The 57,671-nt window shown below is 33.0% G+C and carries 60 protein-coding genes (2 of these 60 cut by a window edge); 42 read left to right on the forward strand and 18 right to left on the reverse strand.

Annotated features, from left to right (window positions below; translation table 11 throughout):
* The 3 genes in view from RH81_RS00280 to RH81_RS00290 are tightly spaced (at most 36 nt apart) and all read left to right on the forward strand, a layout consistent with a single transcriptional unit that may run on beyond the window.
* Nucleotides 1-2,516: the 3' portion of a T9SS type B sorting domain-containing protein gene (locus RH81_RS00280; RefSeq protein WP_152604755.1), read on the forward strand. The gene continues 1,045 nt to the left of window position 1, outside the view; the window shows 2,516 of its 3,561 coding nt (coding positions 1,046-3,561); the start codon falls outside the window, past its left edge; its stop codon occupies nucleotides 2,514-2,516.
* A gap of 36 nt (nucleotides 2,517-2,552) precedes the next feature.
* Entirely contained in the window at nucleotides 2,553-4,559 is a 2,007-nt protein-coding gene (uvrB, locus tag RH81_RS00285; protein ID WP_033955982.1) for an excinuclease ABC subunit UvrB, read from the forward strand.
* Entirely contained in the window at nucleotides 4,560-4,994 is a 435-nt protein-coding gene (locus tag RH81_RS00290) for an SRPBCC family protein (RefSeq protein WP_033955990.1), read from the forward strand.
* On the opposite strand, the gene RH81_RS00295 is transcribed toward RH81_RS00290, so the two are convergent.
* Nucleotides 4,991-5,392, reverse strand: coding sequence for a hypothetical protein (locus RH81_RS00295; protein ID WP_033955992.1), 402 nt, complete (start codon nucleotides 5,390-5,392; stop codon nucleotides 4,991-4,993). The genes RH81_RS00290 and RH81_RS00295 overlap by 4 nt on opposite strands.
* A 311-nt stretch (nucleotides 5,393-5,703) precedes the next feature.
* Here RH81_RS00295 and RH81_RS00300 point away from each other — a divergent pair, with 311 nt between their 5' ends.
* Together RH81_RS00300 and RH81_RS00305 are read left to right on the forward strand one after the other, a co-directional pair.
* A complete protein-coding gene (locus RH81_RS00300; protein ID WP_033955994.1) occupies nucleotides 5,704-5,946 on the forward strand; it encodes a DUF1456 family protein in 243 nt (80 codons plus the stop codon).
* Nucleotides 5,947-6,028: 82 nt separating this feature from the next.
* Nucleotides 6,029-6,730 (forward strand): phosphoadenylyl-sulfate reductase, encoded by a 702-nt coding sequence (locus RH81_RS00305; RefSeq protein ID WP_033955995.1) that lies wholly within the window; start codon nucleotides 6,029-6,031, stop codon nucleotides 6,728-6,730.
* A gap of 53 nt (nucleotides 6,731-6,783) precedes the next feature.
* On the opposite strand, the gene sucC is transcribed toward RH81_RS00305, so the two are convergent.
* Entirely contained in the window at nucleotides 6,784-7,974 is a 1,191-nt protein-coding gene (sucC, locus tag RH81_RS00310) for an ADP-forming succinate--CoA ligase subunit beta (RefSeq protein ID WP_033955996.1), read from the reverse strand.
* A gap of 282 nt (nucleotides 7,975-8,256) precedes the next feature.
* On the opposite strand from sucC, the gene RH81_RS17190 reads away from it, so the two are divergent.
* The 17 genes from RH81_RS17190 to RH81_RS17285 all read left to right on the forward strand — a co-directional run bounded on the left by RH81_RS17190 (nucleotide 8,257) and on the right by RH81_RS17285 (nucleotide 25,609).
* Nucleotides 8,257-10,134 (forward strand): histidine kinase dimerization/phosphoacceptor domain -containing protein, encoded by a 1,878-nt coding sequence (locus RH81_RS17190; RefSeq protein ID WP_052172341.1) that lies wholly within the window; start codon nucleotides 8,257-8,259, stop codon nucleotides 10,132-10,134.
* A 130-nt stretch (nucleotides 10,135-10,264) separates the two neighbouring features.
* Nucleotides 10,265-12,154: a tetratricopeptide repeat-containing sensor histidine kinase gene (locus RH81_RS00320; protein WP_081988149.1), complete on the forward strand. Its 1,890-nt coding sequence runs from the start codon at nucleotides 10,265-10,267 to the stop codon at nucleotides 12,152-12,154.
* Nucleotides 12,155-12,904: a LytR/AlgR family response regulator transcription factor gene (locus RH81_RS00325; protein WP_033955997.1), complete on the forward strand. Its 750-nt coding sequence runs from the start codon at nucleotides 12,155-12,157 to the stop codon at nucleotides 12,902-12,904.
* A 168-nt stretch (nucleotides 12,905-13,072) separates the two neighbouring features.
* Nucleotides 13,073-13,810, forward strand: coding sequence for a hypothetical protein (locus RH81_RS00330; protein ID WP_052172342.1), 738 nt, complete (start codon nucleotides 13,073-13,075; stop codon nucleotides 13,808-13,810).
* A gap of 26 nt (nucleotides 13,811-13,836) precedes the next feature.
* Entirely contained in the window at nucleotides 13,837-14,346 is a 510-nt protein-coding gene (locus RH81_RS00335; RefSeq protein WP_033956003.1) for a nuclear transport factor 2 family protein, read from the forward strand.
* A gap of 219 nt (nucleotides 14,347-14,565) precedes the next feature.
* Complete coding sequence (locus tag RH81_RS00340) at nucleotides 14,566-14,826, forward strand: hypothetical protein (RefSeq protein WP_033956006.1); 261 nt, start codon at nucleotides 14,566-14,568, stop codon at nucleotides 14,824-14,826.
* Between the two features lie 14 nt (nucleotides 14,827-14,840).
* Nucleotides 14,841-15,719, forward strand: a complete 879-nt coding sequence (locus tag RH81_RS17230; RefSeq protein ID WP_081988150.1) for an ester cyclase — start codon at nucleotides 14,841-14,843, stop codon at nucleotides 15,717-15,719.
* A 30-nt stretch (nucleotides 15,720-15,749) separates the two neighbouring features.
* A complete protein-coding gene (locus RH81_RS00355; RefSeq protein WP_033956008.1) occupies nucleotides 15,750-16,964 on the forward strand; it encodes an acyltransferase family protein in 1,215 nt (404 codons plus the stop codon).
* A 10-nt stretch (nucleotides 16,965-16,974) separates the two neighbouring features.
* On the forward strand, nucleotides 16,975-18,333 hold the full coding sequence (locus RH81_RS00360; protein WP_033956011.1) for an MFS transporter: 1,359 nt from the start codon (nucleotides 16,975-16,977) through the stop codon (nucleotides 18,331-18,333).
* A 17-nt stretch (nucleotides 18,334-18,350) separates the two neighbouring features.
* Nucleotides 18,351-19,406, forward strand: coding sequence for a proline iminopeptidase-family hydrolase (locus RH81_RS00365; RefSeq protein WP_033956014.1), 1,056 nt, complete (start codon nucleotides 18,351-18,353; stop codon nucleotides 19,404-19,406).
* Nucleotides 19,407-19,428: 22 nt separating this feature from the next.
* Nucleotides 19,429-20,826, forward strand: a complete 1,398-nt coding sequence (locus RH81_RS00370; RefSeq protein WP_033956022.1) for a short-chain fatty acid transporter — start codon at nucleotides 19,429-19,431, stop codon at nucleotides 20,824-20,826.
* Nucleotides 20,827-20,860: 34 nt separating this feature from the next.
* Nucleotides 20,861-21,901: a hypothetical protein gene (locus RH81_RS00375; RefSeq protein ID WP_033956026.1), complete on the forward strand. Its 1,041-nt coding sequence runs from the start codon at nucleotides 20,861-20,863 to the stop codon at nucleotides 21,899-21,901.
* A 2-nt stretch (nucleotides 21,902-21,903) separates the two neighbouring features.
* Nucleotides 21,904-23,319, forward strand: coding sequence for an MBOAT family O-acyltransferase (locus RH81_RS00380; RefSeq protein ID WP_033956029.1), 1,416 nt, complete (start codon nucleotides 21,904-21,906; stop codon nucleotides 23,317-23,319).
* 25 nt (nucleotides 23,320-23,344) lie between these two features.
* Complete coding sequence (locus tag RH81_RS00385) at nucleotides 23,345-24,613, forward strand: DUF418 domain-containing protein (RefSeq protein WP_033956034.1); 1,269 nt, start codon at nucleotides 23,345-23,347, stop codon at nucleotides 24,611-24,613.
* A gap of 64 nt (nucleotides 24,614-24,677) precedes the next feature.
* On the forward strand, nucleotides 24,678-25,013 hold the full coding sequence (locus RH81_RS00390; RefSeq protein WP_033956038.1) for a hypothetical protein: 336 nt from the start codon (nucleotides 24,678-24,680) through the stop codon (nucleotides 25,011-25,013).
* A 15-nt stretch (nucleotides 25,014-25,028) separates the two neighbouring features.
* Nucleotides 25,029-25,409 carry a cupin domain-containing protein gene (locus tag RH81_RS00395; RefSeq protein WP_033956041.1) on the forward strand — a complete coding sequence of 127 codons (381 nt, stop codon included), beginning with the start codon at nucleotides 25,029-25,031 and terminating at the stop codon, nucleotides 25,407-25,409.
* Between the two features lie 71 nt (nucleotides 25,410-25,480).
* Nucleotides 25,481-25,609 carry a hypothetical protein gene (locus tag RH81_RS17285; protein WP_277619901.1) on the forward strand — a complete coding sequence of 43 codons (129 nt, stop codon included), beginning with the start codon at nucleotides 25,481-25,483 and terminating at the stop codon, nucleotides 25,607-25,609.
* 12 nt (nucleotides 25,610-25,621) lie between these two features.
* Here the strand turns inward: RH81_RS17285 and RH81_RS00400 are convergent, their stop codons facing one another.
* The 11 genes from RH81_RS00400 to RH81_RS00450 all read right to left on the reverse strand — a co-directional run bounded on the left by RH81_RS00400 (nucleotide 25,622) and on the right by RH81_RS00450 (nucleotide 36,110).
* A complete protein-coding gene (locus RH81_RS00400) occupies nucleotides 25,622-26,194 on the reverse strand; it encodes a hypothetical protein (protein ID WP_052172343.1) in 573 nt (190 codons plus the stop codon).
* A gap of 1 nt (nucleotide 26,195) precedes the next feature.
* Nucleotides 26,196-26,444 carry a hypothetical protein gene (locus RH81_RS00405; RefSeq protein WP_052172344.1) on the reverse strand — a complete coding sequence of 83 codons (249 nt, stop codon included), beginning with the start codon at nucleotides 26,442-26,444 and terminating at the stop codon, nucleotides 26,196-26,198.
* An 86-nt stretch (nucleotides 26,445-26,530) separates the two neighbouring features.
* Entirely contained in the window at nucleotides 26,531-27,934 is a 1,404-nt protein-coding gene (locus tag RH81_RS00410) for a M20/M25/M40 family metallo-hydrolase (RefSeq protein WP_033956045.1), read from the reverse strand.
* A gap of 71 nt (nucleotides 27,935-28,005) precedes the next feature.
* Nucleotides 28,006-28,884 (reverse strand): PPK2 family polyphosphate kinase, encoded by an 879-nt coding sequence (locus RH81_RS00415; protein ID WP_033956047.1) that lies wholly within the window; start codon nucleotides 28,882-28,884, stop codon nucleotides 28,006-28,008.
* 6 nt (nucleotides 28,885-28,890) lie between these two features.
* On the reverse strand, nucleotides 28,891-30,054 hold the full coding sequence (locus tag RH81_RS00420; RefSeq protein ID WP_033956049.1) for a sigma-54-dependent transcriptional regulator: 1,164 nt from the start codon (nucleotides 30,052-30,054) through the stop codon (nucleotides 28,891-28,893).
* Nucleotides 30,055-30,056: 2 nt separating this feature from the next.
* Entirely contained in the window at nucleotides 30,057-30,941 is an 885-nt protein-coding gene (locus RH81_RS00425) for a DUF6268 family outer membrane beta-barrel protein (RefSeq protein WP_241478939.1), read from the reverse strand.
* A gap of 43 nt (nucleotides 30,942-30,984) precedes the next feature.
* Nucleotides 30,985-31,866 carry a mechanosensitive ion channel family protein gene (locus RH81_RS00430; RefSeq protein ID WP_033956053.1) on the reverse strand — a complete coding sequence of 294 codons (882 nt, stop codon included), beginning with the start codon at nucleotides 31,864-31,866 and terminating at the stop codon, nucleotides 30,985-30,987.
* A 2-nt stretch (nucleotides 31,867-31,868) separates the two neighbouring features.
* Nucleotides 31,869-33,182: an ABC transporter permease gene (locus RH81_RS00435; protein ID WP_033956056.1), complete on the reverse strand. Its 1,314-nt coding sequence runs from the start codon at nucleotides 33,180-33,182 to the stop codon at nucleotides 31,869-31,871.
* Between the two features lies 1 nt (nucleotide 33,183).
* Nucleotides 33,184-34,110: an ABC transporter ATP-binding protein gene (locus RH81_RS00440; protein WP_033956059.1), complete on the reverse strand. Its 927-nt coding sequence runs from the start codon at nucleotides 34,108-34,110 to the stop codon at nucleotides 33,184-33,186.
* 275 nt (nucleotides 34,111-34,385) lie between these two features.
* Entirely contained in the window at nucleotides 34,386-35,522 is a 1,137-nt protein-coding gene (dnaJ, locus tag RH81_RS00445; RefSeq protein ID WP_033956062.1) for a molecular chaperone DnaJ, read from the reverse strand.
* A gap of 51 nt (nucleotides 35,523-35,573) precedes the next feature.
* Entirely contained in the window at nucleotides 35,574-36,110 is a 537-nt protein-coding gene (locus tag RH81_RS00450) for a nucleotide exchange factor GrpE (RefSeq protein WP_033956064.1), read from the reverse strand.
* Between the two features lie 156 nt (nucleotides 36,111-36,266).
* Here RH81_RS00450 and RH81_RS00455 point away from each other — a divergent pair, with 156 nt between their 5' ends.
* Nucleotides 36,267-36,941, forward strand: a complete 675-nt coding sequence (locus RH81_RS00455; RefSeq protein ID WP_033956070.1) for a YceI family protein — start codon at nucleotides 36,267-36,269, stop codon at nucleotides 36,939-36,941.
* A 57-nt stretch (nucleotides 36,942-36,998) separates the two neighbouring features.
* On the opposite strand, the gene RH81_RS00460 is transcribed toward RH81_RS00455, so the two are convergent.
* From RH81_RS00460 to RH81_RS00475, 4 genes are read right to left on the reverse strand one after another with little or no spacing between them, the layout of a single operon-like run.
* The gene (locus tag RH81_RS00460) at nucleotides 36,999-37,907 is read right to left on the reverse strand and encodes a TIGR01777 family oxidoreductase (protein ID WP_033956071.1); all 909 of its coding nucleotides are present in this window, start codon (nucleotides 37,905-37,907) and stop codon (nucleotides 36,999-37,001) included.
* A 53-nt stretch (nucleotides 37,908-37,960) separates the two neighbouring features.
* A complete protein-coding gene (gene mnmC2 / locus RH81_RS00465) occupies nucleotides 37,961-38,638 on the reverse strand; it encodes a tRNA (5-methylaminomethyl-2-thiouridine)(34)-methyltransferase MnmC2 (protein ID WP_033956079.1) in 678 nt (225 codons plus the stop codon).
* Nucleotides 38,639-38,643: 5 nt separating this feature from the next.
* Nucleotides 38,644-39,099, reverse strand: a complete 456-nt coding sequence (locus RH81_RS00470; RefSeq protein WP_033956083.1) for a hypothetical protein — start codon at nucleotides 39,097-39,099, stop codon at nucleotides 38,644-38,646.
* A complete protein-coding gene (locus tag RH81_RS00475; RefSeq protein WP_033956086.1) occupies nucleotides 39,099-39,635 on the reverse strand; it encodes a DUF4920 domain-containing protein in 537 nt (178 codons plus the stop codon). The genes RH81_RS00470 and RH81_RS00475 overlap by 1 nt, the downstream gene beginning before the upstream one ends.
* Nucleotides 39,636-39,753: 118 nt before the next feature.
* Here RH81_RS00475 and RH81_RS00480 point away from each other — a divergent pair, with 118 nt between their 5' ends.
* Nucleotides 39,754-40,824 carry a branched-chain amino acid aminotransferase gene (locus RH81_RS00480; protein ID WP_033956089.1) on the forward strand — a complete coding sequence of 357 codons (1,071 nt, stop codon included), beginning with the start codon at nucleotides 39,754-39,756 and terminating at the stop codon, nucleotides 40,822-40,824.
* A 34-nt stretch (nucleotides 40,825-40,858) separates the two neighbouring features.
* On the opposite strand, the gene RH81_RS00485 is transcribed toward RH81_RS00480, so the two are convergent.
* Nucleotides 40,859-41,245, reverse strand: a complete 387-nt coding sequence (locus tag RH81_RS00485) for a pyrophosphohydrolase domain-containing protein (protein ID WP_033956092.1) — start codon at nucleotides 41,243-41,245, stop codon at nucleotides 40,859-40,861.
* A gap of 133 nt (nucleotides 41,246-41,378) precedes the next feature.
* On the opposite strand from RH81_RS00485, the gene RH81_RS00490 reads away from it, so the two are divergent.
* From RH81_RS00490 to RH81_RS00575, 18 genes are all read left to right on the forward strand, one after another.
* Nucleotides 41,379-41,564, forward strand: coding sequence for a hypothetical protein (locus RH81_RS00490; RefSeq protein WP_033956095.1), 186 nt, complete (start codon nucleotides 41,379-41,381; stop codon nucleotides 41,562-41,564).
* A 205-nt stretch (nucleotides 41,565-41,769) separates the two neighbouring features.
* Complete coding sequence (locus RH81_RS00495; RefSeq protein ID WP_033956098.1) at nucleotides 41,770-43,083, forward strand: DUF5723 family protein; 1,314 nt, start codon at nucleotides 41,770-41,772, stop codon at nucleotides 43,081-43,083.
* Nucleotides 43,084-43,218: 135 nt separating this feature from the next.
* Nucleotides 43,219-43,857, forward strand: a complete 639-nt coding sequence (locus RH81_RS00500; protein WP_033956101.1) for a hypothetical protein — start codon at nucleotides 43,219-43,221, stop codon at nucleotides 43,855-43,857.
* 138 nt (nucleotides 43,858-43,995) lie between these two features.
* Nucleotides 43,996-44,622 carry a hypothetical protein gene (locus RH81_RS17185; protein WP_033956103.1) on the forward strand — a complete coding sequence of 209 codons (627 nt, stop codon included), beginning with the start codon at nucleotides 43,996-43,998 and terminating at the stop codon, nucleotides 44,620-44,622.
* Complete coding sequence (locus RH81_RS00510; RefSeq protein WP_152604756.1) at nucleotides 44,613-45,323, forward strand: porin family protein; 711 nt, start codon at nucleotides 44,613-44,615, stop codon at nucleotides 45,321-45,323. Before RH81_RS17185 ends, RH81_RS00510 begins: the two co-directional genes overlap by 10 nt.
* Nucleotides 45,324-45,337: 14 nt before the next feature.
* Nucleotides 45,338-46,372 carry a hypothetical protein gene (locus RH81_RS00515; protein ID WP_033956106.1) on the forward strand — a complete coding sequence of 345 codons (1,035 nt, stop codon included), beginning with the start codon at nucleotides 45,338-45,340 and terminating at the stop codon, nucleotides 46,370-46,372.
* Nucleotides 46,372-46,830, forward strand: a complete 459-nt coding sequence (locus tag RH81_RS00520) for a DUF2141 domain-containing protein (RefSeq protein WP_052172345.1) — start codon at nucleotides 46,372-46,374, stop codon at nucleotides 46,828-46,830. The genes RH81_RS00515 and RH81_RS00520 overlap by 1 nt, the downstream gene beginning before the upstream one ends.
* A 97-nt stretch (nucleotides 46,831-46,927) precedes the next feature.
* Nucleotides 46,928-47,467: a hypothetical protein gene (locus tag RH81_RS00525; protein WP_152604757.1), complete on the forward strand. Its 540-nt coding sequence runs from the start codon at nucleotides 46,928-46,930 to the stop codon at nucleotides 47,465-47,467.
* Nucleotides 47,468-47,503: 36 nt separating this feature from the next.
* Nucleotides 47,504-48,262, forward strand: coding sequence for a hypothetical protein (locus tag RH81_RS00530; RefSeq protein ID WP_033956110.1), 759 nt, complete (start codon nucleotides 47,504-47,506; stop codon nucleotides 48,260-48,262).
* Nucleotides 48,263-48,272: 10 nt separating this feature from the next.
* Nucleotides 48,273-49,094, forward strand: coding sequence for a hypothetical protein (locus tag RH81_RS00535; RefSeq protein WP_033956113.1), 822 nt, complete (start codon nucleotides 48,273-48,275; stop codon nucleotides 49,092-49,094).
* Between the two features lie 204 nt (nucleotides 49,095-49,298).
* Nucleotides 49,299-50,219 (forward strand): BamA/TamA family outer membrane protein, encoded by a 921-nt coding sequence (locus tag RH81_RS00540; RefSeq protein WP_277619903.1) that lies wholly within the window; start codon nucleotides 49,299-49,301, stop codon nucleotides 50,217-50,219.
* Between the two features lie 240 nt (nucleotides 50,220-50,459).
* A complete protein-coding gene (locus tag RH81_RS00545) occupies nucleotides 50,460-51,992 on the forward strand; it encodes an arylsulfatase (RefSeq protein WP_033956119.1) in 1,533 nt (510 codons plus the stop codon).
* Between the two features lie 110 nt (nucleotides 51,993-52,102).
* Nucleotides 52,103-52,747: an outer membrane protein gene (locus RH81_RS00550; RefSeq protein ID WP_033956122.1), complete on the forward strand. Its 645-nt coding sequence runs from the start codon at nucleotides 52,103-52,105 to the stop codon at nucleotides 52,745-52,747.
* 92 nt (nucleotides 52,748-52,839) lie between these two features.
* The gene (locus tag RH81_RS00555; protein ID WP_033956124.1) at nucleotides 52,840-54,363 is read left to right on the forward strand and encodes an arylsulfatase; all 1,524 of its coding nucleotides are present in this window, start codon (nucleotides 52,840-52,842) and stop codon (nucleotides 54,361-54,363) included.
* An 81-nt stretch (nucleotides 54,364-54,444) separates the two neighbouring features.
* Nucleotides 54,445-55,470: an HAD family hydrolase gene (locus RH81_RS00560; RefSeq protein ID WP_033956126.1), complete on the forward strand. Its 1,026-nt coding sequence runs from the start codon at nucleotides 54,445-54,447 to the stop codon at nucleotides 55,468-55,470.
* A gap of 32 nt (nucleotides 55,471-55,502) precedes the next feature.
* Entirely contained in the window at nucleotides 55,503-56,471 is a 969-nt protein-coding gene (locus RH81_RS00565) for an AAA family ATPase (protein ID WP_033956128.1), read from the forward strand.
* Nucleotides 56,472-56,483: 12 nt separating this feature from the next.
* Entirely contained in the window at nucleotides 56,484-57,422 is a 939-nt protein-coding gene (locus RH81_RS00570; protein ID WP_033956131.1) for a DUF58 domain-containing protein, read from the forward strand.
* Nucleotides 57,423-57,432: 10 nt separating this feature from the next.
* Nucleotides 57,433-57,671, forward strand: the 5' portion of a protein-coding gene (locus RH81_RS00575; RefSeq protein ID WP_033956134.1) for a DUF4381 domain-containing protein. It continues 235 nt past the right edge of the window; the window shows 239 of its 474 coding nt (coding positions 1-239); the start codon lies at nucleotides 57,433-57,435; its stop codon lies off the right edge, out of view.

Genomic DNA, 57,671 nt, shown 5'->3' on the forward strand with positions numbered 1-57,671 from the left:
ATTGCGACTTGTTAAGCGTTGCTGTTCAGCTACAAATTATCTCTCCAGAAATAGATACGATTTCAGATCAAAACGTTTGTACTGAATACACTTTACCAGTACTTACCAATGGAAACTATTTCTCCTTGACTGGCGGAAACGGAACAACTTTTAGTGCTGGAGATATCATCACAACAACACAGACAATATTTATCTACAATGAAGTTGGTACTGCTCCTGACATCTGTTTTAACGAAAGTAGTTTTACCGTTACAGTTGCTGGAACACCTTTAGTTGATACAATCTCAGATCAAAATGTTTGTACTGATTATACCTTGCCTGCACTAATCAACGGAAACTATTTTTCTTTGTCTGGTGGAAACGGAACAGCTTTTAATGTTGGAGATATCATCACAACCACACAGACTATATTTATCTACAATGAAGTTGGTACTGCTCCAGATACTTGTTCTAACGAAAGTAGTTTTACAATTACAGTTTCTGGAACACCATTGGTAGACACAATTTCAGATCAAAATGTTTGTTCTGACTTCACATTACCTGTATTAACTAACGGAAACTATTTCTCTTTGACCGGAGGTAACGGAACGACTTTTAGTGCTGGAGATATTATCACAACTACACAGACTATATTCATATATAATGAAATCGGAACCGCTCCTGATACTTGTTCTAACGAAAGCAGTTTTACAATTACTGTGACTGGGACACCCTTAGTCGATACAATTTCAGATCAGAATGTGTGCACAGAATACACCTTACTTGCATTAACTAATGGAAACTATTTCTCTTTGTCAGGTGGTAATGGAACGTCTTTTAGTGCTGGAGATATCATTACAACAACACAGACTATTTTTATTTATAATGAAATCGGTACTGCTCCTAACATCTGCTCTAACGAAAGTAGTTTTACAATTACAGTTTCTACAACGCCTTTAGTGGACACAATTTTAGATCAGACTGTTTGTTCTGACTTTACATTACCTGTATTAACCAACGGAAACTATTTCTCTTTGTCTGGTGGAACAGGAACAATTTTTAGTGCTGGAGATATCATCACAACTACGCAGACCATATTCATATACAATATAATAGGAACACCTCCAGATACTTGTTCTAACGAAAGTAGTTTTACAATTACTGTGTCTTCAACACCTTTAGTAGATGTGATATCAGATCAGAATGTTTGTTCTGATTTCGCATTACCTGCATTAACCAACGGAAACTATTTCTCTGCGTCTGGTGGAACTGGAACAACTTTTAGTGCTGGAGATATCATCACAGCAACGCAGACTATTTTTATATATAATGAAACTGGAATTGCACCAAATACCTGTTCTAATGAAAGTAGTTTTATAATAACAGTTTCTGGAACACCTTTAGTAGATACAATTCTTGATCAGAACGTTTGTTCTGACTTTACCTTACCTGTTTTAACTAATGGATCCTATTTCTCTTTGTCTGGTGGAACAGGAACTACTTTTAGTGCTGGAGATATTATCTCAACAACACAGACGATTTTTATCTATAATGAATTCGGAACGCCTCCAGATACCTGTTCTAACGAAACTAGTTTTACAGTTACAATTTCCGGAACACCTTTAGTTGATACAATTCTTGATCAGAATGTTTGTTCTGACTTTACATTACCTGTATTAACTAACGGAAACTATTTTTCGGCTTCTGGTGGAACTGGTTCGGCTTTCAGTGCTGGAGATATTATCTCAACTACGCAGACTATTTTTATCTATAATGAAATTGGAACCGCTCCTGATACTTGTTCTAATGAAAGTAGTTTTATAGTAACAGTTTCTGGAACGCCATTAGTTGATACCATTCCTGATCAAAATCTTTGTACAGACTTCATCTTACCTGTATTAACCAATGGAAACTATTTCTCTGCTACAGGTGGAACTGGAACGACTTTTAGTCCTGGAGATATTATCTCAACAACACAGACTATATTTATCTATAATGAATTCGGAACACCTCCAGATACATGTTCTAACGAAACTAGTTTTACAGTTACTGTTAATTCTTCTACTGATTTCAGTCTTACCGAAGCAAATATTGAAGTTCTAAATGGGACTTTAATTGTTAATATGAGTGATCAAACACTTAATTATGAATATGCCGTAACCGATTTTAATTTCCAGACGGATAATACATTTTCAAATATACCTGCAGGCTCTTATCTTTTATTCGTTAGGGAAATTGATGGCTGTTTTACCAAATCTATAATTTTTGAGATCACTTTGGATTTATTTATTCCTAAGTTTCTTACACCAAATGGTGATGGTTTTAAGGACACTTGGAAAATCATCGACAGAAATAATATCATCAAAGACGTTTACATTTTTGACAGATATGGGAAACTCCTTAAACATATTATTGGAACTGCAGTTTCTTGGGATGGAACATTTAATGGAAAAGCGCTTGGAACTAATGATTTTTGGTACATCATAAATTTAAGAACTACCAAACAATTAAAAGGTCATTTCACATTAAAACGATAGTTCCTTTTACATCTAAGTTTTATGTAACTTTGTAAGATGCGTTTTAAAGTACAATCCGAATTCAAACCTACAGGTGATCAACCTCAAGCTATTCAACAATTAGTTGATGGAATTAACTCTAACGAAAAGTATCAAACTTTACTTGGAGTAACTGGTTCTGGGAAAACGTTTACAGTTGCCAATGTCATAGAAGAAGTGCAAAAACCAACACTTGTTTTAGCACATAACAAAACTTTAGCAGCTCAATTATACTCTGAGTTTAAACAGTTTTTTCCTGAAAATGCAGTGGAGTATTTTGTGTCTTATTATGATTACTACCAACCTGAAGCTTACATTCCTGTTTCTGGTGTTTATATAGAAAAAGATTTGTCTATCAACGAAGAAATTGAGAAGATGCGGTTGAGTACAACCTCTTCCCTATTATCGGGTCGTCGAGATGTAATTGTAGTCGCTTCCGTGTCGTGTTTATATGGTATTGGTAATCCTGTTGAATTTCAGAAGAATGTAATTTCATTGGAAGTCAATCAAGAGATTTCAAGAACCGATTTATTACATCGATTGGTTCAAAGTTTGTATTCTAGAACTGAAGCGGATTTTAATCATGGTAACTTCAGAATAAAAGGTGATACTGTTGATGTATTTCCTAGTTACGCAGATGACGCGTTTCGAATTCACTTTTTTGGTGATGAAATCGAAGATATCGAACAGTTCAATATTCAAACCAATGAAGTTATTGAGCATTATGACCGACTTAATATTTATCCAGCTAATATGTTTGTAACCTCACCTGATGTTCTTCAAGGTGCCATTCGTGGGATACAAGATGATTTGGTAAAACAATTTGATTATTTTAAAGAAATAGGAAAACATTTAGAAGCTAAACGTTTGAAAGAACGAACCGAATTTGATTTAGAAATGATTCGTGAATTGGGCTACTGCTCTGGAATTGAAAACTATTCCAGATATTTAGATGGACGACTTCCAGGTACAAGACCGTTCTGTTTATTAGATTATTTTCCAGAAGATTTTTTAATGGTTATTGATGAAAGTCATGTCACTATTTCTCAAGTTCATGCCATGTATGGTGGTGACCGAAGTCGGAAAGAAAACTTAGTAGAATACGGATTTAGATTACCAGCTGCTATGGATAATAGACCCTTGAAGTTTGAAGAATTTGAAGTCTTACAAAATCAAGTGATTTATGTGAGCGCTACTCCAGCCGACTACGAATTGCAAAAAACAGATGGTGTTTATGTAGAACAAGTTATTAGGCCTACAGGTCTTTTAGACCCAATAATTGAAGTACGACCAAGTTTAAATCAGATAGATGATTTAATTGAAGAAATACATCAACGCATTGAAAAAGACGAACGGATTCTAGTGACAACGTTGACGAAACGTATGGCTGAAGAACTGACAAAATATCTAGATCGTATTCAAATTCGATGTCGATACATTCATAGTGATGTCGATACCTTAGAACGTGTTGAAATCATGCAAGATTTGCGTAAAGGTGTATTTGATGTTTTAGTTGGTGTTAACTTGTTACGTGAAGGTCTTGATTTACCTGAAGTATCTTTAGTAGCAATATTGGATGCAGATAAAGAAGGATTTTTACGTTCGGCTCGATCACTAACTCAAACTGTTGGAAGAGCTGCGCGACACCTAAATGGAAAAGCAATCATGTATGCTGATAAAATCACCAAGAGTATGCAAAAGACCATTGATGAAACAGAATACAGACGAGAAAAACAAATAGCTTATAATACCAAACATAATATGGTCCCTACGGCTCTAAATAAGAGTCTAGATAATGCCTTAACTAAAAATTCGGTAAGTACTTATAGTTACCTTTTAGAAGCTGCAAAAGCGGCTGAACCAGAAAGTGAATACTTGACTAAAGGCCAACTCGAAAAGAAAATACGTGAAAAACGTAAACTCATGGAACAAGCTGCTAAAGCTTTAGACTTTATTATTGCAGCACAACTTCGTGATGAAATTAAAGGATATCAAAAGAAATTAGAAAAAGTAAACATGTCATAGATGAAAGTCAGTGAACCATTAATAGAAGTTAAACAAAGTTTCCAACAGCCAATTGAAAAGGTATGGAAAGCACTAACAGATGTTAATGAAATGAGACAATGGTTTTTTGAAAACATTTCTGCTTTTGAACCAACTGTTGGATTTAAGACTCAATTTACTGTAGAATCTGAAGACCGCAAGTTTCCTCATTTATGGGAAATAACTGAGGTTATTCCATTCAAAAAAATTGTCTACAATTGGAAATATGAAGGTTATAAAGGTAATTCTTTTGTTACTTTTCAACTATCTGAAGTAGATAACCAAACACAATTATGTTTAACAACAAAAGTCACTGAAGACTTTCCAGATACTATTCCTGAATTTAAAAGAGATAGTTGCATTGCTGGTTGGAATTATTTTATAAAAACTAGTTTAGTAAACTTCTTCAATAATTAATTATACTGAACTTTAAAAATATCGATTAAGAAATCTGGCGGAACTATTTTATTTGGAAAGCTTTCCATTAAATCAAGAACTCTATTAATAGAATCATGACTTAAACCCATTCTTAATCCAAAATTATGAAGTTTCACTAACTCTTTAGGACTAACTTCTATGTCCAAATTCATTAGTAATACTAATCTATGGAATTGCACAATACGTTCACTATGAGATTTAAGATTTACATACGTTATAGGATGCTCTATTAAATAGTTAAAATCTTCTTTTGAAATATCTAACTGTTTGGCTACCCCAAAAAGGAATCTATATTCAATGGATTTTATATTTTCATTTGTCTGAGCGAAGGCTATCATTTCAGATAGTAGACTCAATTTTTCAACACGATTTATCATTACGAGGGATTATGATTTTGATTTTTATAAAGTTAATAAGTTTCTTTTGCTGTAAACCTTGATAAAACGTAGGTTATCGAAAAACGAGTCGCTTTTCATCGGTTTTTTCCTACTTTCATGCATAAATCAATTATAACTATTTGATTGTTAGTATTTTATATAAAACATGCATTTCATCGATTATTCAGTCCATTAAAATTATTATCGATGAAATGCATCTTAAATAATTATATAATTTTATGTACATTCGTTTTTATTGGTTTTATTAGGAAAAGACCTCAATAAAAACCCAAATCACAAAAAACAATAGAATGACTAATAACGACATATTTAAAAAATTAAGAGTAGCTCATAAACTTAGAGACGATGATATCGTGAAAATTTTAGAGTTGGTAGACTTCAGAATAACGAAAAGCGAGCTTAATGCCATGTTTAGACGTGAAGATCATCCAAATTATATGGAATGTGGTGACCAAGTTTTAAGAAACTTCCTTAACGCATTAATAATCCATTTGCGTGGTCCGATGCCAAAACCTCAAAAAAGGAAGCTTTAAATTATCATTATCGTAAAAATAAAAACCTTAACACAAAATGTTGATTTAAGACCGTAAATTGCATATTGATTAAATCGTCCCTATGATTGACATTTCAAATGCAACTAAAGTCATTCCTAATATTACAGAAACTGAGATAAAAGCTCTTAATATAAGGTATAAATCGCTTACAGCAACTGAGCGAATTAAACAATTATACATCGACTTTGATGTGACAGAAGTTATGCTTACTAGTTCTTTTGCAGCTACTTCAGCATTTCTATTAAAGTTATTTTCTGAAGCGAATAAAAAGCAACAAGTTTTTTTTATTGATACTGGCTATCATTTTGAAGACACCTTAAAATACAAAGAACAACTTACCCAACAATATGGACTGAATGTCTCTTCTATTAGTGCATTAAAAGAAGAACATGACTTTACAACTAAAGATGAGACATGGAAAAAGAATCCAGACTTCTGCTGCTCTATTAATAAAGTAAGACCATTAGATACTATAAAAAATAAATATAAGGTTTGGGTTTCAGGTTTAATGGAATGGCAAAGTGACCATCGATCTACACTCGATATTTTTGAATTACGTGGAGAGATTTTAAAGTTCTATCCGTTGTTGGATATTACAAAAGAACAACGTGATGCATACATAAAAGAACATGATTTACCTTTTCACCCATTAGTTTCTAAAGGCTATAATTCGATTGGCTGTAAACATTGTACAGTTCCTGGAGATGATCGGAATGGTCGTTGGAATAACAGCCCAAAAACTGAATGTGGATTACATTTATAAAACAAAAAAGCTCTCAAATTGAGAGCTTTTTTAGTTTATATGAAAATATCTTGTTAAGCTAATACCTGTTGTACTTTATCGGCAGCTTCTTGAAATTCAGTTGCACTCATTACATCTAAACCAGAATTATCAATTAATTTTTTTGCAATATCAGCATTGGTTCCTTGTAAACGCACAATGATAGGAACTTCAATATTACCCATGTTTTGATAGGCATCAATGACACCTTGAGCAACACGATCACAACGAACGATTCCTCCAAAAATGTTTATTAAAATAGCCTTTACAGCTGGATCTTTTAAAATAATTTGAAAAGCAGCTTCTACACGAGCTGCATCAGCTGTACCACCAACATCTAAAAAGTTAGCTGGCTCACCTCCTGCTTGTTTGATTAAATCCATAGTTGCCATTGCTAGTCCAGCACCATTCACCATACAACCAACATTTCCATCAAGATCAACGTAGTTCAAGCCTAATTCTCCAGCTTCAACCTCAATTGGATTTTCTTCACGTAAATCACGTAACGCTGCTAAATCCTTATGTCTGTAAAGCGCGTTAGCATCTAAAGATACTTTTGCATCAACAGCCATAATTTTATCGTCACTAGTTTTCAATACTGGATTGATTTCAAATAAAGAAGAATCAGATTCTGCATACGCCTTGTATAAAAGCGTTACAAATTTGGTCATATCTTTAAACGCAGCTCCAGATAGTCCTAAATTAAAAGCAATCTTACGAGCTTGAAACGGTAAGATTCCAGTTGCTGGATCAATTTCTTCATTAAAAATCAAATGAGGTGTTTCCTCTGCAACAGTTTCAATATCCATTCCACCTTCTGTAGAATACATAATCATATTTCGACCAGTTGCTCTGTTTAATAAAACAGACATATAATACTCTTCTGGCTCTGAGTCTCCAGGATAATAAACATCTTCAGTAACCAACACTTGGTGTACACGCTTCCCTTCTGCTGAAGTTTGAGGTGTTACTAAGTCCATTCCAATAATTTGTCCTGCAATTGTTTTTACTTCATCTAAGCTTTTAGCCAACTTAACTCCACCACCTTTTCCACGACCACCTGCGTGAACCTGAGCTTTAATTACGTGCCAACCAGTACCTGTATCTTCAGTTAATTTCTTAGCTGCTGCAACAGCTTCATCAGCATTTTGTGCAACAATACCGCGCTGAATACGAACGCCAAAACTGTTTAATAATTCTTTTCCTTGATATTCGTGTAAATCCATTTGGTCTTGAAATTTATTGTTAGTCTTCGAATATGCTTCCGAAGTGTTTTTTTACGTCCACAAAAATAAACATACTTAAGGTTTTTACCAATATTTTTATGGAGATAATATTTCAGAAGAAATCTTCAATAAAAGAGTTTTATTTTAAAAAAAATCTTGTCATATCATTAGTGAAAATCGAACTTATTAATAGCTCAGTTAAAAGCATTTCAAGCCTTGTAGTGCATTTTTTTAGTATATTTGGTTTAGCCTCAAATCTTCTAATTACCTGTATTAAGAGATATGAAAATACCAACCATTTCATTTTTATTAGCCTTTTTGTTTTCAATACTTGGTCAATCACAAGACATCATAAAGGCTGATGAATTCAAAACTGTTTCTATTGATTCTTGTATTTCTTGGATGAGATTCAATTACAAGAGTGCAGATGTGGTTCAAGAGGTTGGACTTCAAACCTTAAAACGTTCTCAAAACATTGAAGCGGATTCTACTCTAGCTCAAATACATGAAGAATTATCCAAATGGCATGCGTATAATGGTCTTTTTTCTCCAGATTCTACGGTTCATCATTCTGAAAAAGCGCTAGAATTTTACAATAAAGGAACTGATAGAAATAAAATTGCAGACACCTACGAAATACTATCTCGTCACTATGTCAAAGCACGTAAATTGGAAAAATCGCAAGAGGTTCTCTTTAAAGCTATCACAATCTATGAAGAACTAAATGATGAAGCAGGTTTAGGCAGTGCTTATAGAACTCTAGGTGTTTTATACCGAGTAATGAAAGATTATAAAAAGTCAATTGAATACACAAATAAAGCTTTACCTTTTTTAAAAAAAACAGGAAATTATGGTTTACTTGGTATGGCTCAGTTTAATTTAATTATCAGTTATGGTGAACTTGGTGAATTTGAAAAAGCTTATGAAGCCACTGATTATTGCCTAGAGCTTGTTAAACAAAAAATTCCTGAAGAGGTTTTCATTCCTGTAAAAGCGCATTCATATAGAGGCGAAGTTTACGTTAGAGCAAAAAATTACAAAGAAGCTCTTAAGGATTACATCAAATCTTGGGAGTTGTGTATAGATATAATAGGCGAAGAACGCTGTGCTACATACAGAACTGAAATTGGACAAGTCTATTTACTTCAAAAGGACTATACTAAAGCTTTAGAACACTTGTCTGCTGGTGTAGAAGCATATGAAAAAAAAGGACAAGCTACTATTATTCAACAGTATGAAGATTTATCTGAGTGCTATGCGAATCTAGGAGATTTTGAAAATGCAATTTTATATAAGGAAAAAGCCAATGCTAATTCAACTCAAGTTCTCGAAGATAAAATAGCTAATCTTGAAACTGAAGCGGTAATAAAATACGAAACTGGCAAAAAAAATGAAGCTCTTGCTAGTCAAGAAGCAGTACTGAAACAAAAAGGAAAAACCCAAACTCTTATAATTATTATTGCAAGTTTATTAGCTGTATTATTAATTGCGCTGCTCTATTTTTTTAATAAAAACAAAAAAACTACCCGAATAATTAAGGCTAAGAACGCTGAAAACGTATTACTACTTAAAGAAATTCATCATCGTGTAAAAAACAATCTAGAACTCGTAAAGAGTTTAATTTCATTACAATCTGCCGACTTAGAAGATTCTGCAACAAAGGATGCTATGATAGCCAGCCAAAATAGAGTTCAATCTATGGGAATCATACATCAAAAACTCTATCAAGGAGAAAATCTAGGAAGTATCGATATGAAAGATTACTTCGTTAATTTAAGCGATGGCATTTTAGACACGTTTAATGCTGAAAACAAAGTTAAAATTGAATGCGCAATGGACCAATTAGAACTTGATGTAGATACTGCAGTTCCTATAGGACTTATTGTTAATGAACTAATAACCAATGCTCTTAAATATGCCTTTCCAGAAGATAGTAAGGGTAAGATTGAAATTAGTTTAAGCAAACCAAATCCAGAAACACTAACCTTAAAAGTCATAGACAATGGTATAGGTAAGGTCGAAGGTTCTTCACCTAAAGGAACAGGTTTCGGATCACAACTAATTAAACTATTGACGCTTCAACTCAATGGTGTTATGGAAGAAAAACACGAGAATGGCACATCTGTTTTATTTCAGTTTAAAACAAAAGTAGCTGCATAAACATCTATTTCGACAGGATCAGACGCAAAAACTCCTAATCATTTTAGTTAATACAATGTTAAAATTGTAAGGATTTTTTTACTATCTTTAACTTTCCCTAAAGTCTTTTTAATAGCTTTATTAAAGACTTATGATTAAAAAGCTGACCATAATATTTGTACTTTTTTGTACATTAAATACTATTGCGCAACAATCAGATTCAAATTTATCGACATTAGATAAATTAGTGAATTGGTTAGCCGTACATAAAAATAGTACTAAAGATTCAACAGCTCTTGGAGTAAATTCTAGAAAAGCAATTCTACTTTCAAAACAATCAAATAATCAAACTACGCTAGCGCAATCCTATGGCTATTTAGCTCTTTATCATAAAGAATATTCTAAACTTGATTCTGCCTTGTACTATTTCAGTAAAGTAAAAGATATTTATGTTAGTCAGAATAATGAGAATAATCTTGCCGCCACTTATATTGATATTAAAGAACTCCATACTTTAAAAGCCGATTATAATCAAGCAAAAAACTATGCCTATAAAGCCTTAGATCTTTACGAAAAATCAGGCAATCAAAAAGGAATTGCGCAATGTTATGCTCATATTGGAGATCTATTATATTATGAAAACAATTATAACCAAGCCGTTAAATATTGTGATAAAGCCATCATCATTCAAAAAGAAATTAATGCTAAAGAAGATTTAGCGCTCTCCTATCGTTTTAAAGCCAATAGTCAACTATTTACAGGCTTTGATTTAGAAAAGGCATTGGAATCAATAAATGCATCAATTGACACGTATAATGAATTAGGTGAAACAGGAGTACCAATCATGGCATCTGTTAACTGGAGAGGAAACATCTTCAAATATATGGATCGATATGAGGAAGCTATTATAGATTATCAAGCCAATTTTGATAACTCCAAAAAAATGGGACTTGATCGCTATTTAATTCCGTCATTGGCAAATATTGGTCATGTTTATCTAATGCAAGGAAATTATGAAGAAGCCTTACCATACAACTTAAAAGCTATTGAGCTTATCAAGCAAACGGGAAGAACACGGAATTTATGGGAAAACTATATGCATGTTTCTGAAATTTACGAATCTCTTGGTGATAATAAAATGGCGTTGTATTATCATCAGCTTTATGTTTCAGAATTAGAATCTTATAAAGACAATATTATCTTAAGTCTAGAAACTGATTCCCAAGCAAAGTATGAGGTAGGCAAAAAAAATGCAACGATCTTATTTCAGGACGATAAAATTAGTCAGCAAAAACGCACTAAGATTTTATATATTATACTTACCACTCTATTAGCATTTATTCTATTCGGCGTGTTTTATAATTATAGAAAAAATCAAAAAAGAAATCAGAAATTAGAAACTTTAAATGGTGCATTAGACACAAAGAATCAACAAAACGAATTACTACTAAAAGAAATTCATCATCGTGTAAAAAACAACCTCGAACTGGTAAAAAGCTTAATTGCTTTACAATCTGCTCAATTAGAAGATTCTCCAACAAAAGATGCCATGATTGCTAGCCAGAACAGAGTACAGTCCATGGGAATTATTCATCAAAAACTCTATCAAGGAGACAACTTAGGCAGTATTGATATGAAAGATTACTTCCTTAATTTAAGTGATGGAATATTAGATACTTTCAATGCTGAAGATAAAGTTAAAATTGATTGCGCCATGGAGCAACTAGAATTAGATGTCGATACAGCTATTCCTATTGGACTCATCGTTAATGAGCTCTTGACAAACGCTCTGAAGTACGCATTTCCAAAGGACAGCAAAGGAAAAATCAAAATAAGTTTAATCCAATCAAATCCAGAAACTCTTACCTTAAAGGTGGTTGATAATGGTATTGGAAAAACCTTTGGAACAGCTCCAAAAGGCACAGGTTTCGGATCACAACTTATTAAACTACTTACACAACAACTCAACGGAAATATGGAAGAGAAAAACGTCAATGGAACTTCTGTGTTATTCGAATTTAAAATTAAATCAGCAGCATAAATGAGTATACCTATAAAAATATTGATTGTTGAAGATGAGATGATAATAGCCGCAAATATCTCATTGCAACTAACTACGCTTGGTTATGAAGTTATTGGAATTGTGCCAAGAGCAGAGGAAGCTTTAACATGTGTTAACCAAGATCTACCAGATATTGTTTTAATGGATATTAATTTAAAAGGAGATATTGATGGAATAGAAACCGTGAAACTAATTAAAGAAATCCATGACGTCGCTGTTATCTATCTAACTGCCAATGCAGATGAAGCCAACTTTAGTCGTGCAAAAAGCACACATCCACATGCTTTCATTTCAAAGCCTTTCAAAAAACTGGATTTGCAACGAGCAATAGAATTAACAGCAGATCGTATTCAACAAGAAAAAAATGATGAAATAGTAGATAACGTTTCAACATCTGAACCTTCTCCATTCATGTTAAGTGACTGCATTTTTGTTAGACACCATGAAAAAATGGTCAAGGTTGATATTAAAGATATTTTATACATCGAAGCAGAACGTAATTACTGTCGTATTTATTCTAAAGGCAAAGAATACTTATTGGTAATGACCTTGAAAGATATGGATGAGAAATTACCAAACAAACACTTTTTAAGAGTACATCGCTCGTTTATTATTAATCTTTCTCAAATTGATGAGATTGCGACAAGCCACATCGTCATTGCAAAAAAAGCGATTCCTGTTAGTAAATCTTTAAAAGAAGAATTACTTAAAAGATTACAAACTATATAGTTAAGTCCAATACACCTTTTCTGAAAAATATTCGATAAACAGAATACCGTTTTCGGACATTATATGCATCCATTCGTCCTTGATGTGTTTCATAAATGCAAGATAATCACTTAATTAGTAATTGAGTATTAATCAATTATTAACCAACCAATTAATTATTATTTTATTATGAAAACGTTTAAAACAATTTTATCAGTAGCATGCTTTTTAATTATGCTTCCTATTACAGTACAAGCACAAGAAGATGAAAACTTCATATTGAACTTAACAGAATTCACTGTGAAATTTGGTCATGATTCTAACTTTACGGAAGGTGTGAAAAAATGGAACAAATGTTATAAAGACAACGAAGGAACCGACACTTGGAATGTATGGCATCGTTTACAAGGTAAAGGTAATGTGTATGTATTAGCAGCAAGAGCAAAAAATTGGGCAGAAATGGATGAAAGTGATCCAGCAGGAAAAAGTTGTAGAGCTATTGCTTTAGATTTCATTACACCTCATATAGAAAGTACTGAATTCAATACCACAAGATTCATGTCAGATTACAGTCGTAAAACGGCTCTAGAAGGCATGAGCATCGTATGGGTAAATAATTTTAAAGTTAACAATCAAATGGCTTTTAACGAAGTTGTAAAAGACGTTACATCTACTCTTGCTAAAAAAGAAGGCGACAATAGAGGATACTGGTACAGTGTTATGGGAGGACAAGGAGCAGACTATTTTGTATCTACTCCATTTAAAGATTTTGCTGATTTAGATACAGACAGAGATAATGTTTGGAAAGTTTACGAAAGCGTACATGGTAAATCAAAAACAAAAGAGATTCGTGAAAAATTTAATGCAACATTAGATGATGCTTGGGCTTACACGTTCACTTTAGTGAAAGATTTAAGCATGAAATAAAATAGTAATCATTAAAACCAACCACAATGAAAAATTTATTTCTATTAGCAATTACTGTAATTCTATTTACAGCTTGTGAAACTAAAGAGAAACGCTATACGCAAGATTCACCTGAAATTGAAACGGTAAAAAAACTGATTGCGAACTACAATTCAAAGACTTACGATACATCGTTCTATGCAGATTCTTCTAAGGCCTTTTTTAACAATTCAAAAACCCCAATTCTTGTAAAAGATATCATTGACTACCACAAAGCCAATGATGCCAATTATTCAAGTAGAGGATTTACTGGTGAAGATCCAGAATATGAAATGGTTGTTACAGATAAAGGAAACACTTGGGTGAATTGCTGGCTTGACTGGAAGGCTACTATGGCTGGAAACGGGAAAGCAATTGACATGCCTATACATCTTACTTATCAATTTGTAGATGGAAAAATTGTAAGAGAAGTTGGCTATTGGGATCCAACTGAAGTGGTTTTAAATCTTCAAGCAATTGAAGCAGAAAAAAAGGTAGTTATTGAAGAAGCAGAATAAAAATATAGCTTGACATAAACTAAACTTATTTGATCTATTGAGTAATTAACATCATTCAATAAGATTTATTCTAACAGGCAGAAACGATTTTTGTGGAGAGAATCGTGATAATACTAAACGATTTAGTTTTAGTGTTTAAAAAGAAATCAACCAACTAGATTATCATCTGCCTGTTTTTTTTATTTATTAAACTCATTCAATTATTCTCGAAACAAGAACATGAAAAAAGCAGGTATCATAGGAGGTTCTGGTTTTATTGAAAGTGATGTAATCTCACTTTTTCTAAATACAAATTTTGATGTAAAAGTGTCTACTACTGATATTTCAAAAAAAGAAAACTATGAACATCTAATGGAATTAGAGCATTCTGAAAACCTCTATGTCTGTGAGATTGATTCTGAAAAAGAATCTGCACTTCATAATTTCACTAAAGACTGTGATCTCGTCATCTTTATTAATCCTTCCGATATCAAATTTTAAAACTTATCAAACAAATGAAAAAACTACCAATCTTAGTATTTCTATCATTTATTACAATAGCAATGGCATTTGGTCAAAACAAATCTACAGAATCAAACATAAAAATGTATGCTCAAGTATGGGACGACATTATGAATAAAGGCCAGATAGATAATATTAATCCAAAATATTTTGATGCGAATATTACAGCTATTTCAAGTCCGGAAAATATCGTAGGTATCGAAAATTTCAAGGCTTATTATCAAAACTTTATAACTGGTTTTTCTGACATCGATTTTACAGTTGTAGATGTTTTTGGCCAAGGAGATAATATCGTAAAACATTGGAACTTTAAAGGAAAACACACTGGTGAATTCTTCGGAATTCCAGCAACTAATCGATCGGTTGATATTCAAGGTGTAACTCTGGTAAAAATGAAAGATGGAAAAATTTCTCAAGAACAAGACTTTATGGACAATACTGTGTTTATGCAACAGCTAGGATTATTATCTAATCCTGATAATGTTGGAATAATAAATAGTGTCTATGAAAATTTTTCAAAAGGAGATATACCATCTGTTCTAGGAATGATGGATCCTAAAATTGTATGGAATGAAGCTGAAAGCAACTCACTCGCTGATGGCAATCCATATATAGGACCAGATGCTGTACTAGCTGGTGTATTTTCACGTCTAGGAGATAAGTATGCAAGTTTTTCATTACAAGATATCCAACTTCATGATATGGCAAACAATCAAGTATTAGCGACACTTCGTTACAATGCTAAAATGAAAACTACAGAAAAAGATATAGATGTTCAAGCTGCACATCTTTGGTCTCTTAAAGATGGGAAGATTATTGAGTTTCAGCAATATGTTGATACTAAGAAATTAGCTGATTCAGAAGGTAAATAATTTCAAATTATAGCATTAAAATCCAACCAAATGAAAACTATTCCACATAAAACGGAACGCTTACATGCATTAGATTCTCTTAGAGCTATTATGATGATGTTAGGGTTGGTGTTGCATTCTGTTATAACATACATAGGAGGCGAACCATATAGTGCCTGGCCAATTAGAGATCCTAATAACTTCAATATTAATTTAGAATTAATAAATAGCACAATACATGTATTTCGTATGCCAATATTTATGGTTGTAGCAGGTTTCTTTGCTGCTCTTCTATTTTATGATCGTAGTGCTTCAAAAATGTTCAAAAACAGAATGTATAGGATACTTCTCCCCTTTCTTGTCTTCGTCATTATTTTATTTCCTTTAGTAATGGGAGGAATGAATTATACACTAAAAGTTTTTGATGGAAATGTAAATGCTTTCTCAGAAGTACTTGCCTCTTTTTCTTCGTTGTCAGATTTCATTCCTTTAAGGACTATGCATTTATGGTTTTTATATTACTTAATCATGTTCTCTATTGCATCATATCTTTTAGGCTTGCTTTTTCAAAAAGCGCCTAAAGTATCTCAATTTACTCATAAGATTTTTCATTCCGTATTCCAAAGTCCTTTTTTAAGGTTAATCGTTTTCACAGCTATCACTGTTATTTTACTTGTATATATGGATAGAAGCTGGGTAGCAACTTCAACAAGTTTTATGCCTGACCTTAATACCTTCATATTTTACTTCTTCTTCTATATGTTTGGATGGTTACTATTTAAATCAAAGTCACTTCTAGGAACTTTTAAACGTTTTGATTGGTTCTTCACAATTTTAGCTTTTGTTGCATACATCTGGTATTTTTATATTGGTTATGAGGTTCTTGATCCTTTCTCAATTAAAGTTATTAAAGCGTCTTGTTGTTGGTTACTAATTTTTGGAGTTACTGGTTTATTTTTAAGATACGGAAGCAATCATTCTGCGAGAATGCGATATGTTTCAGACTCATCATATTGGGTGTATTTATTACATCTACCACTAACCATTATTATTCCCGCTTTAATTGTAGACTGGGATATCCCAGGAACATTAAAATTCATATTTGTAATGACCTCAACAGCAGTTATCTGTTTTGTAACCTATCATTACTTAGTTAGAAACTCCTTTATTGGAAAGTTTTTAAACGGCAGAACATATCCTAGGCAAATTTCAGAAATAAGAAAAGCGCACGAAGCAGAACAATTAAAAGTGCAATTTGATAAATAAAAATCATTAGATGAAGTCATTAAAAAATAAATTAATATTCACTAGAAGCTTGACTGGAAGTGCTGTATCTCGTTATTTCTCTTTTTCAGCATTGTATATCGCACAAGGGATTCCTGAAGGTATTTTATTTTTTGCGCTACCTGCTTGGTTAGCTATGAATGGTAAATCAGCAGTAGAGATAGCAGCTTTTATTGGTGTTATTTTAATTCCTTGGAGTTTTAAAATATTGATTGCACCATTAATGGATCGCTTTACCATTCTATCCATGGGAAGAAAACGACCTTGGGTGATTTTTGGTCAATTAGGTTTAATTCTAAGTTTCTTGAGTATCGGATTTGTTCCAGATCCATTGAATAATAATTCAGGCTTAATGATTGTAGGTTTCTTAATTAGTTTTTTTGGAGCTTTTCAAGATGTCGCAACTGATGGAATGGCTGTTGATGTCATTCCAATTGATGAGCAAGCAAGAGCTAATGGACTAATGTGGGGAACAAAAATAATCGGAACATCAGTTTCTCTAATAGTTGGTACTGCACTCATTAATAGTATCGGGTTTTCCTTAGCGATTTCTTCTTTATCAATTGCTGTTGCATTAATTATGATTGTTCCTATTTATTTTACAGAACGTCCAGGTGAAAAAATCATGCCTTGGTCTAATGGAGAAGCCAATGCTGAATCTAAAGAAAGTCAGTTAAGAAGCTGGAAACAAATTTTAAAAAGTTTGTATAGAGTTGTTAAATTACGTTCAAGTTTAATTTTTTGTATTGCGTCTTTCATTATTGGAATTATGTATGGTCTTATCGACACAGTATTACCAATATTTTCGATACAAGAATTAGGCTGGACAAATACATCATTCTCTCAAGTGTTTTCAATAATTAACATCATAGCTGGTTTTTTTGGAATGTTCATTGGTGGTTATATGGTTGATTATTTTGGAAAACTTAAAATGCTTACCCTTTATTTAGGACTGGTGACTGTAGTAATTACAATATTTGCTTTTACCACAACCTTCTGGACAAATAATATATATGTTTATGGCTTCATGTTAGTCTACTATATACTATACACATTTTTATGTATTGCAGTATTTGCTTCAGGAATGAACCTATGTTGGAAAACCGTTGCTGCTACACAATTTACATTATATATGGCTATATCTAATATGGGACGAGCTGCAGGATCTGCATTAGTAGGAGTTATAAAAACAAGTTTTAGTTGGGAATATGTCTTTCTAGCTGCAGCAATAATGGCATTAATAATGGGAATAATGGTTCAATTCATTAACTTTAAGAACCATAAAGAGAAAGTAGATAGCTTTAAAATTTTAGACCATACGTTCGTAACACCTCATGTTATTGATGATTAAAATAATACAAATCCATTATGAGAAATAAATTAGCATTCACGGTTTTAACTATATTCTTGTTAGTTTTTACGAACTGTCAAAAACCTAAATCCGAATCGATTTCAGAAACTTCGAAGTCTAATTATTTAGACTATTCTGATAAAGAAGACCAATTTACTGGTGGCATAAAAATGGTTCCTATAACAACCGCTAAAGGCACTTTTAATGTGTGGACCAAGCGTGTTGGTAATAATCCAAAGATGAAAGTGCTGCTGCTTCATGGAGGTCCTGGAGGCACTCATGAATTTTTCGAATGCTTTGATGGTTATTTACCTAATGAAGAAATTGAATATGTGTTTTATGATCAGCTAGAATCTCATTTCAGCGATAAACCTAATGATTCTACTCTTTGGACAACCGAACATTTTGTGGAAGAAGTTGAGCAGGTTAGAAAAGCGCTTGATATGGATAAGGATAACTTCTATCTCTACGGACAATCTTGGGGAGGAATTTTAGCAATGGAATATGCATTGAAATACCAGGACAATTTAAAAGGTTTAATTATTTCAAACATGATGGCTAGTATTCCTAAATATGAAGCCTATGCTGCTGAAGTTTTAGGGCCACAATTACCTCCTGAAGTCTACAAAGAGATTAAAACAATGGAAGCTAATGAAGATTTTAGCAATCCAAAGTATGAAGAGCTCGTTATGCAACATTATTATACCGAACATGTTTTAAGAATGCCATTAAATGAATGGCCAGAATCTGTAACTAGAGCCTTTGGTCACCTCAACCCAAATATTTATATCTATATGCAAGGCTTCAGCGAATTTGGAGTTACTGGTGACGCTAGTTTAAAAGGCTGGGACGTTTCAAACCGTCTAAAAACTTTAGAAGTCCCTACCTTAATGATAGGAGCTACTTACGATACAATGGATCCAAAGTATATGGAGTGGATGTCTACCGAAGTTAAAAATGGTCGATTTTTATTATGTCCAAACGGAAGCCATTTATCACAATACGATGACCAAAAAACATACATGAATGGATTGATGAAATTCATAAAAGATGTAGACAAAGGGACACTCTAAAGTTTTCAAAAACCAGCCAAACATGATTACTAAATTCGGAGAGAAATCCACAAGATTATTTGAAAAATACATGCCGAATGCGTTCGTATTCGCTATGCTTCTAACTATTTTCACTGGCTTTATTGCCTTAATCTGGTTACAGGCTTCTCCAATGGAAATCATTAAAGGATGGTACGACGGATTTTATTCTTTATTGGAGTTTGGGATGCAAATTGTATTGATTATCATCACTGGATTTGCTATTGCATTGTCACCAGTTGTAAATCAAAGTATTGACAAATTAACCAACTACATCAAAACACCACGACAGGTTTACTTTTTTGTTGCAATGATTGGTGCTTTGCTGTCACTCATTAGTTTTGGATGGATTGTTATTACTTGCGTTTTAGCAAGGGAATTGGCGATGAGAATTAAAGGTGTCAATTACCCATTTTTAATCGCCTGCGTTTATTTTAGCGGAGGAAGTTGGGTCACTGGTCTTTCGAGTTCTATTCCGCTACTATTAGGTACAGAGAATAATTATTTAATCGAAGCTAGAATCTTAACAGATATTATTCCAACCTCGCTCACACTGGGTTCTGGACTAAACTTTGCAATGATGACGCTCTACGTTTTATTCGCACCCTTAATGATTGTTTTTCTAATTCCGAAAACGAAGAACATCAAACAACTTGAGGATATGCTGGAAGATAAAGCGGTTAAAAAAGAACTTTCCATAAAAGAAGAAGCTTTTAGTCTGAACTTATCATACAAGTCAGTTTCCGACAAATTGAATAATGGTGTCGTACTTCTTATTTGTATTGTGTTGATGGGATTGACTTATATCATCTATCATTTTTATACCAACGGTTTTCAATTGAATTTTAATATCATGATTTTCATTTTCTTGATTACTGGATTGGCACTACATAAAACACCAATGCGCTATGTGATTGCTATGAAACGCTCCAGTAGCAATGTTTCTGGAATTCTATATCAGTATCCTTTTTACGCTGGTATTATGGGTATCATGCTTTACACAGGTTTAGGCGAGAAATTGGCAGAAATCCTTGCCTCTGTTGCTACCATAGAGACGTATCCCTTTTTCGCATATATTACTGGAGGTCTAATCAATTTCGCTATCCCATCTGCAGGTGGCGAATTTGCAGTTGTAGGTCCAAGTATTATCAATGCTGTTAAAGTGATTGGTGAAGGTTTACCAGACAACGAGGTTACAGCAATGATATCAAGAGCTTCTTTATCTATTGCCTATGGAGAAAGCCTTTCTAATGTATTACAACCCTTTTATTTATTGCTTGTATTTCCGATTATGGGAACTGGTATTAAAATCCAAGCGAGAGATGTGATGGGTTATCTCGTTGCTCCATTTATTGTGTTCTTTATCATACAATCCATATTAGTGACTTGGATGCCATTATAAAATCAAGAAATAAACCAGCCAAAAACCACCAAAAATGAATCTAAAACAATCAATGCTCATTGCATTAATCTTAAGTCTCCTGAGTTTAGGAGCTTGGGAAATGTATTGGAGAGCACAGAATAAATTACCAGATTTAGACGACAACAAAGACCTTTGGGCTGTACAAAGGGCTAAAGCAGAAACATTGTCTGAAGATGGTGTCATCTTAATGGGATCATCTCGAGTTCTCTTTGATATTCAATTAGACCAATGGGAAAATGAAACTGGAGTTAGACCAATACAATTGGCATCTGCTGGAGCTTCACCTCTTCCTATTTTTCATGATATTGTAAATAATACAGATTTTAAAGGCACTGTTTTGGTTGGTGTGACTCCTGGTCTATTTTTCTCAACTACATTTCCTAAAGCTGGTCCTTGGAAACGAGCACAAAGTAGAGTGGATTATTTTGAAGATAGGACTTACGCACAACGACTTAATCATTGGCTGTCTCTACCTCTACAAAAAAACCTAGTACTGGTTTCTACAAGTGAAGAAGGTTGGTCAGACGATATCGATTTAAAATCTTTATTGAATAATTTTAATTCAGGAGACAGAACTGGAAAACCTCAATATCCTCCATTTAATACGTTCGCCTATATAGGACAAGACAGAAACAATCCAATGAGCGAAAAAACGGCAACAGACACAGCTTTTGCTAATTCAATAAAAGCAGCATGGAAATTTGTAATCATGGGTAACAAAAACCCTCCCGAAAAAGAGGCTACAACTAATTTCTTTGTTGCAGATGCAAAAAAATTCATGGAAAGAGGTGGCAATTTAATTTTGGTTCGTTGTCCTTCCAGTGGTTGGATAAAAGAAGGTGAAGACAAGTTTTTGTCACGAGCCGATTTATGGGATCCACTTGTAAAAGCTACTAAGGCAAATGCTTATTATTATGAGGATTACGATCAGCTCAAAGATTTAGAATGTCCAGAGTTATCTCATTTATCTGCAACAGACGCTCGGTTTTTTACTACAGAGCTAGTAAAAATAATGAAAGCCGATGGTGCTTTATCTAACTCTAAAACTAACTAATTATGTTATTCAACTCTTTAAGTTTCGTAGTGTTTTTAGTTATTGTTTTGGCACTTTATTATTCAAAACTTTTAAAATGGACTGGTAAAAAAAGGATGTTGCTTCTTGCGAGTTATGTTTTTTATGGCCTTTGGAATCCACCTTTGGTTATTCTACTATGGATTTCTACTATTGTGGATTGGACAGCTGGCAATAAACTAGCTATTGAAACCAATAAGAAAAAACGCAAAATGTGGCTCCTTTTGAGCATGTTCGTTAATCTTGGTTTTCTTGCTTTTTTTAAATATGGTAATTTCCTATTAGAGAACTTTACTTTAGGAATGAATGCTTTAGGATTAGCATATGAGCCTAAGCCAATGGATATTATTCTTCCTATGGGAATTTCCTTTTATACGTTTCAAACCATGTCTTATACCATAGACATGTACAATAAAAAGATTAAACCTGCTCGTACATTTTTAGATTTTGCTTTGTACGTCACGTTCTTTCCTCAGTTGGTAGCTGGTCCTATTGTGAGAGCCAAAGATTTAATCACTCAGTTTTATGAAGAAAAAAAAGCCACTTCACAGCAATTTATTTGGGGAACTTTTCTTTTGACTATTGGACTATTTCAAAAAGTTGTTTTAGCAGATACCATGTTAGCAGATGTGTCAGATGAGGTTTTTGGATCTAAAGATCTACTTCATAGCTTAGATGCTTGGACAGGCACACTGGCCTTTTCTGGACAAATATTTTTTGATTTCGCAGGTTATTCAACTTGTGCAATTGGTATTGCATTAATGCTTGGTATAATTCTACCAGACAATTTTAGGTATCCTTATGCCTCAATAGGGTTTTCAGATTTATGGAAACGTTGGCATATATCTTTGTCTACATGGTTAAGAGATTATTTATACATCCCTTTAGGTGGAAACAAAAATGGCATTACAAGAATGTATGTTGCTCTTATGCTTACCATGTTACTAGGTGGTTTATGGCATGGAGCTGCTTGGACATTTGTAATTTGGGGAGCACTTCATGGCACTTACTTAGTTATTGAACGCTTACTCAAACAAAAGATCAATGTTAAAATCAATGCATTTAATGGAATATTATTAGCTCTTCTAACCTATACACTTGTCAACTTTACTTGGGTATTTTTTAGAGCTAGAGAATTTTCAACAGCAAAAAACATGATAAGCTCTATGCTCTTTATGAATCCTGAAGGTGCAAAAATTCTTCATGACTTTGATATTATTAAAGTTTTAATACTTACAAGTATCTTATTTATATGTCATTGGATCATGAGAAATACATCAATGAAAGAAGTGTCGCAAAAAATATCCCCTTTAGTTTTAGGAATAGTTTGGGCAATAATGTTATTCTTAATCGCAATTGCTCAAGGCAGTAGTGAACAGTTTATCTATTTTCAATTTTAAAAACATACAGTATAAATAACATATTATGGACGTAAAAAGCAAACAAAATAACATGCTTCCCATTCAAAAAAGTGATCGTATTCAGTTTCTTGATGTACTTAGAGGTATTGCCATTTTCTTTATTTTTAGTGCCAATATCCCAGTGTTTTCAGGCTTTTATTTCTTTCCTGATGAAGGAAGAATTCCAGAAACTCTCTTGTTTACAGATGAAATTTTAGACTTTATAATGTATACTCTAGTGGACGGAAAGTTCTATTCTATATTTTCTTTATTATTTGGTATTGGCTGTGTCATACAATACAATAATTTAAAAAGTCACAATAAACCATTTGCTCCATTTTTTAGACGACGTATGTTTTGGTTATTAATCATTGGTTTGATTCATTTATGTCTGTTTTGGATTGGAGATATTTTAACCTTGTATGCTTTACTTGGATTTACGTTAATTTACTTTATTAAGCTTTCAGATAAAAACCTCTTAATCGTTGCAGCCTTCTTAATTTTGTTTCCAATTGTCCATTGGTTATTTGTCTATTTTACAGAGCTCAATTATTATCGATTTTTCTTCATCACAAGTGGTGATTACTACCAACATTTCGGTCTACCAACTATAGATCGAAATGGAATTCCATTTGCTGATTTTCAAAGCTTTCAAACTAATGAGAGTATATTGGATTATTTTAAAATGAATATTGGAAACACCTTCATTAGAACAGGAGCTATTTTAAGAGAAGGTAGAATTTTTAAAGTTTTGGGTATCTTCTTAATCGGAATTTGGGCAGGACGAAAGGTCTTGAATCATGACTTATTGAACAACACAAAACGTCTAAAGAAGATTGCACTTTGGGGAATTCTCATTGGTTTACCTATAAGTATCCTTAGAACTTATATAGAATTTTATGGTGGTCCAGAAGATTACTGGAAATTATCTAAAATCGTTTCATATGCATTAGGAACTGTCCCTCTTGCTATGGGGATTTCTGCTCTACTTGCCTTGCTATATTTTAAAAAGCCATCTGCTTTTGCTGTCTTTGCTCCTGTTGGTAAACTAGCATTAAGCAACTACATATTTCAAACCTTTATTTCGGTAACAATTTTCTACGGAATTGGTTTTGGTTTCACAGGAAAATTCGGCTTCACGGTAATTATGACTATTGCTATTTTAATCTTTTTATTCCAAATTTTAATGAGTAAATTATGGCTTAAACATTTTAGATTTGGTCCATTTGAATGGATTTGGAGACAATTAACATATGGCAAATATTTGAAAATCAGAAAACAAAACAATGATTAAATTTAACCGTAATTAGATTAAACTTTAATAATAACAACTACTTTAACCCACTAAAATAAAGACTATGACATCAAAAAGTGACCATTGGACCAAGCTAGAGCTTCAAATTTATATCCTACTTCTTTGCGCTAACTCTGACGCTGAAGAAACTGAATTAGAAATTAGAATGATTAAATCTAAAGTAGATATCAAAACCTTTGAAAAGATATATGAAGAGTATAATAATGATAGCGAAGAAGATCATTTCGAAAAAATAGATGATAATATTCATCAACATGATTATAATAATATGGAACTTGCCAAATTTCGTCAAGAAGCGCACGACATATTTTTTAGTGATGGAAAATTCAAAATGATGGAGCAAAATCTAAATCGCATTTTAGATAACATTATGTACTAGGTATCTTTTAAAACTATGATTAAATTCTTCAATAAACTAGTAATCACAATATCTGTCACCTTGTGTTTAACAGCTTGCATTGACAACCAAAAACTTCCAGATCCTCTTGAAGCTGGATGGAATAACGAAGTCGTTTGTGAAGTCATAGAAGACAATGACAAAGTGAGAACGCTTAAATGTACCTTTCCTCCTGGTGTTGGTCATGAACGTCATTACCATAAATCACATTTTGGTTATACTTTGGCTGGAAGCACTTTCAGAATTAAAGACACTACAGGAACTAGAGAGGTTACTATACCAACAGGATATTCCTTTTATAATGACAAAGTCGATTGGCACGAAGTCCTAAATATTGGAGATAGTACTGCTGTTTTTTTAATAGTTGAGCCCAAATAATAATTCTTGTTAAAACTACTTATAGCTGAATCCAATTTTATAAATTTATCACAGTATTCAATATTGATGATATGAATGGATTTAACATTGTAATGGTAATTGCCATTATTCTTTTTGCAAGATTGGGTATTCGCTTGGTGACTGGCTATATCAAAATGAAAAAAGAAACTAAAGATGAAGACAATAATAACGACAAATAGTCAATACTTAAATTACTCTTTTACAGTTCCGTTAAAATGACTAATATTTGGATTTATTGGATTCCCTGAAGTTCTTCTGAAAGATGCTATTTGTCCACAATGCCAAATTGCATCAGCAATTGGCCCATTAATTTGATTCCAAAATGGAATTTCTCGCTCACCAAAAATAATTTTGAACTGCGAAATATCGCCACTGCTTCTTAAAATATCTGCAGCAGTTTTAAGATTCATTAAAGCTTGTTCTCGTTTTTTCGCATAAGTCATCTCCGTTTTATCAACCTTTCCATTGGCTTTCTTAAGGGTAGAATTAACAATAATATACGATAAATCTAAAATATGATCAATGGTTTCAGCTGTTGACCGCACGTCTTCATTTGGTTTATACTCTAAATCTTTATCTGATAAACCTTCACTTGCCCAATAAAATCTGAATCCCAGTCCATCGACCAGTCTTGCTGCAACAGTTCCAGCTGTAAATGTCTCTGAATATTCTGGAACTTCATAATAAGGAAGTTGTTCTTCGTCGGTTTGTGCTTGAAAAACCGATGAACTTAATAGCGCAAGAATAAGTGTAAAATATTTCATTTTATTTTGGTTCTAATGTTATAACATAATCATAACTTTCAGTTAATAATTTAGCCAATCTATCCAAATCGGTTAACATACTGTCAGGTATTAAAACATAGCCTTTCATTATTGCTCCATAGGATTTATACAAAGAAGAATTGAATTCATTAATATATTTCTCTTGAACAGCTTTTGAAAATCTAAAACCCAATTCGGCATCTTTATTCAATAATGAATACATGTAACCGCTAGCAGACGTATAAGGCATTGTTTTACCTTTTCGTTTAAAACAAGAGCATTTATCTACAACTGGTCATAAATCTCTAGCCTTTCTTTATACATCTTAAAAAAAAATTAATTTTTTAGTTCGGTATTATTATTTATGGTATCCGTTCCATATTTGTCAATAAGGTAAATCAATGCAGTCATAGATGCAGCACCAAGTTCTAATTCGCGCTTATTAACATGCTCGAAAGTATCGTTAGCAGCATGATGATGATCAAAATAACGTTGAGAATCTGGACGTAAACCAGCTAAAACAATATTATCATTTTTTAATGGGCCAATATCCGCTCCACTATAACCTGCTTCAAAATAATGAATTAAATAAGGTTTAAATAACGATCTCCAGCTTTGCACTTTAGCCAACATCGCTTCGCTAGATTGAAAACTAAAACCTCTTGGTGTAAATCCACCAGAATCACTCTCTAAAGCAAATATGTGATTCTCTCCTTTGTTTTTAGCCACTTCTGCATACTTTTTACCACCACGTAAACCATTTTCTTCATTCATAAATAAAACAGCTCGAATAGTTCTCTTCGGACGAATGCCGCTTTCTTTCAATAAACGAAGTACATCCATTGATTGCACTACTCCTGCTCCATCATCGTGAGAACCATCACCTAAATCCCAAGAATCCAAATGACCTCCAACTACAATAATTTCATTTGGAAACTCACTTCCTGTAATTTCACCAATCACATTATATGATTGTACATCTTTCAATTGTTTACAATTCTGACTAAAATATAATTTAATGTTCTTATCAAGAGCCAGAATTCCGCTTAACAATTCCGCATCGTTAGTACTTATTGCTGCAGAAGGAATACGTTGTGAATTTGGCAAATCACCATAACTCATGCTTCCAGTATGTGGATAATCATCTAATCTTAAATTCAATGAACGAACAATAACTCCAAGAGCTCCATATTTCGCGGCTTCTTTAGCGCCAGAATAACGCTCTCCTGAACAACCACTATAAGCTTCAAAAGTATTAATCAAATTAGCTTGCAATGGTTTGTTAATGAATACTATTTTTCCTTTAATCTCAGCTTCTCCTATAGCCTCTAAATCTTTATATGTAGCAACTTCGATGATATTCGCTTTAACGCCTCCAACAGGTGTTGAAATTGATCCTCCAAGCGCACAAATATTAATACTAGTTGTTTTTCCTGGTGAGGTTTCTATATATGCAAACTCAGGTGCTCCTCTAATCCAACGAGGCACCATAACAGGTTGTAACCAAACTTTATCTAAGCCTAGTTTCTCAAACTCTTCTTTTGTGTATTGAACTGCTCTTTCAGCATTTAAAGACCCTGAAAGTCGTCCACCAATTTGATTAGATAAATGATCTAACCATTGATAGCTCATTCCATTCTCTAAAGAATTATCATAAACTTTTTTAAGGTTTTCAGCATCAGTTTGTGCTGAAATTTGAAATGTAATTACAATAGAAAGTAATAGAATTATTCGCTTCATAAAGGGCTTTTTTTATCGAAGCTAAATATACTATTTAAAAAACTGACGATTTATAAAGAAATCATAAAAAACTACTCACTCTCGAGTTCTTTTATGTAATCATCAAGATTAGCTTTGATTTTATCATTAAGCTCTGGTTCAACGATGTCCTTATATTGGATAAGTGTATCGTATAAAATTTTGGCAACGATATATCTAGCCGTTGGTTTATCGTCTGCAGGAATTGCAAACCATGGTGCATGCGTTTTAGAAGTTCTATTTATTGCATCTTCATAACATGTTTGGTAGTCATCCCAAAGTTTACGCTCTTTTAAATCGCCTGGAGAGAATTTCCAATTTTTACTTGGTTTTTCAAGACGACGTAGTAAACGATTTTTTTGCTCATCTTTAGATAAGTGAAGGAAAAATTTAAAAATAATAGTCCCATTTTGAGCTATATGATTTTCAAATTCATTGATTTGATTAAAACGCTTATTCCAAAATTCATCGTTTATGTCTTCTATAGAATTTACATCCGGTAAATTTTCACCTAAAATATAACCTGGATGTACTCGAGTCACTAATACATTTTCATAATGTGTTCTATTAAAAACACCGAATTTTCCTCGTGCAGGAAGTGCAATATAATGTCTCCATAAGTAATCGTGATTGAGTTCTTGTTCTGTAGGAACTTTGAAACTATGGACAACAATTCCTCTGGTATTAAAATCTTTAAACACTTCTCTAATCATGCTGTCTTTACCAGCAGTATCCATTCCTTGAATACAAATTAGAATGGCATATTTACCATGAGCATAGATTGTATTTTGAAAATCACCAAGCTTTTCTCGAACATCTTCCAATTCATTTTCAATAATTTTCTTATCTGCTTGCAAATCAAAAGTTGTTGGTACCTTGCTCAACTGAATGTTTTCAGTAACCTTGAAATCGTTAACATTAATATCTTTCATAATCACTTATTTTGATGCGAACATATTCACATCCTTTTCACTTACTTCGGTTCCTCCAAGGATTATAAGTCGCTCAACAACATTACGTAATTCACGAATGTTACCAGTCCAGTCATAATCTTGAAGTAATTTAATTGCTTTATTTGAAAACTCCTTTTTAATGTTTCCTTGTTCTTCAGCAATTTTAGACGTAAAATGATTAATCAATAATGGAATGTCTTCACGTCTTTCATTTAAAGCAGGCACTTTAATAAGAATTACGGCCAACCTATGGTATAAATCTTCTCTAAACCTGCCTTCTGCGATTTCCTTTTTCAAATCTTTATTTGTAGCAGCAACTACACGAACATCAACCTTGATATCTCTATCGTTACCTACACGTTGTATTTTATTTTCCTGCAAAGCTCTTAATACTTTGGCTTGAGCAGAAAGACTCATGTCTCCAATTTCATCTAAAAAAATAGTTCCTGAATTTGCAGCTTCAAACTTACCAGCTCTATCCTTAACAGCACTTGTAAAAGCACCTTTTACATGACCAAACAATTCACTTTCAATCAACTCAGCAGGAATTGCAGCACAATTCACTTCAATTAATGGACCTTTACAACGAGCACTTTTTTGATGTAACCAATGCGCAACAAGTTCTTTACCAGTTCCATTTGGTCCAGTAATTAGAACTCTGGCATCGGTTGCTGACACCTTTTCAATCATATCTTTGATATGTGAAATAGCATCACTATCACCTATCATCTCATATTTCTTGCTGACTTTCTTTTTGAGCATTTTATTCTCAACAACAAGTGTTTTTGTATCTAATGCAATACGAACTGTATTGAGTAATCTATTTAAATCTGGTGGTTTAGAAATGTAATCAAAAGCTCCTAATCGCATTGTGTTTACTGCTGTATCAAGATCTCCATGTCCAGATATCATGACCATAGGAATTTCTGGCTTAATTTTTTTGACGGCCTCTAAAACTTCAACACCATCCATCTTTGGCATTTTTATATCACAGAGTACTAAATCGTAATCCTCCTTCTTTATTTTTTCAATACCAACAAGACCATCTTCAGCTTCTTCAACTTGGTAACTATCACTCTCTTCAGACAGTATTTTTATTAATACTCTTCGAATTGCCGCTTCATCTTCTATTACTAAAATCTTTGACATATTTATATTTTAAATTTAATTCCTGTTCTTAAATAAAATGAATTTAAATCATCTAATCTAAAAACTTCATCTCTATTTTTATCTCGTAAGACATTATTTAATCGAAATGTATAACCAGTATAAGCAAATGCCACTATATGTTTTGTTAATAAATACTCGTAGCCAATACCACCTACTACTACAGATAATGAAATGTTATCTACTTGTTTGCCTTCTATAATAAGTTCCCTCTGTAAGTTAGCATAATAACCATCTAAACTTACAAAGGTTTGAACCATATGTTTTTCGTTGAAAAAATATTTGACATTAGATTTTGGTACACCTGCAGAATACGACCAATTTTCATTAACGCGTCTATAGTAAATTATAAAAGGCAACGGAAAGGGAACACCTGTAGTAGCGTTATATGTCAAACCCAAAATTAAACGGTAAGGTCGTTTCAATTCTTGATCTTTCGTTTTGTCATTAATAACAAATAAACCTCCATTAAAAAAGATATCTTCAGACGTAATTGCAGATACCAATGTAGATGCAATTCTAGGGTTAAAATTAAGACCAATGCGCCAATCTTCACTTGTTTTAAAAGTGTAACCAATATTTAAATCTATAATATTTAGGGATTCCAATAGTGAATTATCAAAAGGATACTCATCATTTAAATTTAGAATGATATTGTTGTACTCTGCTCCAATTACTAGATAGCAATCTTCTTTTATTTCTATTGGATAGTTAAAAGCTGCACGAAGTCTCGTGTATTGATCTTCAGATTTACTTTTAGGTATAAACGAATACTCTAGTCGCACTATATCTGTAAGTTGCGCTAATACAGTATTAGAGAACAAACAAATTGTAATAACTATAAAAACGTATCGAAACTTTTCAAGCATAAATTTAATTAGAATTGCTTTTTAAAATTAAGGAATAAATACATTATTCCGATTGTTGTCTGATATGAATATCTCTTTGAGGAAACGGAATTGTCACATTGTTTTCTCTAAATAATTTATCGATTTCGAATCTAATATCACTTTTTTGAAAAACAGCTTTAAAACTATCATCGATAGTGAAAATCAATTTGAAGTCTAATGAACTTTCTCCAAAATTAGTAAAAATAACGACTGCTTCAGGACTACTTAACACATCAGGATGTGTACTGGCTGCTTGCAACAACAACTTCTTTACTAGTTGAACATCGCTACCATAAGCGACACCTACAGAGACGCTTTCTCTTGTTATCGTTCCGTTTTGTGTCCAATTGTACAAGCTATTCTCTAAATACAAATGGTTAGGAATTACCAATACTTTATTATCAATAGTAACTGCTCTAGTCGTACGGAGTTTGATTTCTACAACGCGACCTACTTTGCCATCAAGTTCAATGATATCACCAACATGTACAGACTGATCTACAAGAATAAAAATACCAGAAATAATATCCTGAAATAAGGTTTGAAGCGCTAAACCAATTCCGATAAGTAATGCTGCAGATGCCGCAAAAATTGCCGTTACATCTACTCCTACAGTATGGAGTGTTGTAAGTAAAATCACAAGGTAAATAAGCCATTTAAAGTAGCCAAATACTACATTAAATTTCCCTTTATCTTCCTTTGGTAAATTTCTTGTGAATGCTTTAAGAACAAGTCTTAAAATAATTGTAGTTATAAATATCGCAGTAATCACTATTAATATATCCAAAATCGATATACTTATTTTATCAGAAATATCTAAATGCAAATTGAGGAAATCTTTTGTTTTTTCCCAAGCAGTACTTTCTGCAATTTTGTCTTCTATTTCAGATAAATTTTGAACCACAATTAATACTTAATCCATTTAAATAATTCTTTATAAGTAGGTTTTTTTCCGTACATCAAAATACCAACACGATAGATTTTTGCCGCAAACCAAACTGTAAACACAAATGTACCAACCAAAATTAAGAATGACAATACTTGTTGCCAAATTGGGACACCAAATGGTATTCGCATCAACATCACTACTGGAGATGTAAATGGAATAAATGAAAATACTGTAGAAACTGTTCCATGAGGATCTTCAATTACCGTAAAAATACCAACATAAACCGCCAAAATTAATGGCATTAAAATTGGCATCATAAATTGTTGAGTATCGGTTTCATTATCAACGGCAGCACCTACTGCAGCATACAATGAACTATACAAAAAGTAACCACCAATAAAAAAGAATAGAAAAGCAATAACCAGATTGCCTATAGGCAAATTAAAAAATGATTGTAATCCCAATTGCACTTCTTGAGCAATTTCAGGGTTTTTCATAGCCTCACTAATTATATCTTGTTGAGGTGACTGCAGCTCTGATAAGCTTATACCGAAAATTGCAGACAATACTAACGTTAAAATACCTCCTAAGATCACCCAAATGGTAAACTGCGTAATACCAGCGAGAGAGGTTCCTATAATTTTACCCATCATCAACTGAATTGGTTTAACTGAAGATATTATAATCTCAATTATCCTACTAGTCTTCTCTTCAATGACACTTCTCATAATCATGTTTCCGTAGATGATAATAAACATGAACAAGAGGTATCCTGCTGCACCACCAAATGCCAGTTTTAAATAGCTGTCAATTTTAGACGTTTTTTCACCTGTAAAGGTTTCTTGTGCAATGGTAATATTAGATTTTGAAGCTTCAATTTTTTCAATATCCACACCGTCATTAAACAACCTAGTATCTGATAATTTCTTTTCTATTTTTTCTTCAAGACTTGACATTATTGATAGCGAAGGCGATTCGTCAGAATAAAACTTCACTCTAGGCAATACATTAGTTAAATCAATGCTTTTTTCAATGTATAATAATCCAAAATCTTCTTTCGATTTCACCAATTCTTTTGCCGTTTCTAGGCTTTCAGTGGTTAAAATAGTATAAGTGGTATGTTCTGTACTAACAAAGACTTCACTTAAAACTCCAGTCTCATCCAATACTGAAATACTTCGATCTTTATCATTATTAAGTTGAGACAAATAAGCAACAACAGCAATTAAAGCAACCATAATTAAAGGGCTCACAAACGTCATGACAATGAACGATTTGTTTTTGACCTTAGTTAGGTATTCTCTTTTTATAATAAGTGGCAAATGATTCATCTTAATTGTTTTTGACAGTTTGAATAAAAATATCGCTTGCACTAGGTATCACTTCAACAAAGTGATGCACTTCTGCTTTAGAAGTTAAAAATGATAATAAGTCGTTTGAAGAATCGTTAGCATCTAGTTTAATATTCATCTTAACATCATCATTTAAATTCCTAAATGTAGCAGGCAAAACTTCAAATTTTTCTTTGATTTCATTTGAAACACGTTCAATACTATCGGTCTGAAGACCTACCTCAAATGTATTCGTTTTATATTGACGTTTAATGTCAGTTAACTTACCATCTAAGACTTTATTTGACTTATGAATTAAAGCTATATGATCGCAAAGCTCTTCCACAGATTCCATTCGATGGGTAGAGAAAATAACGGTAGCACCTTCATCTCTTAACTGAAGAATTTCATCTTTTATCAAATTAGCGTTGATAGGATCAAAACCAGAAAAAGGTTCGTCAAAAATCAAAAGTTTTGGCTGATGTAAAACCGTCACAATGAATTGAATTTTTTGCGCTTGACCTTTACTGAGTTCTTGGATTTTTTTGTTCCACCAATCTCCAATTTCTAACTTTTCGAACCAATATTTTAAGCGTTTTTTCGCTTCTTGTTTTGTCAAACCTTTAAGTTGTGCCAAATACAAAACTTGCTCACCTACTTTCATAGACTTGTATAAGCCACGCTCTTCAGGTAAATAACCAATATTCCGAATGTCTTCAGGCTTTAAAGGCTCACCATCTAACAACACTTGACCAGTGTCTGGCATTGTAATTTGATTGATGATGCGAATAAGAGTTGTTTTACCAGCACCATTTGGTCCTAATAAACCAAAAATACTTCCTTTGGGTACTGAAACAGAAACAGCATTTAATGCTCTAAAATCTCCGAAGTTTTTAGATACTGAATCAGCAACTAAGAGGTCATTCATATGTTAAAATTGAAAAATTAAATTTCGTAACGTCAAAGATAAAGATGTTAACATGAATTAAGTACTTATGGTACTAAATTTTAACTTTATCACTAAAATATAACAAATTAGCAAATTAAATCAAGTAACTAAACAACTCGTTAGAAACGACTTAAAAAACAAAACCCACCCTTAATAAATTAAGGATGGGAAAAAATTGCTATGAAAAAGAAAAATTACCACTAAAATGAATTAGTGATATTCAAATATAGTGTTTTTTATTAAAAAACTGATTTTTATGAAAACATATCTTTAACTTTTTCAAAAAAAGATTTATCACTACTCTCGGGTTTAGGATTGAAGTGTTCATCGTTTTTCATACTTTCAAAAAATTCTTTTTGTTGCTTATTTAAGGTTTTTGGTGTCCATACATTAACATGCACTAATAGATCTCCAGTACCATAACCATTAATGCTTGGAATTCCTTTTTTGCGTAATCGTAAAATTTTACCTGATTGCACACCAGCTTCTACTTTAATTCTGACTTTACCTGTAACCGTATCAATCTCTTTTGAAGTACCTAAAACAGCATCAGGAAGGCTTATATAAAGGTCATAATGTAAATTATCTCCTTCACGCTTAAGTGTCTCATGCTCCTTTTCTTCTATAACGACCAATAAATCTCCAGATATTCCATTTCCAGGTGCTTCATTACCTTTTCCTGTAACTTTCAATTGCATGCCATCAACAACTCCTGCTGGAATTTTCACAGATACAGTTTCTTCTTGAACCTTAAGTCCCTGACCATCTGCATCACTTGGCTTTTTATCTATACTTTGTCCAGCGCCACCACAAGTTGGACAAGCAGCTGCCGTTTGCATTCGTCCTAAAATGGTATTAGTAACTCTTGTAACTTGGCCTGCACCATTACATGTACTACATGTTTTATACGTAGTTCCAGGTGCTTGAATTTTTCGTTTTACTTTGATTTTCTTTTCAACACCATTGGCAATTTCATCTAGAGTAAGTGTAACACGAATACGAAGATTACTTCCTTTTACGCGTCTTTGTCCTCCACCAAATCCACCACCAAAACCAGAGAAGCCTCCTCCGCCTCCGCCTCCAAAAGCGCCACCGAAAATATCTCCAAATTGACTGAATATGTCATCCATATTCATATTTCCACCACCACCAAAGCCACCTGCTCCATCAAAAGCTTGATGACCAAACTGATCGTATTTTGCTTTTTTATCTGCATTACTCAATATTTCATAGGCTTCTGCTGCTTCCTTGAATTTTGCTTCTGCAGCCTTATCATCAGGATTTTTATCTGGATGAAATTTAATAGCCATCTTACGATAAGCCTTTTTAATTTCAGCAGCAGATGCGTTTTTATCAATACCTAATATCTCGTAATAATCTCTTTTTGCCATGTCAATCCACCTGTTTTTAAGATAAAAACAGGTCTTTTTTAAATTAATATTTTATTGTCCAATAACCACTTTTGGGAAACGAATCACTTTTTCTCCTAGCTTATATCCTTTTTCAACAACATCTACAATTTTACCCTTAAGGTCATCGGTTGGTGCTGGAATTTGAGTTATAGCCTCATGAATATCTGCATCAAACACATCTCCTGCATTGGCTTCAACTTTTTCTAAGCCTTTTTGATTAAGTGTTGTCAATAGCTTGTTATAAATTAAAAGCACACCTTTTCTAAGTTCTTCAGCTTCTTTATCATCTTCAATATGTGCCAATGCACGCTCAAAGTCATCTAATACAGGAAGCATTGCCAACATGACATCTTCACTTGCTGTTTTAAATAAATCTATACGTTCTTTTGAAGTCCGTCTCTTATAATTTTCAAACTCCGCAAAAAGACGTAAAAACTTATCTTTTTCTTTTGCTAATTCTTCGGTTAATTGCTCTTCAACTGAAACTTCTTCTACTTGCGTATCTTGATTAGAAGTTTCGTTTACTTCTAAATCCTTTATATCTTCGTTTTTATCTTTTTTACCCATTGTATTTGGTCTTTTTTATAAATCTTCGATTTAAGACTGGCAAAAGTACTGCCATTATTATTAAAATGTCAAAATGTCATCAAAAAAATTTAATCCCTTGATGTGTCTTCAGAAATTATTATTTTTGATTTAATAATAACACTAAAACTATTTTAAATGTTTAACAAAACAATGCATATTGCATTAACACTCGTATTCGTTCTTTCAGTTGTTGGATGTAAGGATAAAGCTGAAGAAGCTAACACAAGCGATGCTGAAGCTGCTGCCATTAGTGAAAGTACTTCTGAAAAATTCACTGTGAACGTTTCTGAATCTACTATTGAGTGGAAAGGCTTTAAGCCAACAGGAACTCACAATGGTACAATTAACCTTGATAGCGGTGTTTTTAAAACTGATGATGGTAAATTACAAAGCGGTTCATTTTTAATAGACATGAATTCTATTACTGTAACAGACTTGGAAGCTGGTGATGGAAAAGAAGATCTTGAAGCACATTTAAAAGGAACTGTTGAAGGAAAAGAAAATCATTTCTTTTATGTAAAAAAATTCCCTTCTGCTGCATTTGAGATTACTAGCACTGAATCTTTAGCCGCAGGAAAAACAAGATTATCAGGTAATTTAGCTATAAAAGGTCAAAAACATAACATTTCATTTCCTGTAAACATTACAAATGAAGGTGACCAAATAACATTAGAAAGTGAGCCTTTTACCATTGATAGAACAAAATGGAATGTGAATTACGGTTCTAAATCTATCTTTGAAGGTTTAGGAGATAAATTCATTAATGATGACATTGAACTAAAAATCAAAATCAAGGCTAAAAAAGCTTAGATTAGAAGTATATAACACAAATGTAAAGGCCATTCTTAAAAAAGAGTGGCTTTTTTATTATCCTAGTAAATCTTCTATGGCAGGTTCTAAATGATGGTGTTTAAAATCAAAGCCAGCTTCTTCAATTTTCTGTGAGCTCACACGTTGACTTTCGAATAATAAAATATGCATTTCGCCTAAAATCAACTTCATAGCTAACTTAGGTATGTTAGGCAAAATAAGAGGTTTTTCTAATACTTTAGCAACCACTTTAGTAAGTTCACTATTACTTGTAGGATTAGGAGCTACTCCATTGTAGACACCTTCTAATCGATTTTCTGCTAGATACATGAAGAGTTGAGCTAAATCTTCAATATGTATCCAAGATTGCCATTGTTGACCGTCTCCAAAAGCCGCTCCAGCAGCTATTCGAATAGGTTTTGCTATTTCTGGCAATGCACCTCCTTTTTCAGAAAGCACCAAACCAATTCTAATTTTTGAAACCTTAATTCCTAACGAAGAAAACTGATTAACAGCTTCTTCCCACTTTTCAACTACCTGTCCTAAAAACGAATCGGAAATATTTTCAAAATCTTCTTCGTAATAATTGGTTTGAGAACTTGGATATATTCCAATAGCACTTGCCGAAATAATATGTTTTATTGGAAAATTATTGGATTTAATAGTATCATAAAGCAGCTGAACAGTTTCTGTTCTGCTCGAAAGAATTTTATTTTTATGACTGCTCGTCCATCGTTTTGAAATAGAAGCTCCAACTAAATTTATTATGGTATCAACACCATCAAAACACGATTTGTCAATTTCTTTAGTGTCTGGATTCCAATAGAAACCTATATAATTATCCTGAGATGATAATTTATTTCTTGAAGTTGTCAAGTAGTGAACTAGCCAGTTATTATCATGACAAACTTTAACAATTTCTTGTCCGATTAATCCTGTAGCGCCTGTTATTAATACTGTTTTCATACCATGACAAAATTAATTAAACTCTAATGCAGGAACTAATTATTATGAATGGTTTAACGTTTAATAGCTCTAAGCATATGTCGCTTTCCTGGAGGACCTTCTAAGCGTTTAATTTCAAAACCAACAGCCCTTAACGCGCGTTTCACACTTCCTTTAGCGGAATACGTAACTAAAACACCATTTGGTCTTAAGGCGTTATACATTTTTCTGAATATAGCTTCTGTCCATAATTCTGGTTGCACTCGAGCTCCAAAAGCATCAAAATAAATAACATCATAACAATTATCATCGGTTATTTCATCAAAAAACTTTTGCTGTTTAGTCAGCCTAAATTGTTTAGTAATATTATGTGACGTTTCCCAATCAGACTTATGAATGGCATCAAAAGAATTGTTTTTAATTTCTAAAGCTTCAGTATAATTTAATTGTTCTAATTCTTCAGAAGAAATGGGATAAGCTTCAACTCCAAAATAGTCAATTTCTAGTTTGAGTTGTTCTGAATTTAATAAGGTAAGAATGGCATTTAATCCAGTGCCAAATCCAATTTCTAAAATTGAAATTTTGTTCTCTGAATCTTGAATCATTTCAGAATTAAAAAAAAGCAAACCATGTTTTATATAGACATGATTTGCTTCTTGTATTGCACCATGAACAGAATGATATTGTTCGTTCCACTCTTCAATTTGAATTGTTTTAGAACCGTCTGCTGTGGTGATTATTTTGCGTTGCAATATTCTTATTTAATTAGTAATTTTTTAATCTTAGGAATTGGTCCTGTGCATTCAGTTTGATGACAAGACACACATAAGTTAATTGCATTATTATAACGTTCGGAAAGCGCTACATTAGAATCCTCAGTAAATACTAATTTCTGAGCTTCAATAAACTTACCAGAATAATGATCAAATGTTTGGTTTCTAGATTTAGATTCCGAAAATTCGGCTGAATGAATCTTTAAAAACGCTTCTGGAAATTCGGTCGTTATCTTTCCGCTTTCAACTTCTTTTTTAAGCTGTAAGTTAAAGGCATGCATACCTCGCATTAAATTAGCCATTTCAGAACCTTGATATACATCATAACGCTCTGTACCATCAACAATAGTCACCTTTTTTTCAATTTTTTCTACTTTTTCAGAAGAATTACAACTAAAGACTAAGGCAATTGCAAATATGTAACTAACTCGTTTTAGCATTATTCCTCTTTTAATAAAACACCATCTGCAACAAATGAAAATGTCTTTTTAGGCTCAGTGATTTTAGCAATCTCTTCAGCAGATTTCCCTGCATCTTCAGCATAATGACGTTGTTCATCAACAGGAACTTCATTTACAAAAGCTTTACCGTTTAATACAACTTCCTTCCCAGCAATATCCTTAGGCATGAAAAAACCATAATCTTTAAACTTCACCATTACTTGTTCTCCATTTTCTAGATCTACTTTCATCCAGCATCCTTTTGCTTGACAAACCTCATCTACTTTTGCAATCATTTTAGTATCAATAGAGTCTCCCATAGTCATACTTTCAAAATGAGTTGCCATTCGTTTTGCTGAAAGTGCATCAGCATCATTAATTTCTTTTCCGAAAGAGCTGTAAGAAATATCTTGCTCTTTAGAAATATCTTGAGCGATATCTTGAGCGATATCTAAATTTTCTTCGGTTTGCTTGTTTTCATTTTTACAAGAAAAAACAAAGGTAACAAGCACTAATAGTAAAAAAATACGTTTCATAATAGGTGTGATTTTTAAATAAATATTTGAGTTACAAAGGTACATATTTTTTAGCTAAATTTTATGCATTTATAAGGCTGAAATGACTAATTTTGCATAATCTAATTTAAAGAAAAATATGACTCAAGTTTCAACTCACGAAATCGATATAGTAAAAGCTCAAACCTCTAAGATTCACGATGTAGATTTTGACAATCTTACATTTGGTCGTGTGTTTACAGATCATATGTTTTACTGTGACTTTATTGATGGTGAATGGCAACAGCCTAAAATTGAGCCTTATGGTCCAATGACTATTGATCCTTCCGCTCGTGTATTTCATTATGGACAAGCAGTCTTTGAAGGAATGAAAGCCTATAAAGATGATGATGGAGATGTATTTTTGTTTAGACCTGACGAGAACTTTGCTCGTATTAATAAATCAGCAAAACGTTTAGCGATTCCAGAGTTCCCAGAAGCATACTTTTTTGAAGGCCTTACGACGCTATTGAATCTTGATAAAGCTTGGGTAAAAGGTGGAAAAGGAAATTCATTATATATTAGACCATTTGTTATAGCAACTGATTCTGCAATTGCTGCAGCACCTTCTAAGAACTATAGATTCATGATTATTTGCTCTCCAGCAAAAGCATATTATAAAGGCACTGTAAAAGTTCTAATTGCAGAACAATACAGTCGATCAGCTAATGGAGGAGTTGGATTTGCAAAAGCAGCTGGAAACTATGCCGCACAATTTTACCCAACAAGTCTAGCACAAGCGAAAGGATTTCAGCAAGTGATTTGGACTGATGCTGATACACATACTTTTTTAGAGGAAGCAGGAACTATGAATGTGTTTTTTAGAATTGGTGACACCTTAATTACGGCTCCTACTAGTGATCGTATTTTGGATGGAGTTACTCGTAAAAGTCTAATACAATTATGTGAAGACAACAATATGAAATGTGACGTAAGAGCTATCAAGGTTGATGAAATTGTTGAAGCATCTAAAAACGGAACATTAAAAGAAATTTTCGGAGCTGGAACTGCTGCAGTTATAAGTCCGATTTCTGCTTTTGAATATCAAGATACTGTTTATAATCTTCCAGAAATAAATGAGAACTCTTATTCTCACATTCTAAAAGAAAAAATGCTAAATATACAGCATAACTTGGCTGAAGATAAAAATGGCTGGAGATACGAAATCTAATAAAACTAAAAAGAAGCCAATTGGCTTCTTTTTTTTATGACTCTAAGATCTCTTGAATTTTCGGTTTGAAATAATTTGGGCCTTTTAATACTTTTCCGTCTTCTCTATAGATAGGCTCACCATCCTCACCTAGTTTACTCATATTGCTTCGTTGAATCTCATCAAAGACTTCTTCTATCTTATGTTGTAAACCATGCTCAATAATAGTTCCGCAAAGGATATATAACATATCTCCTAAGGCATCAGCGATTTCAACTAAATCATCTTCATTTGCCGCTTCAAGATATTCTTCATTTTCTTCACGCATTAATTTATAACGCAACATGTTTTTCTCAATTCCTAAACTCGCTTTAGGTGTTTCTCTATGACCAATTTTAAATGCTGAGTGAAAGGCTTTTACGGCTTCGATTTTGTTTTTCATTTGTTGTGTTTTTTATGATTTTAATAAAAAGTCTCCCAATTACGACCCTACTTTATAAAGAATTCACAAACATTAACGTGAATTTATATGAGTATTGAAATTGTATTATTTATTTTTGCATAAAAATAGCTATATGTTCAGTAACGGTCAATTGATTTTTGGAATTTTATTTGCAATAGCATTTATTGTGGTCATCTTTTTTGCTTACAGAAAAGATTTTAAGATTCATCAAAAATATTACAGAGGTAGCATTTGGATTTTAATTGCCTTTGTTTCTTTTATTGCTATGATTGCTACCATCAAGTCTATATTTGTATAAGTATTCCCTTCCCTTTTATTTCATTTTTGTCTTATTTTTCCTTCTAACATCGCATTTTTTAGTAACTTAGTTAGATTCATATCTTAAAAACATGGTTCGTATCTTAGGTCTTCAAGGAAAAGGAGAATTGATGCGTTATGCATTAGAAAAAAAGTATAATTTTTAATATATTTAAATTAATTAAAACATTACAACCACTACTATTATGAAAGCATTCAAATCACTACTCTTAGTATTATCAATACTTCTTTTTAGTCAAAGTTATTCACAAAGTTACGTTGGTCTGGTAGCAGACAACTATGCAGGAGTTCATGCCGTTGCATTTAATCCATCGAGCATTGTGGGTTCAAACTATAGAGCTGATATTAATGTGGCTTCCTTAAGTTCATTTGGTGGAAGTGATTATTTTGGCGTGAGATTTAGTAGTTTATTCAATTCTGGTTTTGATTTTGATGATGATGCCGAGCGCTTTTTAAGTGAGAATAATAACTTCTTCCTAAATGCTGACGTTCTTGGTCCTTCATTTATGTTTAATATTGATAAGAAAAATAGTATTGGAGTGATTACAAGAGCAAGAGCTTTTTTTAATTTAAATGAATTCAACGGAGAATTATTTGAAGCTATTGAAGATGATTTCGAATCGGATACTGACGTTGTTTTTGATTCTGAAAATTTAAATGGAACAATTCATGGATGGGCGGAAATAGGAATCGCCTATGGTAGAATATTAATGGATAAACCAAATCATGTGATGAAAGGCGGAATCACTTTGAAATATTTATTAGGCGCAGGTGCTTTGTTTGCTGAAAGTCCTGGACTAAACGGAACCTATTTAAGAGCAAGTGAAACTTTAGTCACTCAAGGAAATGTTAATTATAATTTCACTCCAGGCTTCGATGAAGACTTTGATAAAAGTAATCTTACTAGCGGATTTGGAATGGATTTAGGATTTACTTATCAATGGCATCCAAATAGAGAAAGTGATAGCATTCCTATGTATAGGGACAAGTACAAATTGAAGGTTGGCGTATCGGTTACTGATATTGGTTCCATAAAATATGAAAATGCAGAATTCAATTCCTATGATATGAATGCAGTCGTTGATGCCTCTACCTTTGAAGATCTGGAAGAATTTTTAGATGACAACTATCAAAACACACAATCTTTTAAAGATGTAACAATCAAGTTACCAACAGCATTACGCGTACTTATAGACTACAGAATTACAAACAAATTTTTAGTCAGCGCAAATACAACTCTTTCTATGGTAAAACGAGAGAACGAATTGGCAAACTCAGTAAACAATTCTCTTACCCTTACTCCTCGATTTGAAACCAAATGGTTTAGTTTCTTTACACCTGTTAGTATTAGGCAATTTGATGATTTTGCAGTTGGTGGTGGATTTAGATTTGGACCTTTAACTGTGGGATCAGGATCTATTTTTACTAATTTGATTTCAGATCGTTCACGAACTGCAGATGCGTTTGTTGCATTAAAAATTCCTCTTTACAGAAAATAAATCAATGAATTGTTTAACCATTAGGTAATTGATTTTTTTTATTTACTAATTAGAATTCAAATGACCACTTTAATGATTCATACATTTTATACTTTTAATTTATCTTATCTTCGTGCAATAAATTAAAGTTAGTTTATGAGAAAATTATTTATACTATTCGGACTAATAGGTTTTTTAGTTCTTGGCTGTGCCAGCCCATATTTGAAAGATTCTTCAAATGTTAGTAAGGTTAAAAAAAGTTATGATAACATTTTGGTCGTAGCCAAAGCCAAAGATAAAATAGCAAGAATGAAATTTGAAGAGCAAGTTGTTCAAGATCTTGCTAGCCAAGGTATCAATGCATCTTCATCTATGTCTATTATAAAATCTGAAAATTTTACTAAAGAAATTTCAGAACAAGATATCGAATCAATAAGACTCAAATTACTGAAGGATGGATACACTGGTGTAATTATTACTAATTTAATTAATAGCGCTCAATATACAGATGTCATTTCCGGAAATTCTGGGACAGCAATGTTGCCTGTTAGATATGGTCGGTTTGGAAGATATTATGGCGCCTATCCAGTATCTTATTGGGAACCTGATCAAGTTGTAACTGGAATAGAATATACTTTAGAGAGTTGCCTTTACGATATTTCAGTAGATCAAAAAGACAACTTGCAATGGATTGGAAGATTTCAAGTTAAAGACCCTTCTTCATTAGTTAAATCAATTGAAAAATACTCAAAAGAACTGACCAACGCTTTAATAACAGAGAGCATCTCTCTATAAGCAAAAGCCCAAAATGTTACTAGGTACTAACACCAAAAAACGTAACAACGACATTACAAAATAATTGAAATCTAGAATCCATTAAAGTCTTATTATATTTACAAAAACATTATTGACTAATCCAAAAAAAAATGAATTATGAAAAATAAAATATTATTAGTAGGAATCATTGTTTGTGCTCTAACATTGACCTCTTTTACAACAAATGAGACTAATCTGCAACAAGCTAATACAACAGAAACTAGTAGTGAAACTCAAGATTTACAACCTGACACAAAGGAACCAATTACATTGCCTGTTGGAACCATTTTCTTTTTAAAGTCTTCTACAGTTATCAGTTCTAAAAATTTTAAAGCAGGCGATCACTTTTTTGTAGAGTTAGAAAAAGATGTAACCAAAAAAGGAAAAGTACTTATCCCTAAAGGGACTATTGTTCAAATGGAAGTGCTAGTGTCTGAAAACAAAAAACGAAGATCGAGTACATTTGCCCTAACTGTAGGAGGTTTTATTATTGACAATTATCTTCAACAAGTTAAAACAGAAACTAAAGTAATTACCACAGAAGATATGGCAGGTGGAACGGTTAAAAAAGCAGCAATCGGTGCAGGTATAGGCGCTGCTTTTGATGGCGGAACTGGTGCTGGACGTGGAGCTGCCATTGGTGGTGCCATGGGTTTACTTAAGCCTGGACAGAAGATTCAATTCCCAGCAGGAACTAAAGCTACATTTCAATTAGAACTCCCTTTAAAACTAGATTGGTTATAAAAAATTTAATATTTATAGCACTTTTATTTTCAGGATTGAATTCTCAATCCCAAGTATTGCTATCGGTAATATTTGGTGATAAGCTAAATTCTGAAGGGCTAGAATTTGGACTAGAAGGCGGTGTTAACTGGTCTAATATTGGAACCTTGGAAGCTGATAAACACTTATCATCTTTCAATCTAGGATTCTATTTTGATATTCGCTTGAAAAATCAATGGAATTTATACACAGGTGTCTTAGTTAAATCAAAACTTGGAGCTGATGAATTAAGCACTCAAGATTTAAATTTATTAGGAATAGAATTACAAGAAGAAGACGGAACTTATAGCCAGAAGATTAATTATTTTATCGTTCCCATCCTATTAAAATATAATTTTAAGAATAGAATGTATTTTGAAGCTGGACCTCAATTAGGATTAATGCACAAGGCTTGGGTGGAGTTTAATTCAGATGAAGATGATAGGAATATCCGAATTAAAGACACTAACAAAGATCAGATTAATAGGATTGATGCTGGAGTTTCAATAGGCACAGGATATAAAATAATTGCAGATACAGGAATGACCCTTGGGATAAGGTATTATCACGGACTAACTAATGTTTATAAAGGAATTTCAGGATCAAATAATAGTTCTTTTTTTTTAAAAGTAAATATCCCAATTGGAGCTGCTAAAGCAAAAGATAACGATTCTAACGAGTAATTATTCAAGCCAAAATGATAAGATCTACCATACTCATCCTAATTACAGCATTCCTTTTCATTCAAAAGGCAAATGCTCAATATCCAACTACCAAAATCAAAGATAAACATCAAGCTTATACAGACAGCCTTAAACAAGTAACCTACGATAATATTTTTCCTGTTTGGGGTCAAAAAGCCTACCAAAAGGGATTTGATATTCCATATCCAACTGGAGTGATGGTCAATTATGTATATGTAAAGCAAGGTCTTATAATCGATAATATGCGATTAGGTCTCCAAACTGACAATTTGGATCTTCCACTTACTAGTGTTAATTTCATTGAGTTTGGCGATAATTACACCACAGCAAACACAGTGATGATAAGACCAGATATATGGATATTACCGTTTCTAAATGTATATGGCTTATTTGGGAAAGGAAATTCTAAAACAGAAGTTAACCTTAAGTTTCCTATAGAACTAAAATCTATAGTTGAACAAGAGGTAAGAACTACTGGAATTGGCCTTACAGCTGCAGGAGGTTTAGGACCAGTTTGGTTAGCTCTTGACGCTAACATCACCTGGAATAAACCTGAGTTATTAGATGATCCTGTAGAGGTTAAAACATTTGGAATTAGGTTTGGTCATAATTTCGTTAACAAATCAAAACCATACAGAAACTTTGGGTTTTGGGTTGGTGCAATGAGTATCTCTTTAGGCTCAAATACCGTAGGAGAATTAAAGCTTAATGAAGCACTTCCGCCAGAAACATGGGAACGCGCAGATCAAATAGTAGCTGCATATGATAACTGGTATGATAATACTGCTACAATACCACAAAAAGTAATTGCAGATCAAACATTAGGGCCACTCGTTCAAGCTATTGGAGAAGCAGATGGAGAAGCAGTAATACGTTATGGTTTGGATAAGAGTACAAAACAAAAATGGAATGGCATTATAGGCGCACAATACCAACACAATAAAAACTGGATGTTTAGAACCGAAGCAGGTGTTATTGGAGATAGAAAGATGTTTCTACTGTCTTTAAATTATAGATTTTTGTTATAATGAAATTAATAACAAGTGTTGTTATCTCGATTCTTATTACTATAACTAGTATAGTTATTGATGAACATAAAAATAAGACCACTGCAACCAAAAATAACATAAAAATTGTGTTAGATGGAGTACGTTCAACTGAAGGTAAAATAGTTGTAGCAGTTTTCAAGGATCAAGAGGATTTCAAATCAAGAAAACCTGTAAAAAGAATTGAATTTAATAAAATTAATTTAGACGAAAATCAAATTGTCATGAGTTTAGAAACAGGAATATATGGTATTTCTGTTTTTGATGATGAGAATGATAACAATAAGATGGACTATAATTTTTTAGGTATACCTAAAGAAGGGTTTGGCTTTTCTAATTATTATCATACAGGTTTATCAAAACCACATTTTGATGATTTTAAATTCGAAATTATCGATACATCAGAAAAGTTGATTAACATTACATTACGCTATATGTAATTTATGATTTTAATAAAAGTGTTAGCGTTAATGTTTTTATTGAATGTTTTATTTTAAAAAAACCAATATGAGATTACGTGTTTTTAAATGTATCCTGGTGCTATTACTTTTTTCTTCTGCTATTACTTACAGTCAAGAAACCAAAGGTGAAAAAGAAGAAACAAACCAAGAATCTGAAAAATTCAAGCGCCATTCTATAGGTTTTTTTCTAAGTCATAGCCATATAAATCAAAGTAGAATAGATGGCGAAAAAAGTTGGGTTTCTGCACCATCACTTGCGCTTAATTACAATTATCTATTTAACGAAAAATGGGGATTAGGTTGGCATAATGATCTCATCATTGAAAAATTTATTGTTGAAGACACAAGAGAAAACAAAACAGAATTAGAACGAAGCTACCCTTTTTCAACTATGCTTGTTGGTTTCTATAAGCCAAGCGAAAGTTGGAGTTTAGCTCTGGGTGGAGGAGCCGAATATGAAGAAAATGAAACCTTTGGGCTTATTAGAATTGGTACAGAATATGGAATCCCAATTCCTGATTTGGAATTAGAAGTCCTATTTTCATTTAATTATGATATTCTTATTGACGCTTATGATAGTATAAACTTTGGTATTGGAATTGCTAAATCATTTTAAATAATTACTAATAAAACTAAATACAATAGTTAGATTATGAATAGAATTATCAATTTAATATGGATTTGTCTCATTGCTTTTACAGCAAACGCACAAGACACAAAACCAGTAGACACAGATGAACTAGATAAAGGCTGGGAATTTGATTTAGCACCATACGTTTGGGTGGCTGACCTTTCAGCTGATATATCTTTCCTTGACCAATCAACAGCAATTGAGGCCCAATTTAAAGATGTTCTCAATAATCTTAAAATGGGGTTTTTAATGCATGCCGAAGCAAGACATGATAATTGGTTTATTGCTGGTGATATTGTGTATTTAGCAGTAGAAAAAAATGGAGATGTCGATGTTGTATCTATTAGTACCAATACCACTTTGAGTATTAAGCAAACAGTTGCCGAAATAATAGGTGGCTATACGTTTGTAGAATCAGAGGAATGGCTTTTCGTTGACGGTTTTGCAGGTCTTAGATATTTTGGTATACAAACAGAAATAGAAGCTGGAAGTCAAGAGCTTTTAGATGAAACAATAAATACTACAGATCCAATAATTGGACTTCGCTTACGAACAGTGTCCGATAAATGGCAAAGTAGTTTAAGAGCAGATATTGGAGGATTTGGTATTGGTTCTGAGTTTAGTTGGAAAACGAACTTATTACTAGGCTATAAGTTCTCTGAGTTATTTTCCCTTCATGGTGGCTTTCAAGCTTATGGTATCGACTATGAAAAAGATGACTTTGGTTTACAAATGACCAGTGCAGGATTCTTACTTGGTGCAAACTTTAATTTAAAATAAAATAAATCTTATGAACATTATAAAAAAAATTAAATTATTAGCAATAGCATTATTCCTTTCTAGTGGTGCTCTTTTTGCTCAAACAGAAGAAACTCAAGAAACAACCGGTTCTGCAGAAGACCTAGCTAAACAATTAGCAAATCCTGTTGCCTCACTGATTAGTTTACCGTTTCAAAATAATTTTGATTTTGGAGTTGGACCTTTAGATGGTTTTAGATACAACTTAAACATACAACCTGTTATTCCAATATCACTTAATGAAAATTGGAATATGATTAGTAGAACCATCATACCACTTATATCACAAAATGATGTGACTGGAAAAGGAAACAATGAAACTGGACTTGGTGACATTGCACAAAGTATATTCTTTTCACCTAAGGCAGTCAAAAACGGAATGGTCTGGGGAATCGGACCAGTATTGCTTTTACCAACAGCGACGAACGATTATTTAGGAGCAGATAAGTTTGGTGTTGGTCCCAATGCTGTGGTTTTAAAATTAAATGGACAATGGACGTATGGCGCCTTAGCAAACCATGTTTGGTCTGTAGCCGGAAGTGGTAGCAACGATATCAATGCAACGTTTTTTCAGCCATTTATGACGTACGCAACCAAAACTGGTTCTTCTTTTACCCTAGCCTCTGAGAATACACAAAGCTGGGATAATAGTATATTTGGAGGATTTGTTGGAGCTTACTATGCCAAAGTAACAAAATTTGGGAGTCAAATGGTACAACTTGGAGGAGGACCTAAAGTATTTTATGGGAACAATCCATTCAATCCAGATTGGGGATTACGATTGAACGTCATTTTATTATTTCCAAAAAAATAAAATAGAATCGCAAAACTATATATTACAATAGCACTAATTATCCTTCCCATTCTAGGTTATACCCAGAATGGAAAGGTCGCTATTGATTCTATCTTAGTACGAAACCAAGACACTACCAATATTAAAAAAGTAGCTTTTAGCGGTTATCCCTATGTTTTTTATTCTCCTGAAACACAAGCAGCAATTGGAGCTGGTGGCATATTTCTGTTTTACACAAAAGAAACAAAAAACTTAAGACCTTCTAAAGTTGGCTTTGGTGCGCATTATACTACAAATAAACAATACAAGTTTTCGTTAAAGCCAAGTATTTATTTTAACTCAAATAATCTTGTGGTAAATATGCCTATGTCTTTTGGGTATACACTTGATAAGTTTTGGGGAATTGGAAATTCAAGTGCTGAAACAGGAACAGAAGAGTTTTTTAGACAAGACATTAATATACAATTGGAAATTCAAGTTCCACCTTTGCTGTTTTTTTCAGATCGTTCAGGTTTTATAATAGATTATAAAAACACAGCAATTGTCGATTCAAAAGAAAACCAATACATTCTCGATGAATCCATTAATGGCTTTGATGGAGGTGATATTTTTGGACTTGGATTAAACCTTATTTGGGACAGACGAGATAATTTGTTTTATCCAACATCAGGACACTATCAGTACATTAAATTTATAGTCTATCCTGAACCTAGTGATTATGTTTTTTCAACATTCGAACTTGATGTAAGGTATTATAAAACATTGCTAAAAAATCAGGTGTTAGCAACCAACCTCTATATAAAAAGTGTTGGAAGCAATGCTCCTTTCTATGAGCTACCAGCCTTGGGAGGTCAGCAACGTTTGCGTGGATATTTTGAAGGCAGATATCGCGACAGGAATTATGTAGCTTTTCAAATGGAGTTGAGACAATATTTCTCGAAACGATTTGGTTTCGTTGCCTTTGGAGGTTTTGGCGATGTTGGTGAAGAATTAACAGACTTGAACTTAAAAAGTTTAAAATATAGTGCTGGTGGAGGTTTACGATATTTATTTAATACAAAGGAAAATGTAAACTTAAGAATGGATGTTGCCGTAGGCAGAGATGGAAATGCTGGTATTTATTTTGGAATTGAAGAAGCTTTTTAAAAACCGCACTAACATTTTTAGAATCATTCTTATTATTATCAAATAATTAGTGTTTTTATATGTGCTTATAATCTAATCAGATAGATTGTATAGTCTCTAGTTTTAATTAATATTCATTAACAACTTAATACTATTTCATGTTTAATTTTTTTTTTATTATGTTAAACATATTTGTCAACTTTATAAACTCATATTCTCCTTTTTTTATCTAACTTTACAAATTAACTTAAATTTCATTCTATGAAAAATCATTATTTAACTCTACTATTTATTACCGTATTTGGGTTTACTCAAGCTCAAGATAAACCAAACATCCTAGTAATTTGGGGTGATGACATCGGACAATCAAACATTAGCGCCTATACTATGGGTATGATGGGCTATCAAACGCCTAACATAGATAGAATAGCCAATGAAGGGATGATTTTTACCGATTATTATTCTGAGCAATCCTGTACAGCAGGGCGTTCTTCTTTTATTACGGGACAAAGTGTATTTAGGACGGGTTTATCTAAAGTAGGTTTACCTGGTGCAAAAGAAGGACTTTCGGCTGAAGATCCTACAATTGCAGAATTACTAAAACCTTTAGGTTATAAAACAGGACAGTTTGGAAAAAATCATTTAGGTGATCGCGATGAACACTTACCTAGTAATCATGGTTTTGATGAATTCTTCGGAAACTTATATCACTTAAATGCTGAAGAAGAACCAGAAAATGCAGATTATCCGGATCCAGTAAAATATCCAAATTTTGCTAAAAATTATGGACCAAGAGGAGTAATACATTCTTATTCAGATGGAAAGATTGAAGATACAGGCCCATTAAATATAAAGAGAATGGAAACTATTGATGATGAATCTGTTGCTGCAGCAAAAAAATTCATCAGAGCTACGGTAAAATCGGGCGAACCATTTTTTGTATGGTGGAATGGTACACGTATGCATTTTAGAACGCATGTAAAAGATGAGCATAAAGGTATTTCTGGACAAGATACATATGGTGATGGTATGGTTGAACATGATATGCATGTTGGAGAATTACTAGATTTACTAGATGAATTAGGAGTTGCAGACAATACAATTGTGCAATATGGTACTGATAATGGACCACACAAAAATACCTGGCCAGATGCTGGATCTTCTCCTTTTAGAAGTGAGAAAAACACCAACTGGGAAGGTGGTTGGAGAACCCCTTCAATGATTAAATGGCCTGGTAAAATTAAAGCAGGATCTGTTTCTAATACGATTATTTCAGGTATGGATTGGTTACCAACATTTTTGGCTGCGGCTGGAAATGAAAATGTAAAAGACGAACTATTAAAAGGTAAAACTATTGGTGACAAAACTTTTAAAGTTCATTTAGATGGATATAATATGTTACCACATTTAATGGGTAATGAAAAAGAAGGAAGAAGACATGAGCTTTTCTACTTTTCTGATGATGGTGATTTAACCGCTATGAGATATGATGATTGGAAATTAATTTTTATGGAACAAAGAGAGACTGGGACCTTAGCATTATGGTCAAACCCATTTACACCTTTAAGAATTCCTTTAATTGAAAATCTTAGAAGAGATCCTTATGAAATTGCTACTATTACTTCAAACACTTATTATGATTGGTTGCTTGATAGAGCATATTTATTAGTGCCGGCACAAGATATTGTTGGGAAGTTTTTAATGACTTTTAAAGACTATCCACCACGAGCTAAAGCGGCAAGTTTTTCTTTAGATCAAGTATTGGAAAAACTAACTTCTCCAGTTAAGCATTAAGGATATTAACAAAAAAAAAGGCAACTTAATTAGTTGCCTTTTTTTTTTTTTTTTTTTTTGAAGAGTATCTTATTTTGTATATTTAATTATAATCAACTAAATTAAAACTTATGAAAAAACAAATATTATTTTTAGTCTTTACCGCATTTGCCTCTTGCTTCGTTAGTGCACAATCCTTTGAAATCACACCGTCTTACGGTTATCAGTTTGGAACCAAACTAAGCTATGGTCCAAATTATATTAAGATGGAAGATAGTGACCAATTTGGTATTAACCTTGGATTTGAATTGCAAACAGGCATGATGTTAGATTTATCATATTATAATATGAGTTCTGAAGTCAGAATAAGAGATGTTATTGTCGCTCCATTTGAACAACGTTTAGCTGATTTAAACCTCGACTGGTTTTTTATTGGTGCAACCCGGTATTTACAATCTGGTCCATTAAAACCTTTTGCAGGTGGCGGATTAGGGTTGGTAATTATCTCACCAAAAAATGAAAATCCAGATATATTGAATGCGAGCTTTAGTAATGAAACGAAGTTTGCATTTAGTTTTAAAGCTGGTGTTAACTATATGTTTTCAGATGTCATTGGCATCAATCTTCAAGGAAATCTCTTTTTCCCAGTAAATTATGGCGGTTTTTATGTTGGTTCAGGAGGAGCTGGTATTAGTACAGGATCTACTGTAATTCTTGGAGGCTTTAGTGGTGGGCTCATATTTAGACTTGATACAGGCCAAAAAAAAACAGACTAAGAACATATAGGCTTAATAGCGATTTTAGTATCTTTAAAAATTAATCACACAATTATAATTCAATAGGAATAGCTAACTAAAACCAAAAATTTATGAAAAAATACTTATTCACGGTTATACTACTAACCTTACCATTTATTATGGTATCTCAATCTGAGAAACCCAATATCCTTGTTATTTGGGGAGACGATATTGGTTGGTCAAACGCAAGTATTTATAATAGAGGTATGATGGGCTATAAAACGCCAAACATAGACAAAATTGGAAAAGATGGTATCATGTTTACCGATTATTACTCGCAACAATCTTGTACTGCTGGTCGTGCTGCTTTTATTACAGGACAATCTCCATATCGTACTGGTTTAACTAAAGTAGGATTGCCAGGAGCAAAAGAAGGCTTAAGCGGGCTTGATCCAACTATTGCAGAGCTATTAAAAAATCATGGCTATGCCACAGGACAATTTGGTAAAAACCATTTAGGTGACAGAGACGAGCATTTACCAACAAACCATGGTTTCGATGAGTTCTTGGGTAATTTATACCATTTAAATGCCGAAGAAGAACCAGAACATCCAGATTATCCAAAGGGAGCTGAATTCAAGAAAAAGTTTGGACCAAGAGGTGTTATGCATTCTTATTCTGACGGAAAAATTGAAGATACAGGGCCATTGACTAAAAAGAGAATGGAAACCGTTGATTATGAAACTAGAGATGCAGCCATTGCTTTTATGAAAAAATCGGTTGCAGATGACAAACCATTTTTTACGTGGTACAATTCTACTTTAATGCATGTGTGGACACACTTAGAGGATAAAGACAAAGGGACAACTGGGCTAGGTGTTTACGCAGATGGTATGGTTAAGTTGGATAAAATTGTTGGAGAATTAACAAAAACATTGGAAGACTTAGGTATTGAAGAAAATACCATTGTAATTTTTGGAACAGATAATGGAGCCGAAATAATTTTTTGGCCCGATGGAGGTATGACTCCTTTTAGAGGTGAAAAAGCAACGACTTGGGAAGGCGGTTTCCGCGCTCCTTGTCTGATAAAATGGCCAGCAAAAATAAAACCTGGTCAAGTAAGTAATGCTATTATTTCTGGCGAAGATTGGTTGCCAACATTTTTAGCTGCAGCTGGTGAAGCTGATGTAAAAGAGAAATTGCTGAAAGGACATAGTGCCAATGGTAAAAACTTTAATGTGCATTTAGATGGCTATAATATGCTGCCGCTACTTACTGGTGAAGTAGAAGAAAGTCCTAGAAAAGAAATTTATTATTTTGATGATGATGGAAGCTTAAATGCTTTTAGATATGGGAGATGGAAGATGCACTTTAAAATTCAAGAAAATCATGGTTTTGATGTTTGGCAAAAGAAATATACCGAATTAAGATTTCCGATGCTAATGGACCTTTATGGGGATCCGTATGAAAGAGCACAGCACGATTCAGAGGATTTCTACCATTGGATAGCAGAGCATGCTTTTATATTGGTACCTGCTCAAGCAAAAATTGGTGAATTTTTAGCTACCTTTCAAAAGTATCCTCAACGACAGGAGGTTGGTAGTTTTAGTTTAGATAAAGTTCTAGATCAAATGCAAAGTGCTAAAAGGAATTAGCCTAAAAAAAACAGAATTGAATTGAAGTTTATTAAAGCCGAATAGAGACTATTCGGCTTTGATTTTTTTAAAAAACGTATTATGAAAAAAATAGTAAGTCTTCTACTTGTTTTATTTGTGTTTGCTGCGTGTAAGGATGCAGTAGTCTCCAAAGAAACAGCCGATACCACTACTAAGGAAGTAATAGACCCGCTACCTTCTTGGAATGATACAGCTACTAAGGATGCAATCATTGCTTATGTTACCGATGTGACAACTACTGGAAGTGAAAATTTTATTCCTATTGCCGACCGTATTTCTACCTTTGATAATGATGGAAACCTTTGGAGTGAGCAACCTGCCTATTTTCAATTATTTTTTGCTATTGACCGCGTTAAAGCTTTAGCTGAAAACAATTCTGAATGGAAAGATAAACAACCCTTTAAAGCAGTACTTGAAGATGACATGAAAACCTTAATGAGTTATGGCGAACATGGACTTCTTGAAATTGTTATGGCTAGCCACGCAGGAAATACTGTAGAAGAATTTGAACAGATTGTAAAAGAATGGTTGGCTGTAGCTAAACATCCGCGTTTTAATCAACCATATAACAAGCTTGTCTATCAACCAATGCTTGAGTTACTCGATTACCTTCGAGATAATAATTTCAAAACGTTTATAGTCTCTGGAGGCGGAATTGAATTTATGAGACCTTGGGTAGAAGAAGCTTATGGCATTCCTAAAGATCAAGTCGTAGGTAGTAGCATTAAAACTGAGTTTGATAATAACGATGGAAATCCTGTGATAAGAAGATTACCTGAAATTGATTTCATAGATGACAAGGCCGGAAAGCCTATTGGTATCAACAAATTTATTGGGAAAAAACCTGTATTTGCTTCTGGGAATTCTGATGGCGATTTACAAATGTTGCAGTATACAGACTCTAATACATATATGTCATTTCAACTATACCTTCACCATACAGATGCCGAAAGAGAATGGGCTTATGATAGAGACTCTCACATAGGAAGACTAGACAAAGGTTTAGATTATGCGAATTCTCACGGATGGACAGTAATTGATATGAAGCAAGACTGGAAAATTATTTATCCTTTTGAAAAAGAATAACAAGTATAACAGATTTATAAAAACACAAATATATGTCTCCATTTGAATCGATTACAGTATTAAAAGAGCAAATGTCTAAGTCTATTATTGGACAAGAGCAACTTATAGATAGAATTATACTAGTACTTCTGGCCGATGGTAATATGCTGCTTGAAGGTTTGCCTGGTTTAGCCAAAACAAGAGCTATAAATGCATTAGCCAAAAACTTAGATTGTGGTTTAAGTAGAATACAATTCACACCCGATTTATTGCCGTCTGATATTACGGGCACAGAAATTTATGTACCTAATGAAAAGGAAAAATTTATATTCCAAAAAGGACCAATTTTTAGCAATCTTATTCTGGCTGATGAGATTAACAGAGCTCCAGCAAAAGTACAATCTGCCTTGTTAGAAGCTATGGAAGAGCGTCAAGCAACCGTTTCTGGGAAAACTTATAAAATGGATGACCTGTTTATGGTCATGGCAACGCAAAACCCTATAGAACAAGAAGGAACATATCCCTTGCCTGAAGCTCAAATGGATCGCTTTTTAGTACATACTATTATTGGTTATCCAGATGATGAATCAGAATTAGAAATAATGCGTCTCAATAAAAGAGAAGCTTCAAAAGAAAAGGATAAAAAACCATTAGAAACAATTCCACAAAAAGCCATTTTTGATGCAAGAAAAGAAATAGCAAACGTTAAGGTTACCGAAGCTATTGAAAAGTATATGGTGAGTTTAATTTCAGCTACAAGATATCCTGAAAAATTTGATGTAGAACTAGCTAAATTAATTGATTTTGGATCAAGTCCAAGAGGAACCATAGCTCTTGATAGATGTAGTCGTGTCCATGCTTGGATGGAAAACAGAGATTATGTAACTCCAGAGGACATTCATCAAGTAATAAAAGATGTATTAAGACATCGTATTGCTTTGAGTTATAAAGGAAGAGCTGAAGGTATTACTACAAACCAAATCATTGATAAAATAATTGAAGTAGTTGCTGTTGTTGCCTAATACGCCTGTATTATGAAGTCTAGTAAACGAAATGACAATCCTAAAATATTCCTTTCGCTTGAGCATTTGCTAAAGTTTGAATTGTTCAGTTCTATAATTAATTTAGGTACTGGTAAACAAAAATCAAATAGTGTTCTTTCAGGAAGATATGCCTCTAGATTTCGAGGAAGAGGACTTGATTTTGAAGAATCACGACCCTATGTTATAGGAGATGATGTTAGAAATATCGATTGGAGCGTCACAGCCAAAACAGGAAAAACGCACACCAAAGTCTTTACTGAAGAAAAGGAAAAACCTGCGTTCATTTTTGTAGACCAATCGACGTCAATGGGATTTGGATCTAATAATAAAACTAAAGCGGTAGTTGCTGGTGAATTAGCTTCAATAATCGCGCATAAAATTAAAAAAGGTGGAGATAGAATTGGTGGCATGGTCTATTCTGGTCATAATTACGAATTGGTCACTCCCAAGCGAGACTCAAGAAACATTATTCATTTCTTGCAAAAAATCGTAGAGGCTAATCAAACTATTTACGAACCAAAACCAGTTGATTTCGAAAATTCCTTAACTGATATTTTTGCTAAAATAAACAATATTGTATCCCATGATTTTACAGTGTTTATTATAAGTGATTTTCATAGATATAATGATTCAGTATTGCAGTACTTAAGCCAACTATCACTTCATAATGACTTGGTTCTTATTAAAGTTTTTGACACCATGGAAGAACATATTCCAAATGAAAAAATAGTTATAACAGATAGAACAAATCAAATCAATTTAAACGGAAAGAGTAAACCTCTAAAGGAAAAATTAAAAACAGATTTTAATTCAAACTATAAAAATTTCAAGTCTGAATTAGAGAAATATAACATCAATATTTTTAGTATCAATACCACTACACCTATTGAACAACAATTAATAGAAGTCTTTAGTAATTATAAAACATAAATTCATTTTAGTGTCACAAGACGAAAACATAAAATTAAACCCGCTTATTGAAGCCGATCCCATTCCATTTACAATGGATACAATTGGATGGAAAATTATGTTTGTTATGTTACTCATCTTAATCGTATATCTATCATATCGATACTATGTGAAATATAAAAGAAATGCTTACAGAAGAGAGGCTATTTTTGAAATACAGAGCATGATTAATGGAAACCCAAATACTACGGCTTCTTCAATATCCCAAAT

The organism is Psychroserpens jangbogonensis (assembly GCF_000797465.1).
Classification (GTDB): domain Bacteria; phylum Bacteroidota; class Bacteroidia; order Flavobacteriales; family Flavobacteriaceae; genus Psychroserpens; species Psychroserpens jangbogonensis.

Bases quoted from the DNA above. Each gene is read 5' to 3' on its own strand.
- uvrB (WP_033955982.1), top strand. From the start codon at position 2,553: ATGCGTTTTAAAGTACAATCCGAATTCAAACCTACAGGTGATCAACCT.
- RH81_RS00290 (WP_033955990.1), top strand. From the start codon at position 4,560: ATGAAAGTCAGTGAACCATTAATAGAAGTTAAACAAAGTTTCCAACAG.
- RH81_RS00295 (WP_033955992.1), bottom strand. From the start codon at position 5,392: ATGATAAATCGTGTTGAAAAATTGAGTCTACTATCTGAAATGATAGCC.
- RH81_RS00300 (WP_033955994.1), top strand. From the start codon at position 5,704: ATGACTAATAACGACATATTTAAAAAATTAAGAGTAGCTCATAAACTT.
- RH81_RS00305 (WP_033955995.1), top strand. From the start codon at position 6,029: ATGATTGACATTTCAAATGCAACTAAAGTCATTCCTAATATTACAGAA.
- sucC (WP_033955996.1), bottom strand. From the start codon at position 7,974: ATGGATTTACACGAATATCAAGGAAAAGAATTATTAAACAGTTTTGGC.
- RH81_RS17190 (WP_052172341.1), top strand. From the start codon at position 8,257: ATGAAAATACCAACCATTTCATTTTTATTAGCCTTTTTGTTTTCAATA.
- RH81_RS00320 (WP_081988149.1), top strand. From the start codon at position 10,265: ATGATTAAAAAGCTGACCATAATATTTGTACTTTTTTGTACATTAAAT.
- RH81_RS00325 (WP_033955997.1), top strand. From the start codon at position 12,155: ATGAGTATACCTATAAAAATATTGATTGTTGAAGATGAGATGATAATA.
- RH81_RS00330 (WP_052172342.1), top strand. From the start codon at position 13,073: ATGAAAACGTTTAAAACAATTTTATCAGTAGCATGCTTTTTAATTATG.
- RH81_RS00335 (WP_033956003.1), top strand. From the start codon at position 13,837: ATGAAAAATTTATTTCTATTAGCAATTACTGTAATTCTATTTACAGCT.
- RH81_RS00340 (WP_033956006.1), top strand. From the start codon at position 14,566: ATGAAAAAAGCAGGTATCATAGGAGGTTCTGGTTTTATTGAAAGTGAT.
- RH81_RS17230 (WP_081988150.1), top strand. From the start codon at position 14,841: ATGAAAAAACTACCAATCTTAGTATTTCTATCATTTATTACAATAGCA.
- RH81_RS00355 (WP_033956008.1), top strand. From the start codon at position 15,750: ATGAAAACTATTCCACATAAAACGGAACGCTTACATGCATTAGATTCT.
- RH81_RS00360 (WP_033956011.1), top strand. From the start codon at position 16,975: ATGAAGTCATTAAAAAATAAATTAATATTCACTAGAAGCTTGACTGGA.
- RH81_RS00365 (WP_033956014.1), top strand. From the start codon at position 18,351: ATGAGAAATAAATTAGCATTCACGGTTTTAACTATATTCTTGTTAGTT.
- RH81_RS00370 (WP_033956022.1), top strand. From the start codon at position 19,429: ATGATTACTAAATTCGGAGAGAAATCCACAAGATTATTTGAAAAATAC.
- RH81_RS00375 (WP_033956026.1), top strand. From the start codon at position 20,861: ATGAATCTAAAACAATCAATGCTCATTGCATTAATCTTAAGTCTCCTG.
- RH81_RS00380 (WP_033956029.1), top strand. From the start codon at position 21,904: ATGTTATTCAACTCTTTAAGTTTCGTAGTGTTTTTAGTTATTGTTTTG.
- RH81_RS00385 (WP_033956034.1), top strand. From the start codon at position 23,345: ATGGACGTAAAAAGCAAACAAAATAACATGCTTCCCATTCAAAAAAGT.
- RH81_RS00390 (WP_033956038.1), top strand. From the start codon at position 24,678: ATGACATCAAAAAGTGACCATTGGACCAAGCTAGAGCTTCAAATTTAT.
- RH81_RS00395 (WP_033956041.1), top strand. From the start codon at position 25,029: ATGATTAAATTCTTCAATAAACTAGTAATCACAATATCTGTCACCTTG.
- RH81_RS17285 (WP_277619901.1), top strand. From the start codon at position 25,481: ATGAATGGATTTAACATTGTAATGGTAATTGCCATTATTCTTTTTGCA.
- RH81_RS00400 (WP_052172343.1), bottom strand. From the start codon at position 26,194: ATGAAATATTTTACACTTATTCTTGCGCTATTAAGTTCATCGGTTTTT.
- RH81_RS00405 (WP_052172344.1), bottom strand. From the start codon at position 26,444: ATGCCTTATACGTCTGCTAGCGGTTACATGTATTCATTATTGAATAAA.
- RH81_RS00410 (WP_033956045.1), bottom strand. From the start codon at position 27,934: ATGAAGCGAATAATTCTATTACTTTCTATTGTAATTACATTTCAAATT.
- RH81_RS00415 (WP_033956047.1), bottom strand. From the start codon at position 28,884: ATGAAAGATATTAATGTTAACGATTTCAAGGTTACTGAAAACATTCAG.
- RH81_RS00420 (WP_033956049.1), bottom strand. From the start codon at position 30,054: ATGTCAAAGATTTTAGTAATAGAAGATGAAGCGGCAATTCGAAGAGTA.
- RH81_RS00425 (WP_241478939.1), bottom strand. From the start codon at position 30,941: ATGCTTGAAAAGTTTCGATACGTTTTTATAGTTATTACAATTTGTTTG.
- RH81_RS00435 (WP_033956056.1), bottom strand. From the start codon at position 33,182: ATGAATCATTTGCCACTTATTATAAAAAGAGAATACCTAACTAAGGTC.
- RH81_RS00440 (WP_033956059.1), bottom strand. From the start codon at position 34,110: ATGAATGACCTCTTAGTTGCTGATTCAGTATCTAAAAACTTCGGAGAT.
- dnaJ (WP_033956062.1), bottom strand. From the start codon at position 35,522: ATGGCAAAAAGAGATTATTACGAGATATTAGGTATTGATAAAAACGCA.
- RH81_RS00450 (WP_033956064.1), bottom strand. From the start codon at position 36,110: ATGGGTAAAAAAGATAAAAACGAAGATATAAAGGATTTAGAAGTAAAC.
- RH81_RS00455 (WP_033956070.1), top strand. From the start codon at position 36,267: ATGTTTAACAAAACAATGCATATTGCATTAACACTCGTATTCGTTCTT.
- RH81_RS00460 (WP_033956071.1), bottom strand. From the start codon at position 37,907: ATGAAAACAGTATTAATAACAGGCGCTACAGGATTAATCGGACAAGAA.
- RH81_RS00470 (WP_033956083.1), bottom strand. From the start codon at position 39,099: ATGCTAAAACGAGTTAGTTACATATTTGCAATTGCCTTAGTCTTTAGT.
- RH81_RS00475 (WP_033956086.1), bottom strand. From the start codon at position 39,635: ATGAAACGTATTTTTTTACTATTAGTGCTTGTTACCTTTGTTTTTTCT.
- RH81_RS00480 (WP_033956089.1), top strand. From the start codon at position 39,754: ATGACTCAAGTTTCAACTCACGAAATCGATATAGTAAAAGCTCAAACC.
- RH81_RS00485 (WP_033956092.1), bottom strand. From the start codon at position 41,245: ATGAAAAACAAAATCGAAGCCGTAAAAGCCTTTCACTCAGCATTTAAA.
- RH81_RS00490 (WP_033956095.1), top strand. From the start codon at position 41,379: ATGTTCAGTAACGGTCAATTGATTTTTGGAATTTTATTTGCAATAGCA.
- RH81_RS00495 (WP_033956098.1), top strand. From the start codon at position 41,770: ATGAAAGCATTCAAATCACTACTCTTAGTATTATCAATACTTCTTTTT.
- RH81_RS00500 (WP_033956101.1), top strand. From the start codon at position 43,219: ATGAGAAAATTATTTATACTATTCGGACTAATAGGTTTTTTAGTTCTT.
- RH81_RS17185 (WP_033956103.1), top strand. From the start codon at position 43,996: ATGAAAAATAAAATATTATTAGTAGGAATCATTGTTTGTGCTCTAACA.
- RH81_RS00515 (WP_033956106.1), top strand. From the start codon at position 45,338: ATGATAAGATCTACCATACTCATCCTAATTACAGCATTCCTTTTCATT.
- RH81_RS00520 (WP_052172345.1), top strand. From the start codon at position 46,372: ATGAAATTAATAACAAGTGTTGTTATCTCGATTCTTATTACTATAACT.
- RH81_RS00530 (WP_033956110.1), top strand. From the start codon at position 47,504: ATGAATAGAATTATCAATTTAATATGGATTTGTCTCATTGCTTTTACA.
- RH81_RS00535 (WP_033956113.1), top strand. From the start codon at position 48,273: ATGAACATTATAAAAAAAATTAAATTATTAGCAATAGCATTATTCCTT.
- RH81_RS00545 (WP_033956119.1), top strand. From the start codon at position 50,460: ATGAAAAATCATTATTTAACTCTACTATTTATTACCGTATTTGGGTTT.
- RH81_RS00550 (WP_033956122.1), top strand. From the start codon at position 52,103: ATGAAAAAACAAATATTATTTTTAGTCTTTACCGCATTTGCCTCTTGC.
- RH81_RS00555 (WP_033956124.1), top strand. From the start codon at position 52,840: ATGAAAAAATACTTATTCACGGTTATACTACTAACCTTACCATTTATT.
- RH81_RS00560 (WP_033956126.1), top strand. From the start codon at position 54,445: ATGAAAAAAATAGTAAGTCTTCTACTTGTTTTATTTGTGTTTGCTGCG.
- RH81_RS00565 (WP_033956128.1), top strand. From the start codon at position 55,503: ATGTCTCCATTTGAATCGATTACAGTATTAAAAGAGCAAATGTCTAAG.
- RH81_RS00570 (WP_033956131.1), top strand. From the start codon at position 56,484: ATGAAGTCTAGTAAACGAAATGACAATCCTAAAATATTCCTTTCGCTT.